This is a genomic window from Roseateles cavernae (assembly GCF_040187885.1).
Lineage (GTDB): Bacteria > Pseudomonadota > Gammaproteobacteria > Burkholderiales > Burkholderiaceae_C > Roseateles_E > Roseateles_E cavernae.
Map to the genome: position 1 here is coordinate 485971 of NZ_JBDPLH010000001.1, position 52989 is coordinate 538959.

At 68.4% G+C, this 52989-nt stretch carries 59 protein-coding genes, 1 tRNA gene and 1 pseudogene (2 of these 61 cut by a window edge); 40 read left to right on the plus strand and 21 right to left on the minus strand.

What is annotated here, in order from left to right; all coding sequences use genetic code 11:
- Window positions 1-23: 23 nt before the first annotated feature.
- Entirely contained in the window at window positions 24-494 is a 471-nt protein-coding gene (locus ABGI63_RS02355; RefSeq protein WP_269839791.1) for an Lrp/AsnC family transcriptional regulator, read from the minus strand.
- Window positions 495-642: 148 nt separating this feature from the next.
- Between ABGI63_RS02355 and kynU the strand changes: the two genes are divergently transcribed.
- The 5 genes from kynU (at window position 643) to ABGI63_RS02380 (ending at window position 6225) form a co-directional block, all read left to right on the plus strand.
- Entirely contained in the window at window positions 643-1914 is a 1272-nt protein-coding gene (gene kynU / locus ABGI63_RS02360) for a kynureninase (RefSeq protein ID WP_349740854.1), read from the plus strand.
- A gap of 70 nt (window positions 1915-1984) precedes the next feature.
- Window positions 1985-3043 carry a porin gene (locus ABGI63_RS02365; protein ID WP_349740855.1) on the plus strand — a complete coding sequence of 353 codons (1059 nt, stop codon included), beginning with the start codon at window positions 1985-1987 and terminating at the stop codon, window positions 3041-3043.
- Window positions 3044-3059: 16 nt separating this feature from the next.
- Window positions 3060-4733 carry an LVIVD repeat-containing protein gene (locus ABGI63_RS02370; protein WP_349740856.1) on the plus strand — a complete coding sequence of 558 codons (1674 nt, stop codon included), beginning with the start codon at window positions 3060-3062 and terminating at the stop codon, window positions 4731-4733.
- Window positions 4730-5038 carry a c-type cytochrome gene (locus tag ABGI63_RS02375; protein ID WP_349740857.1) on the plus strand — a complete coding sequence of 103 codons (309 nt, stop codon included), beginning with the start codon at window positions 4730-4732 and terminating at the stop codon, window positions 5036-5038. Before ABGI63_RS02370 ends, ABGI63_RS02375 begins: the two co-directional genes overlap by 4 nt.
- A 38-nt stretch (window positions 5039-5076) precedes the next feature.
- A complete protein-coding gene (locus tag ABGI63_RS02380; protein WP_349740858.1) occupies window positions 5077-6225 on the plus strand; it encodes a branched-chain amino acid ABC transporter substrate-binding protein in 1149 nt (382 codons plus the stop codon).
- Between the two features lie 37 nt (window positions 6226-6262).
- On the opposite strand, the gene ABGI63_RS02385 is transcribed toward ABGI63_RS02380, so the two are convergent.
- Both ABGI63_RS02385 and ABGI63_RS02390 read right to left on the minus strand, forming a co-directional pair.
- Window positions 6263-6952: a phosphatase PAP2 family protein gene (locus ABGI63_RS02385; protein ID WP_349740859.1), complete on the minus strand. Its 690-nt coding sequence runs from the start codon at window positions 6950-6952 to the stop codon at window positions 6263-6265.
- Window positions 6949-8625, minus strand: coding sequence for a phosphoethanolamine transferase (locus ABGI63_RS02390; protein ID WP_349740861.1), 1677 nt, complete (start codon window positions 8623-8625; stop codon window positions 6949-6951). Before ABGI63_RS02390 ends, ABGI63_RS02385 begins: the two co-directional genes overlap by 4 nt.
- A gap of 84 nt (window positions 8626-8709) precedes the next feature.
- On the opposite strand from ABGI63_RS02390, the gene ABGI63_RS02395 reads away from it, so the two are divergent.
- Window positions 8710-9102: a diacylglycerol kinase gene (locus ABGI63_RS02395; RefSeq protein WP_262972020.1), complete on the plus strand. Its 393-nt coding sequence runs from the start codon at window positions 8710-8712 to the stop codon at window positions 9100-9102.
- 47 nt (window positions 9103-9149) lie between these two features.
- On the plus strand, window positions 9150-9536 hold the full coding sequence (locus ABGI63_RS02400; protein WP_349740862.1) for a hypothetical protein: 387 nt from the start codon (window positions 9150-9152) through the stop codon (window positions 9534-9536).
- Between the two features lie 12 nt (window positions 9537-9548).
- On the opposite strand, the gene ABGI63_RS02405 is transcribed toward ABGI63_RS02400, so the two are convergent.
- Complete coding sequence (locus ABGI63_RS02405) at window positions 9549-10148, minus strand: PEP-CTERM sorting domain-containing protein (RefSeq protein WP_349740863.1); 600 nt, start codon at window positions 10146-10148, stop codon at window positions 9549-9551.
- A 232-nt stretch (window positions 10149-10380) separates the two neighbouring features.
- Here ABGI63_RS02405 and ABGI63_RS02410 point away from each other — a divergent pair, with 232 nt between their 5' ends.
- Both ABGI63_RS02410 and ABGI63_RS02415 read left to right on the plus strand, forming a co-directional pair.
- The gene (locus ABGI63_RS02410; RefSeq protein WP_137945127.1) at window positions 10381-11304 is read left to right on the plus strand and encodes a branched-chain amino acid transaminase; all 924 of its coding nucleotides are present in this window, start codon (window positions 10381-10383) and stop codon (window positions 11302-11304) included.
- 19 nt (window positions 11305-11323) lie between these two features.
- Window positions 11324-11533 (plus strand): zinc-finger domain-containing protein, encoded by a 210-nt coding sequence (locus tag ABGI63_RS02415; protein WP_137945126.1) that lies wholly within the window; start codon window positions 11324-11326, stop codon window positions 11531-11533.
- A gap of 42 nt (window positions 11534-11575) precedes the next feature.
- On the opposite strand, the gene ABGI63_RS02420 is transcribed toward ABGI63_RS02415, so the two are convergent.
- The 3 genes from ABGI63_RS02420 to ABGI63_RS02430 all read right to left on the minus strand — a co-directional run bounded on the left by ABGI63_RS02420 (window position 11576) and on the right by ABGI63_RS02430 (window position 13529).
- Window positions 11576-12121, minus strand: a complete 546-nt coding sequence (locus ABGI63_RS02420; protein ID WP_349740864.1) for a DUF3455 domain-containing protein — start codon at window positions 12119-12121, stop codon at window positions 11576-11578.
- 77 nt (window positions 12122-12198) lie between these two features.
- Window positions 12199-12879, minus strand: a complete 681-nt coding sequence (locus tag ABGI63_RS02425) for an anti-sigma factor (protein ID WP_349740865.1) — start codon at window positions 12877-12879, stop codon at window positions 12199-12201.
- The gene (locus ABGI63_RS02430) at window positions 12879-13529 is read right to left on the minus strand and encodes a sigma-70 family RNA polymerase sigma factor (protein WP_349740866.1); all 651 of its coding nucleotides are present in this window, start codon (window positions 13527-13529) and stop codon (window positions 12879-12881) included. The genes ABGI63_RS02425 and ABGI63_RS02430 overlap by 1 nt, the downstream gene beginning before the upstream one ends.
- Before the next feature lie 91 nt (window positions 13530-13620).
- Between ABGI63_RS02430 and ABGI63_RS02435 the strand changes: the two genes are divergently transcribed.
- From ABGI63_RS02435 to ABGI63_RS02445, 3 genes are read left to right on the plus strand one after another with little or no spacing between them, the layout of a single operon-like run.
- On the plus strand, window positions 13621-14070 hold the full coding sequence (locus ABGI63_RS02435) for a YybH family protein (protein WP_349740867.1): 450 nt from the start codon (window positions 13621-13623) through the stop codon (window positions 14068-14070).
- Window positions 14070-15044: a YheT family hydrolase gene (locus ABGI63_RS02440; protein ID WP_349740868.1), complete on the plus strand. Its 975-nt coding sequence runs from the start codon at window positions 14070-14072 to the stop codon at window positions 15042-15044. The genes ABGI63_RS02435 and ABGI63_RS02440 overlap by 1 nt, the downstream gene beginning before the upstream one ends.
- A gap of 10 nt (window positions 15045-15054) precedes the next feature.
- Window positions 15055-15603, plus strand: a complete 549-nt coding sequence (locus ABGI63_RS02445; RefSeq protein ID WP_349740869.1) for a DUF2946 family protein — start codon at window positions 15055-15057, stop codon at window positions 15601-15603.
- Here the strand turns inward: ABGI63_RS02445 and ABGI63_RS02450 are convergent.
- Window positions 15588-16331 carry a hypothetical protein gene (locus ABGI63_RS02450; RefSeq protein WP_349740870.1) on the minus strand — a complete coding sequence of 248 codons (744 nt, stop codon included), beginning with the start codon at window positions 16329-16331 and terminating at the stop codon, window positions 15588-15590. The genes ABGI63_RS02445 and ABGI63_RS02450 overlap by 16 nt on opposite strands.
- 106 nt (window positions 16332-16437) lie before the next feature.
- Window positions 16438-16995, minus strand: a complete 558-nt coding sequence (locus ABGI63_RS02455; protein WP_349740872.1) for a c-type cytochrome — start codon at window positions 16993-16995, stop codon at window positions 16438-16440.
- Between the two features lie 136 nt (window positions 16996-17131).
- On the opposite strand from ABGI63_RS02455, the gene ABGI63_RS02460 reads away from it, so the two are divergent.
- Window positions 17132-17207 (plus strand) — tRNA-Arg (locus tag ABGI63_RS02460).
- A 159-nt stretch (window positions 17208-17366) separates the two neighbouring features.
- On the opposite strand, the pseudogene ABGI63_RS02465 reads toward ABGI63_RS02460, so the two are convergent.
- The 3 genes and pseudogenes from ABGI63_RS02465 to ABGI63_RS02475 all read right to left on the minus strand — a co-directional run.
- Window positions 17367-17870, minus strand: a pseudogene (locus tag ABGI63_RS02465) (NAD(P)H-dependent oxidoreductase); the annotation flags it as partial.
- 23 nt (window positions 17871-17893) lie between these two features.
- Window positions 17894-18292, minus strand: coding sequence for a MerR family transcriptional regulator (locus tag ABGI63_RS02470; RefSeq protein WP_349740873.1), 399 nt, complete (start codon window positions 18290-18292; stop codon window positions 17894-17896).
- Entirely contained in the window at window positions 18289-19188 is a 900-nt protein-coding gene (locus tag ABGI63_RS02475) for a LysR family transcriptional regulator (RefSeq protein WP_349740874.1), read from the minus strand. The genes ABGI63_RS02470 and ABGI63_RS02475 overlap by 4 nt, the downstream gene beginning before the upstream one ends.
- Window positions 19189-19288: 100 nt before the next feature.
- On the opposite strand from ABGI63_RS02475, the gene ABGI63_RS02480 reads away from it, so the two are divergent.
- On the plus strand, window positions 19289-19939 hold the full coding sequence (locus ABGI63_RS02480) for an NAD(P)-dependent oxidoreductase (protein WP_349740875.1): 651 nt from the start codon (window positions 19289-19291) through the stop codon (window positions 19937-19939).
- A 3-nt stretch (window positions 19940-19942) separates the two neighbouring features.
- On the opposite strand, the gene ABGI63_RS02485 is transcribed toward ABGI63_RS02480, so the two are convergent.
- Both ABGI63_RS02485 and ABGI63_RS02490 read right to left on the minus strand, forming a co-directional pair.
- Window positions 19943-20809: a 23S rRNA (adenine(2030)-N(6))-methyltransferase RlmJ gene (locus tag ABGI63_RS02485; protein ID WP_349740876.1), complete on the minus strand. Its 867-nt coding sequence runs from the start codon at window positions 20807-20809 to the stop codon at window positions 19943-19945.
- A 28-nt stretch (window positions 20810-20837) separates the two neighbouring features.
- A complete protein-coding gene (locus tag ABGI63_RS02490) occupies window positions 20838-22019 on the minus strand; it encodes a right-handed parallel beta-helix repeat-containing protein (RefSeq protein ID WP_349740877.1) in 1182 nt (393 codons plus the stop codon).
- Between the two features lie 149 nt (window positions 22020-22168).
- Here ABGI63_RS02490 and ABGI63_RS02495 point away from each other — a divergent pair, with 149 nt between their 5' ends.
- Window positions 22169-23245, plus strand: a complete 1077-nt coding sequence (locus ABGI63_RS02495) for an alkene reductase (protein WP_349740878.1) — start codon at window positions 22169-22171, stop codon at window positions 23243-23245.
- Here the strand turns inward: ABGI63_RS02495 and ABGI63_RS02500 are convergent, their stop codons facing one another.
- Both ABGI63_RS02500 and ABGI63_RS02505 read right to left on the minus strand, forming a co-directional pair.
- Complete coding sequence (locus ABGI63_RS02500; RefSeq protein WP_349740879.1) at window positions 23246-23821, minus strand: MOSC domain-containing protein; 576 nt, start codon at window positions 23819-23821, stop codon at window positions 23246-23248. It lies immediately after the preceding gene.
- Entirely contained in the window at window positions 23818-25458 is a 1641-nt protein-coding gene (locus tag ABGI63_RS02505) for an MCP four helix bundle domain-containing protein (protein WP_349740880.1), read from the minus strand. The genes ABGI63_RS02500 and ABGI63_RS02505 overlap by 4 nt, the downstream gene beginning before the upstream one ends.
- A 339-nt stretch (window positions 25459-25797) precedes the next feature.
- Between ABGI63_RS02505 and ABGI63_RS02510 the strand changes: the two genes are divergently transcribed.
- On the plus strand, window positions 25798-27666 hold the full coding sequence (locus ABGI63_RS02510) for a phosphoenolpyruvate carboxykinase (GTP) (RefSeq protein ID WP_349740881.1): 1869 nt from the start codon (window positions 25798-25800) through the stop codon (window positions 27664-27666).
- An 81-nt stretch (window positions 27667-27747) separates the two neighbouring features.
- On the opposite strand, the gene ABGI63_RS02515 is transcribed toward ABGI63_RS02510, so the two are convergent.
- Window positions 27748-27987, minus strand: a complete 240-nt coding sequence (locus ABGI63_RS02515; RefSeq protein ID WP_137945109.1) for a hypothetical protein — start codon at window positions 27985-27987, stop codon at window positions 27748-27750.
- A 131-nt stretch (window positions 27988-28118) separates the two neighbouring features.
- On the opposite strand from ABGI63_RS02515, the gene ABGI63_RS02520 reads away from it, so the two are divergent.
- The 4 genes from ABGI63_RS02520 to ABGI63_RS02535 all read left to right on the plus strand — a co-directional run bounded on the left by ABGI63_RS02520 (window position 28119) and on the right by ABGI63_RS02535 (window position 31114).
- Window positions 28119-29060, plus strand: coding sequence for a LysR family transcriptional regulator (locus ABGI63_RS02520; protein WP_262972036.1), 942 nt, complete (start codon window positions 28119-28121; stop codon window positions 29058-29060).
- Entirely contained in the window at window positions 29057-29833 is a 777-nt protein-coding gene (locus ABGI63_RS02525) for a UPF0149 family protein (RefSeq protein WP_349740882.1), read from the plus strand. The genes ABGI63_RS02520 and ABGI63_RS02525 overlap by 4 nt, the downstream gene beginning before the upstream one ends.
- A 4-nt stretch (window positions 29834-29837) precedes the next feature.
- Window positions 29838-30617, plus strand: a complete 780-nt coding sequence (locus ABGI63_RS02530) for a metallophosphoesterase (RefSeq protein WP_349740883.1) — start codon at window positions 29838-29840, stop codon at window positions 30615-30617.
- A gap of 74 nt (window positions 30618-30691) precedes the next feature.
- Window positions 30692-31114, plus strand: a complete 423-nt coding sequence (locus ABGI63_RS02535) for a universal stress protein (RefSeq protein WP_349740884.1) — start codon at window positions 30692-30694, stop codon at window positions 31112-31114.
- Between the two features lie 15 nt (window positions 31115-31129).
- On the opposite strand, the gene ABGI63_RS02540 is transcribed toward ABGI63_RS02535, so the two are convergent.
- Entirely contained in the window at window positions 31130-31354 is a 225-nt protein-coding gene (locus ABGI63_RS02540; protein WP_349740885.1) for a hypothetical protein, read from the minus strand.
- A 291-nt stretch (window positions 31355-31645) separates the two neighbouring features.
- On the opposite strand from ABGI63_RS02540, the gene ABGI63_RS02545 reads away from it, so the two are divergent.
- A complete protein-coding gene (locus ABGI63_RS02545; protein WP_349740886.1) occupies window positions 31646-31810 on the plus strand; it encodes a hypothetical protein in 165 nt (54 codons plus the stop codon).
- On the opposite strand, the gene ABGI63_RS02550 is transcribed toward ABGI63_RS02545, so the two are convergent.
- Window positions 31807-32739 carry a LysR family transcriptional regulator ArgP gene (locus tag ABGI63_RS02550; protein WP_137945103.1) on the minus strand — a complete coding sequence of 311 codons (933 nt, stop codon included), beginning with the start codon at window positions 32737-32739 and terminating at the stop codon, window positions 31807-31809. The genes ABGI63_RS02545 and ABGI63_RS02550 overlap by 4 nt on opposite strands.
- Before the next feature lie 154 nt (window positions 32740-32893).
- On the opposite strand from ABGI63_RS02550, the gene ABGI63_RS02555 reads away from it, so the two are divergent.
- On the plus strand, window positions 32894-34207 hold the full coding sequence (locus ABGI63_RS02555) for a D-amino acid dehydrogenase (RefSeq protein ID WP_349740887.1): 1314 nt from the start codon (window positions 32894-32896) through the stop codon (window positions 34205-34207).
- A 60-nt stretch (window positions 34208-34267) separates the two neighbouring features.
- A complete protein-coding gene (locus ABGI63_RS02560) occupies window positions 34268-35575 on the plus strand; it encodes an Hsp70 family protein (protein WP_349740888.1) in 1308 nt (435 codons plus the stop codon).
- A 3-nt stretch (window positions 35576-35578) separates the two neighbouring features.
- Here the strand turns inward: ABGI63_RS02560 and ABGI63_RS02565 are convergent, their stop codons facing one another.
- Window positions 35579-36331: a YecA/YgfB family protein gene (locus ABGI63_RS02565; RefSeq protein ID WP_349740889.1), complete on the minus strand. Its 753-nt coding sequence runs from the start codon at window positions 36329-36331 to the stop codon at window positions 35579-35581.
- 41 nt (window positions 36332-36372) lie between these two features.
- On the opposite strand from ABGI63_RS02565, the gene ABGI63_RS02570 reads away from it, so the two are divergent.
- Window positions 36373-36933: a flavodoxin family protein gene (locus tag ABGI63_RS02570; protein ID WP_432767366.1), complete on the plus strand. Its 561-nt coding sequence runs from the start codon at window positions 36373-36375 to the stop codon at window positions 36931-36933.
- Window positions 36934-37080: 147 nt separating this feature from the next.
- Here the strand turns inward: ABGI63_RS02570 and ABGI63_RS02575 are convergent, their stop codons facing one another.
- Entirely contained in the window at window positions 37081-38022 is a 942-nt protein-coding gene (locus ABGI63_RS02575; RefSeq protein WP_349740891.1) for a LysR family transcriptional regulator, read from the minus strand.
- A gap of 94 nt (window positions 38023-38116) precedes the next feature.
- Here ABGI63_RS02575 and ABGI63_RS02580 point away from each other — a divergent pair, with 94 nt between their 5' ends.
- Entirely contained in the window at window positions 38117-39637 is a 1521-nt protein-coding gene (locus tag ABGI63_RS02580; protein ID WP_349740892.1) for a CoA-acylating methylmalonate-semialdehyde dehydrogenase, read from the plus strand.
- 86 nt (window positions 39638-39723) lie between these two features.
- Window positions 39724-40815, plus strand: coding sequence for an iron-sulfur cluster carrier protein ApbC (gene apbC / locus ABGI63_RS02585; RefSeq protein ID WP_262972045.1), 1092 nt, complete (start codon window positions 39724-39726; stop codon window positions 40813-40815).
- 18 nt (window positions 40816-40833) lie between these two features.
- Window positions 40834-41346, plus strand: coding sequence for a DUF3305 domain-containing protein (locus ABGI63_RS02590; RefSeq protein WP_349740893.1), 513 nt, complete (start codon window positions 40834-40836; stop codon window positions 41344-41346).
- Window positions 41346-41906 (plus strand): DUF3306 domain-containing protein, encoded by a 561-nt coding sequence (locus ABGI63_RS02595; RefSeq protein WP_349740894.1) that lies wholly within the window; start codon window positions 41346-41348, stop codon window positions 41904-41906. Before ABGI63_RS02590 ends, ABGI63_RS02595 begins: the two co-directional genes overlap by 1 nt.
- Window positions 41830-43977, plus strand: coding sequence for a 4Fe-4S dicluster domain-containing protein (locus tag ABGI63_RS02600; protein WP_349740895.1), 2148 nt, complete (start codon window positions 41830-41832; stop codon window positions 43975-43977). Before ABGI63_RS02595 ends, ABGI63_RS02600 begins: the two co-directional genes overlap by 77 nt.
- Entirely contained in the window at window positions 43974-44603 is a 630-nt protein-coding gene (locus ABGI63_RS02605) for a TorD/DmsD family molecular chaperone (RefSeq protein ID WP_349740897.1), read from the plus strand. Before ABGI63_RS02600 ends, ABGI63_RS02605 begins: the two co-directional genes overlap by 4 nt.
- Window positions 44604-44758: 155 nt before the next feature.
- Window positions 44759-44995 carry a formate dehydrogenase gene (locus tag ABGI63_RS02610; RefSeq protein WP_137945093.1) on the plus strand — a complete coding sequence of 79 codons (237 nt, stop codon included), beginning with the start codon at window positions 44759-44761 and terminating at the stop codon, window positions 44993-44995.
- Between the two features lie 51 nt (window positions 44996-45046).
- Entirely contained in the window at window positions 45047-48004 is a 2958-nt protein-coding gene (locus tag ABGI63_RS02615) for a formate dehydrogenase subunit alpha (protein WP_349740898.1), read from the plus strand.
- 18 nt (window positions 48005-48022) lie between these two features.
- The gene (gene fdh3B, locus ABGI63_RS02620; protein ID WP_262972051.1) at window positions 48023-48643 is read left to right on the plus strand and encodes a formate dehydrogenase FDH3 subunit beta; all 621 of its coding nucleotides are present in this window, start codon (window positions 48023-48025) and stop codon (window positions 48641-48643) included.
- The gene (locus ABGI63_RS02625; protein ID WP_349740899.1) at window positions 48640-48870 is read left to right on the plus strand and encodes a hypothetical protein; all 231 of its coding nucleotides are present in this window, start codon (window positions 48640-48642) and stop codon (window positions 48868-48870) included. The genes fdh3B and ABGI63_RS02625 overlap by 4 nt, the downstream gene beginning before the upstream one ends.
- A gap of 19 nt (window positions 48871-48889) precedes the next feature.
- Window positions 48890-50047, plus strand: coding sequence for a formate dehydrogenase subunit gamma (locus tag ABGI63_RS02630; protein ID WP_349740900.1), 1158 nt, complete (start codon window positions 48890-48892; stop codon window positions 50045-50047).
- A 24-nt stretch (window positions 50048-50071) separates the two neighbouring features.
- Window positions 50072-50464, plus strand: a complete 393-nt coding sequence (locus tag ABGI63_RS02635; protein ID WP_262972052.1) for a hypothetical protein — start codon at window positions 50072-50074, stop codon at window positions 50462-50464.
- A 53-nt stretch (window positions 50465-50517) separates the two neighbouring features.
- Window positions 50518-51585: a DUF6352 family protein gene (locus tag ABGI63_RS02640; RefSeq protein ID WP_349740901.1), complete on the plus strand. Its 1068-nt coding sequence runs from the start codon at window positions 50518-50520 to the stop codon at window positions 51583-51585.
- The gene (locus ABGI63_RS02645; protein ID WP_349740902.1) at window positions 51582-52295 is read left to right on the plus strand and encodes an ABC transporter permease; all 714 of its coding nucleotides are present in this window, start codon (window positions 51582-51584) and stop codon (window positions 52293-52295) included. The genes ABGI63_RS02640 and ABGI63_RS02645 overlap by 4 nt, the downstream gene beginning before the upstream one ends.
- A protein-coding gene (locus ABGI63_RS02650) for an ABC transporter ATP-binding protein (RefSeq protein WP_349740903.1) crosses the window boundary here: on the plus strand, window positions 52292-52989 show its 5' portion. The gene runs 10 nt beyond the window's last position; the window shows 698 of its 708 coding nt (coding positions 1-698); it begins with the start codon at window positions 52292-52294; its stop codon lies off the right edge, out of view. Before ABGI63_RS02645 ends, ABGI63_RS02650 begins: the two co-directional genes overlap by 4 nt.
- Window positions 52987-52989, plus strand: the beginning of a protein-coding gene (locus ABGI63_RS02655) for an ABC transporter substrate-binding protein (protein WP_432767367.1). The gene runs 837 nt beyond the window's last position; the window shows 3 of its 840 coding nt (coding positions 1-3); it begins with the start codon at window positions 52987-52989; its stop codon lies beyond the right edge, outside the window. Before ABGI63_RS02650 ends, ABGI63_RS02655 begins: the two co-directional genes overlap by 13 nt.

The following is a 52989-nucleotide window of genomic DNA, read 5'->3' on the forward strand; positions in this document are numbered from 1 at the left end:
CCCCGCCCTCCCGCCCCCGCCCCTCACGCAGGGATCGGCAGCCCGTCCAGCCCCTTGACCTCCTGCAGCGAGAAGCTGGTCCTGACCATCTTGACGCCCGGCAGCCGGCGCAGCTTGTGCTGCATCAGCGCAGAGTAGGCATCCAGGTCCTGGGCCACGACCACCAGCACGAAGTCCTCGGGGCCGGAGACGCCATGGCACATCACGACCTCGGGGATGTCGCGCACCGCGCGCTCGAAGTCCAGCGAGTGGCCCTCGTCCTGGCCCTCGATGCTGATGGTCACGAAGGCCATCACCCCATAGCCCAGCGCACGCCGGTCCAGCCGCGCGTGATAGCCGGCGATCAGGCCGGCATCTTCGAGCCGCTTGATGCGGCGCCAGCAGGGCGATTGCGAGAGCTGGGTCTGCTGCGCCAGCTCCGAGGTGGTCAGCCGGGCATTGGCCTGCAGGGCTTGCAGCAACAGTCGGTCGGTCGGGTCGATCTCTACTTGCATAAAAAAATCTCCTGAAGCCAGCTTACGGGATCAATTTGCCCCAAACAAGCATGGGTAGGGTTAGCAGGGTGATAAACAAGACACGCAGTGCATAGACTGGCCTTGTTGTATACATAAACACGAATGCAAATACAGCATTCCAGCCCATATGAACTCTGCCCTGCCCTCTGTTGCCACCCGCGCGCTGACCCGCGCCGACTGCCAGGCCCTGGACGCCCGTGATCCGCTGGCCGCCTGCCGCGCGCGCTTCGTCCTGCCCGAGGGCGTGATCTATCTGGACGGCAACTCGCTGGGCGCGATGCCGCGCGCGGTGCCGGCGCGCATGCAGCGCGCAATCGAGCAGGAATGGGCCGTGGGCCTGATCCGCTCCTGGAACGATGCCGACTGGTACCCGGCGCCGCAGCGGGTCGGCGGCCAGGTGGCGGCGCTGATCGGCGCGGCGGCCGACGAGGTCATCATGGCCGACTCGACCTCGGTCAACCTCTTCAAGGTGCTGGTTGCGGCGCTGCGCCTGCGGCCCGGCCGCAAGATCATCCTCGGCGAGAACGCCAACTTCCCGACCGACGCCTATGTGGCCGGCGGCGTGGCCGAGCTGATGGGGGCCGAGTTCCGCGCGGTCGACGCCGATGCGGTGCTGGCCGCGCTGGACCAGTACGGCCAGGACGTGGCCATCGTCTCGCTGACCCATGTCAACTACAAGAGCGGCCAGGTCTACGACATGGCAGCCATCACGCGGCGCGCCCACGAGGTCGGCGCGCTGGTGGTCTGGGATCTGTGCCACACGGCCGGCGCGATGCCTTGCGAGCTGAACACCTGCGAGGCGGACTTCGCGGTGGGCTGCGGCTACAAATACCTGAACGGCGGCCCCGGTGCGCCGGCCTTTGTGTTCGTCGCGCGGCGCCACCAGGCCGCGGTGCAGCAGCCGCTGACCGGCTGGCATGGCCATGCCAAGCCCTTTGCCTTTGGCCAGACCTATGCGCCCGGCGCCGGCATGGACCGCATGCTGGTCGGCACCGCGCCGCAGCTGGGCCTGATCTCGCTGGAGGCGGCGCTGACGGCCTTCGACGGCGTGGACCTGCAGCTGCTGCGCGCCAAGAGCCTGTCGCTGACCGAGACCTTTATCGCGCTGGTCGACCAGCAGCTGGCCGGCCAGGGCTTCGGCCTGGCGACGCCGCGCGACCCGGCCCTGCGCGGCAGCCAGGTTTCGCTGACCCATGAGCAGGGCTACGCCATCGTCCAGGCCCTGATCGCGCGCGGCGTGATCGGCGACTTCCGCGCCCCCGACATCCTGCGCTTCGGCTTTGCCGCGCTCTACCTCTGCCACGCCGATGTCTGGGACGCGGTGGCCGCGCTGCAGACCGTGATGGCCCGGCGCGAATGGGCGCTGCCCGAGCACCAGGCCAAGAAGGCAGTGACCTGAGTTTTCCGTTTCCCTCCCTCCCCGCACTCTCCCTGCGCCTCCTCTTACCTACCCCGTCCAGGAGCTTCCCATGAAGATGAAGTTGAAGAAGAGAAGTATCAAGAAGAGTGTGTGGCCGCTGGCCGCCGCGCTGGCCGCCGGCCCGGCGCTGGCCCAGGTGACGCTGTCCGGTTTCGTCGACATCAATATGGAGCACGCCAAGTCCGGCGGCAAATCCATCAAGGGTCTCAGCTCCGGCGGCCTGAACACCTCGCGCCTGCAGTTCAAGGCGCAGGAAGACCTGGGCGGCGGCCTCAAGGTCACGGCCGTGCACGAGATCACCTTGAAGGCCGACAGCGGCCAGCAGGGCTCGCCGCGCCACACCTATGCGCAGATCGGCGCCAAGGACTGGGGCGAGCTCAGCGCCGGCCGCCGCGACCTGCCCTCGGCCGAGATGTATGGCTATATCGACCCGACCTACTCGGGCGACTACAGCCCGATCAGCAACACCATGCTGTACTACGCGCCCTGGCGCGAGAGCAACGGCCTGTTCTACACGACACCGCGCATCGCCAACTTCCAGGCCCGGCTGGCCGCCACCGCCGGCCGCGAAGACGGCAGCAAGGACGCCCAGGTGCGCAGCGCCGCCCTCGACTATTTCGCCGGCGAGCTCTACCTGATGGCCGCGGTCGACCAGCAGCACCGCCGCGATCTGTCCGACGCCAAGCAGATGCGGCGCTCGCGCGACTACTACCTGGGCGGCGTCTACAGCGTCAGCAGCGCGCTGGACCTGACCTTTCTCTACCACCGCTACAACGGCTACTACGCCTACCCGCCCTATGCGGACTTCACGTCCAAGGGCCAGGACCTGCAGCTGGGCCTGCGCTACGAGTTCAACGCGCAGCAGCGCGTGTTCGCCAGCGTCGTGCGCAAGAACGACAAGCTCGACGCCGCGCTGTCCGACGCCACCAGTTGGGTGGCCGGCTATCTCTACGGCTTCTCCAAGCGCACCGACCTCTACGCCATCGTCGGCGCGGTCAAGCATGCGCGCGACTCGGACATGCGCTTCCCGGTGAGCTTCAACCACGCCAACCCGCTGTCCAACGAAAACCCGCGCGGCCTGCAGCTGGGCCTGCGCCACAAATTCTGATCGAGGAGATCCCGTCATGAAACTCAAGCTCATCGCGCTGCTGATCAGCGCCGGCCTGGCCCAGCAGGCGCTGGCCCAGACCATCGTCGCGCCCCCGGCCGGCACGCCCAAGCTGCCGGTCAAGGAGAACCCCGAGTCCGCCAAGGGCATCGCCGGGGAACCGGCAAAACCTGACCCCGCCAGCTACGGCCTGAACCCGGCCACCGGCGTCTACAAGCACCCGGCCGAGACCCCCAGCATCGGCGGCACCCATCCCTTCAAGGGCAGCCTGGACCATCTGGACCAGAGCAGCTATCTGCACAACACCAAGGTCGAGGCCCTGCACCCGGAGATGCTGGGCAGCCCGTACCACAGCTGGCAGACCACGGTGGACATGAACGGCCGCCGCTATATGGTCATCCACGAGAAGTCCTTCTACAAGGTCTTCGACATCACCGACCCGCGCAAGGCCCAGCTGGTCGCACAGAAGAAATGGGGCTGGGGCAGCAGCGAGCACCCGTTCGGCCCGCTGACCATCCAGTTCAACGAGAAGCTCGGCAAGCATGTGGCCGTGCAGTGCTACGAAGTGACGCGCTTCGGCATCCTCGAGAACAAGTACAAGGCCGAGCAGCAGGACAAGATAGACACCATCCGCAAGCAGCCCATCCTGCGCGGCTTCCGCGTCTTCGAGCTGGACGGCCCCGACCCGGCCCAGTGGAAGAAGCTCTCCGAGCTGCCGCTGGACGCCGGCAGCAGCGCCGACAAGTTCCCTCAGCAGGGCTCGGGCTGCGGCGACATCCCCGTCTACTGGGGCGGCAAATATCTGTTCGTCTCGGGGGCGCCGGACGACAGCTTCTCGAACCAGGAATACGCCAACTTCCTCTACAACCAGGCCCAGATGGCGTTTGATCTGAGCGACCCGCGCGCACCGAAGCGCCTGTCGACCTGGTGGGTGCCGGGCTCGCGCGTCGGCGAGGAAGAGGAATACAAGAAGAACCCGCGCGTCGGCAAGAAGACCGCCTGGATGGGCGCGCGCATGCCGCTGTTCATCCCCAAGGATCCCGAGAAGGGCGGCAAGTACGGCTATGCGGCGATGGGCGGCATGGGCTTCCATGTGATCGACGTCTCCAACCCGGCCAAGCTGACCCGCGTCGGCAAGCTCGACATGCCGGTCAGCCAGGCCGGCACCGAGGGCGACAACATCGACGTCAGCAAGGTCGAGAAGAGCGGCGTCGTCTACTACAGCGGCTACCCGCTCAACGAAGACTGCTACGAGCCCTACAAGGACATCTACGCGATCGACGTCAAGAACCCGGCCAGCCCCAAGGTGATCGCCACCCTGCCACGACCCACACCGCCGAAGGGCGCGACCTTCACCGACTACTGCCAGCGCCGCGGCAGCTTCGGCCCCAAGCGCACGGGCTACTGGCACCAGCCGGGCACGCCCAGCGACCAATACCTGGTCTACGCCTTCTACAACGCCGGCGCCCAGATCTTTGACGTCAGCAACCCCGCCGCGCCCAAGATCGCCGGCTACTTCGTGCCGCCGACGGTGGACCCGAAGATGAACCAGCACTTCGGCGACCAGACCCATGGCGTCTTCATCGAATGGGACCGCAAGCTGATCTGGGTCTTCACCAACCATGGCGGCTACGCGATCTCCAGCCCGCTGCTGGGCGCGCCGGTCTTCGACCTGCCGGCAAAGAAATGATGGCCCGGCGGTCCTGCCTGCTCGCGCTGGCCCTGCCGGCCGCGGCTGCCGCGATGGAGCCGCCGGCCTGGGCCGACAGCTGCGTGCTGTGCCACACGTTGACCGAGCCGCTGGCGGGACCGCCTTTTCTGCGCATTGCCGAGCGCTACCGGGGCCAGCCCGGCGCGCTGGCCCATCTAAAGCAAAGCATTCTCGAAGGCAGCAGCGGCATCTGGGGCACCGCGCGCATGCCGGCCAACACGCAGCTCAGCCCGGCCCAGGCCGAGCAGGCGGCGCGCTGGCTTCTTTCCCTGCCCACCCCCTGAGCCTGCAGCGGCTTACTCTCAACCGGAGCACAACCACCATGCAAACCCAACGTCCTCATCACACCATCGCCGCCGCCGTGCTGGCACTCTGCTGCGGCACCGTGCTGGCCCAGGAGCAGGTCGTCAAGATCGGCCATGTCGGGCCGACCAGCGGCCCCATCGCCCATCTGGGCAAGGACAACGAGCTGGGCGCCCGCCTGGCGATCCAGGAACTCAATGCCAAGGGCGTCGTGATCGGCGGCAAGAAGGTGCGGCTGGAGCTGATGGGCGAGGACGATGCCGGCGATCCCAAGCAGGGCACCCAGGCCGCGCAGAAGCTGGCCGACGCCAAGGTCAACGGCGTGGTCGGCCATCTGAACTCGGGCACCACGATTCCGGCGTCCAAGGTCTATGCCGATGCCGGCATTCCGCAGATCAGCCCCTCGTCCACCAACCCCAAGTTCACCCGCAACGGCTACAAGACCGCCTTCCGCGTCGTTGCCGACGATGTGCACCTGGGCGGCACCCTGGGCCGCTATGCGGTCAAGGAGCTGAAGGGCCAGTCCATCGCCATCATCGACGACCGCACCGCCTACGGCCAGGGCGTGGCCGATGAGTTCGAGAAGGGTGCCAAGGCCAGCGGCGGCAAGATCGTCGGCCGCGAATTCACCAATGACAAGGCCACCGACTTCAGCGCCATCCTGACCACCCTGAAGTCCAAGAAGCCCGATGTGGTGTTCTTCGGCGGCATGGACGCGGTGGCCGGCCCGATGCTGCGCCAGATGAAGGCCCTGGGCCTGAACATCAAGCTGATCGGCGGCGACGGCATCTGCACCGCCGAGCTGCCCAAGCTGGCGGCCGGCACCATGGCCGACGGCCAGGTCTTCTGCGCCGAGGCCGGCGGCGTCGACGCGACGCAGAAAAAGGCGATGGAGGACTTCCGCGCCCGCTTCAAGGCCTATTCCAAGCTGGAGGTGCAGGTCTATGCGCCCTATTCCTACGACGCGGTGGGCGTGCTGGTCGCGGCCATGGTCAAGGCCGGCTCGGCCGAGCCGGCCAAGTACCTGCCGGTGCTGGCCAAGACCGAGGGCTACCCCGGCGTGACCGGCAGCATCGGCTTCGACAGCAAGGGCGACATCAAGAACGGCGCACTGACCCTCTACACCTACAAGGCCGGCGCACGCGAGGCGCTGGCCGTGGTGCGTTGATCGACAGGCAGTTGTGAAGCCCCCGGGCCCCGGGCCGTCAGCGCATGGGGAGAGCGTGCGATGGCGGCTCGGTGCCCGGGTTCTTCCTGGCCGGCGCCCAGCGCGCGGCCAGCACCGACAGGGTCCAGCAAAGCCAGGCCGACCAGGCGCTGTGGCTGGCGAAATGCGCGCCGCGCGCCAGCTGGGCCCAGCCAAAGGCCGTGCCCAGCAGCAGGGTGGCCGCCAGGTAGCGGCGCGCGCGCCGCCGGTCATGGTCGCGCCATTGGAAATAGAGCCCGAAGAAGGCAAAACCCGACACCGCATGGCCCGAGGGGAAACAGTGGCCCGGGCCGCCATCGGTCACGCCCAACAGCCAATGCGGCACATAGGCGACGCTGCCGCCGAACTCGGCCAGGCTCCAGGGGCAGCTGCTGGCGCTCTGGCTCTTCAGCGCCGGCACCAGCAGCGCACAAGCCAGCATCACCGCCAGCCAGTAGCCGCGCTCGGCCCGCCCCGGCCCATCGGCCGGCGGGTGCACGACTTGCCAGGCCAGCAGGGCCAGCCCGACCAGGCCCAGCAGCCGGCCGCCCTCGTGCAGCAGATCGCGGGTCAGCCAGGCGTCGCGCCAGGCAAAGCCGGCCGGACCGCCGTAGAGCCGGCTCAGGCCCAGGTCCCAGCCCAGCAGCTCCCACAGCAGCAAGGCCGCCAGCGCGAGCCCGGTGAGCCGGGCATCGGCGCCGCGCCTCATGATCGGCAGCCCCGGCTCAGATCCCAGGCCGGCTCGTGCACGCGGCTGCGCACATCGAGCAGGCCCAGCACGGTGTGGAACAGATGGTCATGGCTCACCGGGCGCTGGGCCTGGGGCTGCAGGGCGCGGCGCAGGCAGTCGTCCGCCAGACCGGCGCCGGCGGCGAAACCCGGGCTGGCCCAGGCCACCATGGGCACACGGGTCTGCACCGTCGGCGCGATCGCATAGGGCAGGCCGTGCAGGAACAGGCCGTGCTCGCCCAGCGACTCGCCATGGTCGGAGACATAGATCAGCAGCGAATCGACCTTGTCGGCCTGGGCCTTCAGCTGCGCTATCGCGCGGGCCAGCAGATGGTCGGTGTAGAGCAGCGCGTTGTCATAGGCGTTGACGATCTGCTGCGCTGTGCACTGCTGCAGATCATCGCTGCGGCATTCGGGCTGGAAGCGGGCGAACTCGCGCGGGTAGCGGCGGTGGTAGGCCGGGCCGTGATTGCCCAGCATATGCAGCACCCACAGCTGGGTGCCCTGTGCGGCCCGCAGGCGCTGGTCCAGGTCATGCACCAGACCTTCATCCAGGCAGCGGCCCTCGGCGCACAGGCCCGGCGCGTTCTGCGCATCGACCTGCTCGCTGGGCAGGTCGGCGCAGACGCCCTTGCAGCCGCTCTGGTTGTCGCGCCACTGCACGGCCACGCCGGCACGGGCCGCCACATGCAGCAGCGAGTCCTGGCCGCGGATGCGGGCCTCGTCATAGTCGCGCCGCCCCACCGCCGAGAACATGCAGGGCACAGACACCTCGGTATTGCTGCCGCAGGTCACCACCGGCCCCAGATTGGCCACGCCCAGCCGGGCCAGCTCCGGCGTGGTCTGGCGCGCATAGCCCGACAGCCCCCAGTTCGCATCGCGTGCGGTCTCGCCCACCACCAGCACCAGCACCAGGGGCTTGCGGCGCTGCGCCCAGGAGGAGCCCGGTGCCGCGTCCAGGCCCACCGGCTGGCGCGGGTGGGCGGCGCCACGCGCCTCGCCGATCGCCACCGCCGCGCCGGACCACAGGTAGTTGGCCGGCGTGATCAGGTAGCGCAGCTCCTTGTTATTGCGCATCAGCGACGAGAAGGGCTGGTAGATCGAGAACAGGCTGGCCAGCGCCGTCAGCAGCGCAAAGCCCAGCAGCGCCAGCCGGCGCCCGGCCGCACGCAGCCAGCTGGGCTCGGGTCGCAGCCGCAGCCGGCTCAGCACCAGCAGGGGCAGGCCGGCGTAGAGCAGCAGATGCAGCAGCAGGGCCGGGCTCAGCAGCTCGCGGGCCTCGGCCGCATCGCTGCGCCACACATTGCGCAGCATCGACGGGTCGAGGAAGACGCCGTAGGCCTGCATGAAATAGCTCGCGAACGCCGTCCCCAGCGTCAGCAGCACCAGCAGCGGCTTGAGCGTCCAGCGCGTGGCCAGCAGGCCCAGCAGCAGCAGATGCAGCGAAAACACCAGCAGCAGCAGCGCCAGCGCGAAGCCCCAGCTGGCCGGCTCGGCCGCGCTGCGCCCCTGCAGGGCCGCACTCAGGAACAGACGGTTGGCGCTCAGGGTCCAGAACAGGGCGGCCAGCACCAGCCAGGTGTTGGCACCGAGCGACAGGCTCGCCAGGCGGTAACGGCGCCACAGGGAAACAGGGAGGGACAGACTTTGCATCGCCCGCATTGCAACCGGCGCCGATGAAGCTGAGCTTAAGCAAGCCGGCCTATGCTGCGGCCATCCCCAGCCCGACACCGCCTCATGAGCCCACCCGACGACAAGACCCCGACCAGCGCCTTCAAGAGCCGCTCCGGCCTCGCCCGCCTGTGGCGGGCCACCGGTTATTCCTGGGCCGGGCTGCGCGCCGCATGGCGGCACGAGGCGGCGTTCCGTCAGGAGCTGGCCGTCGGCCTGCCGCTGATCGCGCTGGCCTGGTGGCTGGCACCGGACCGCTGGCAAGCCCTGCTGCTGACGGCGGCCATCGTCCAGGTCTGGCTGGTGGAGCTGCTGAACTCGGCCATCGAGGCCCTGGCCGATGCGGTGACGGTGGAGCGCCATCCGCTGCTGGGCCGGGCCAAGGACCTGGGCAGCGCGGCCGTGATGCTGAGCCTGCTGCTGGCCGTGGGCGTCTGGCTGGCCGTGTTCTGGCCCTGAGCGAGCCGCCTCAGCGTGCAAGCGCTCAGGCGTTAGGATGCCGCCCCATGAATCAGAAACTGGGTTTGGCCCTGGCGCTGGCGGCGCTGCTGGCGGGTGGCGTGTTCTTCGGCTGGCAGGGCGTGATCTTCGCGCTCACCGGCGTGGTGTTCTGGCTGCTGATGCAGTTCAGCCGGCTGATGCGGGTGATGCGCATGGCCAAGGATGCGCCGATCGGCCATGTCGACAGCGCGGTGATGCTCAATGCCAAGCTGAAGGTCGGCATGCGCCTGCTGGAGGTGCTGCCGCTGGCCCGCAGCCTGGGCCGCAAGACCGCCAGCGAACCGGAAACCTTTGTCTGGACCGATCCGGGCGAGGTCTCGGTCGAGGTGGTGCTGGAGCAGGGCCGCGTGACGCGCTGGACCCTGCAACGGCCCGAGACGGGCCAGGACTGAACCCGGGCGGGCTCAGCGGCCGGCGCGGCGCCGGGCGATGAAGCCGATCGCACCGAGGCCGGCCAGCATCAGCGCATAGCTCTCGGGCTCGGGCACCGGCGCGGCCAGCGCATTGCCCAGATAGACGGCATGCGACAGGCCACCGGTCTGCTTGCTGACCACGCCCAGCACATTGAAATCGATCGTGCCGATGCCGGCCGTGCCGCCGTCGAACAGATAGAAGCTGTAGCGGTTGGCCTGCTTCAGGCCGATCACGAACAGGCCGGTGGCCTTGGCGCCGCCGTCGAAGCTGAGCGTGAAGTCGTCGCCGAGATCGGTGAACAGGCCGTGGCCGGTCGCATCGCTCTTGCTGTATGTCAGACCGCTGCCGTAGCTGAAGCCCTTGTCGCCAAACTCGGTGTTCAGCACCGCGATCTGGCCCTGGGTCAGTGCGCCGCCCAGATTGCCGCTGAAGGAACCGGCGCAGTCGATGAAGGCCGTCACCGAGGCGCCGCCGCCGGCCGTGCAGGCCGGGCTGCCCAGTTCGGGCTGCGAGCTCGAGGGCTTGGCGGCCCAGGCGTTATGGGCGAGTGCGAGGCAGCTCAGGGCGGCAATGGCGATGGTTTTTTGCATGAAGGGGAACCGGTCACAGGGGAATGGACGCACTGTATCGGTCGCTACGGGCGCCGCCGCCGGCAAGCCCCCCGCAGCCACGGGGGTCGGCCACAGTGGCGGCCGCATGCCCGTGGCGCGGGTGTGAGATGCGTCACGCCGCGCACCGGCCAACGGGCCACGGTGCCGGGCGGCGCCGGCTTGCATAGAATCTCGCTCTCACCCATTTCTCTCAGCACAACAGGAGTTCCCCATGTCCATGGAAGACCGCGACGGCAAGATCTGGATGGATGGCCAGCTGGTCGACTGGCGCGACGCCAAGATCCATGTGCTGAGCCACACCCTGCACTATGGCTGCGGCGCCTTCGAGGGCGTGCGCGCCTACAAGACCGACAAGGGCACGGCCATCTTCCGCCTGCGCGAGCACACCGAGCGCCTGTTCAATAGCGCCAAGATCCTGCGCATGAAGATCCCCTTCAGCATCGAGCAGGTCGAGGAAGCGCAGAAGCAGGTGGTGCGCGAGAACAAGCTGGAGAGCTGCTATCTGCGCCCGCTGACCTGGATAGGCTCGGAGAAGCTGGGCGTCAGCCCCAAGGGCAACAAGATCCACCTGATGGTCGCCGCCTGGGCCTGGGGCGCCTATCTGGGCGAGGAAGGCCTGAAGCGCGGCATCCGCGTCAAGACCAGCAGCTACACCCGCCACCACGTCAACATCACGATGACACAGGCCAAGGCGGTGAGCAACTACACCAACTCCATCCTGGCCAATATGGAGGCCACCGAGGACGGCTATGACGAGGCCTTGCTGCTGGACGCCTCGGGCTTTGTCTCCGAGGGCGCGGGCGAAAACCTGTTCGTGATCAAGAACGGCGTGGTCTACACACCCGATCTGTCGGCCGGCGCGCTCAACGGCATCACCCGCAACACCATCTTCGCGATCTGCCAGGACCTGGGCCTGAAGCTGGTCGAGAAGCGCATCACGCGCGACGAGGTCTATATCTGCGACGAGGCCTTCTTCACCGGCACCGCCGCCGAGGTGACGCCGATCCGCGAGCTGGACCGCATCGAGCTCGGTGCCGGCAGCCGTGGCCCGATCACCGAGAAGATCCAGACGGCCTTCTTCGACATCGTCAACGGCCGCAATCCCAAGTACGCCGAGTGGCTGAGCCTGGTCTGATCAGACTGAGAAAAAGAACATGAGCGACACCAACAAATCCATCATCGAAGTCACCGCCCAGGACGTGCAAGGCCCCGGCGTCGTCGCCTGCCCCAACCCCAAGATGGCGCTGTGGAGCAACCACCCCAAGGTCTTCATCGACGTCACCCACGAGGGCGGCGGCAAGTGCCCCTACTGCGGCACGGTCTACAAGCTCAAGGCTGGCGAAGTGCTGCACGGCGCCCACTGAGCCAGCGCCAGGCGGGGGCGCGATGCCCCCACCGGTTCGGGCTTACATGCTGTAGAACACGTAGTCGGCCTGATAGGCCACCTGGCGGCGCTCGCCCTTGTTGGCCATGCCACAGGCCACCGCCGGCGCCACGCCGCCCTGTGTCTTCAGGCGCTGGATGTGGCTGACGCCCTGCATCGCGCCCATGCCGTTTGCCGCCGGGGTGGCGGGGTCGGCCTTGACCAGTTGCAGCGGGATGCTGCCCGGCGTGCCCGGTGCCACGGCCAGCTGCTTGCCGGTAACCTTGGAGCCATCGTTGGCCTCCCAGGTCGGGCCGCCGTAATACTTGCCGACCACCGCGCCGGCCGCGTTCTTCAGCGTGGCCACCGGGGCAACGAAGACCCATTCGTACTGGCCGGCCGCCTTTTCGCGGCACTCATAGCTGATCTCGCCGGCACCGACGGTCCACATCGTCTGCTTGCTGCCGGCCGGCGCGCGCACCGCCTCGGGCAGCGCGGCGTTGTCGACCATGCTCGTCATCATCGGCGTGGAGGCGCAGGCGCCCAGCAGGGCGACCGGCAGCAGCAGCATCAGGGACGTCTTTTTCATCGCGAACTCCTCGAAGGGTTGGGGGCTTGGAGTCCCCTCTTACGCAGCCCTGCGAGGATCGGATGCAAGGGAAAAAACTAAATGTGGCCGGCCGAGACGATAGGTCCGGTCGGCGCCCCGGTCGGCGAGCCGCCGGTGGGCTCCAGGCTGACGGCGAAGGCCGCCGTGTCCTGCAGCAGACGGGCGCGCAGCACGGTCGTCGCCGCCGCCGTCGAAACCAGGCCCAGTGAGCGTGGCGCGCCCTTGCCCGGCACGGCCCACAGCTCCAGTGCCCGGCCTTGTTCCACCGTCAGCTCGCCCAGCGGCTTCAGCACCAGGGCGCCGCCGTCGGCGCTGACGCTGGCGACAAAGCCGGCCTTGGCGAAGCCGGCGCCCTCGGGCGTCGCGTTCAGCACGATCACCAGCGGCGGCTGCACCGGCTGCGGCTGGGCCAGCAGCAGGGCCAGGGCCAGGGCACCGGTGCCGGCCACGCCGGCAAAGCCCTGCCACAGGCCCAGGCGCTGCCACCAGCTCGGCGGGCGCGCGGGCGCGCCGAACAGGCGGCGCTGCACCGCGGCCCAGACCTGGGGCGGCGGCGTCACCGGCGCCACCGGCGCGGCCAGTGGCTGCAGGCGCTGCTGCCAGGCCTGCACGGCATCCTGCAAGGCCGGGTGGGCCGGCAGCAGGCGCTCGAAGCGCCGCCGTGCGCCACCGCGCAGCACACCCAGTGCATATTCGGCGGCCAGTTTCTCGGCCAGATCGGGGCGGCTGTAGTCCATCAGAGCGCTCCCTTGCTGGCGCCGACCAGGCCGGCCGCGCGGTCCAGGCAGTTGCGCAGGCTTTGCAGGCCACGCCGCACCCAGCTCTTGACCGTGCCCAGCGGCTGGCTCATCTGCTGGGCCACCTCGGCGTGGGACAGGCCCTGGTAATAGGCCAGCGCCAGGCTGGAGCGCTGCTCGCCGCTCAAGGCCTGCATGCAGCGCTGCAGCTCATGGGCCTGGCTGGCGGCGTCGAGCAGGTCCAGCGGGCCGGCCTCGGCGCTGGGCATGGCCTCCAGCAGATCGCGTTCGCCACCGTCATCGCTGCCATCGTCCAGGCCCTGGAATCGGCTGACCGTGGCCGGCTCGGCGGCGCGCCGGCGCAGGCTGTCGATCGCGCGGTTGCGGGCCAGGCTGGTCAGCCAGGTCAGCGGCTGGGCCAGCCGGGCGTCAAAGCCGCCGGCGGCGCGCCAGATATTGACGAACACCTCCTGCAGCACCTCCTCGGCCTGGGCCCGGTCATGGTTGATGCGCAGCACCACGCCGAACAGCTGGGCACTGGTCGCCCGGTACAGGGCCTCGAAGGCCTGGCGGTCGCCCAGGGCGGTGCGGGCGAGCAGCTGGGCCAGTTCCTGGCTGCGCTCGCTCCATGCGGGGTTGGGTGTGCTCATGCCCCATTCTTACGTGCCGGCTTTGCATTTGGATGCATGGACTACCCTTTGACATGCCAGCGCCGCCCCCTCTTCTTACAATCGGCCCATCATGATGCGACCCAAAGCCCAGACCGCCGCCCTGCTCGCTGCGCCGGAAGACACCGAGCAACAGTTCTACGAGGCGCTGCAGAGTGCCGATCTGGAGCGGCTGATGGAGGTCTGGGCCGATGAGGAAGAGGTCTCCTGCGTGCACCCCGGCGGCCCGCGCGTTGTCGGCCTGGGCGCGATCCGCGCGGCCTTCGAGTCGGTGTTCAGCCAGGGCGCGATCTCGGTCCATCCCGAGCGGGTGCGGCGCCTGCACACCGGCGACACCGCCATCCACCAGGTGCTGGAGAGAGTCCAGGTGCAGGGTCCCGAGGGCCAGCAAAGCGCCTGGGTGATCGCCACCAATGTCTATCTGAAGACCGCGATGGGCTGGCGCATGGTGGTGCACCATGCCAGCCCCGGCACCGCGCACGATATCCAGGAAGTGGTCGAGGAACCGGCCACCCTGCATTGATGGCGCTCGCCTACCGGGCGCCGCCCTGGCTGCCCGGCGGCCATGCGCAAACCATCTGGCCGGCACTGTTCTCGCGCCGCTTCGAGGGCGCGGCGCCGCAGTTCCGGCGCGAGCGCTGGAACACGCCGGACGGCGACTTCGTCGATGTCGATTTCCTCGCTGCCCCGCCTAGCCCCGGCCAGCCGCTGCTGGTGCTGTTCCACGGCCTGGAAGGCAGCTCGCAGAGCCAGTATGTGCAGGCCTTCGCGGCCATCGCCCGCGCGCGCGGCTGGGCCTTCGCGCTGCCGCATTTCCGCGGCTGCTCGGGCGAGCTGAACCTGGCGCCGCGCGCCTATCACTCGGGCGACTTCGAGGAGATCGGCTGGATGCTGGCCCGGCTCAAGGCCGGCCACCCCGGGCCGCTGGTCGCGGCCGGCGTCTCGCTGGGCGGCAATGCCTTGCTGCGCTGGGCCGAGGAGATGGGCCAGAGCGCGGCGGCCACCGCGTGCGCGGTCTGCTCGATCTGCTCGCCGGTGGACCTGGCGGCCTCCGGCCACGCGATCGGCCGCGGCTTCAACCGTCTGGTCTATACCCGCATGTTCCTGCGCACCATGGTGCCCAAGGCCTTGCGCAAGCTGCAGCAGCACCCCGGCCTGTTCGACGGCGAGCGGCTGCGCCAGGCGCGCGATCTCTACGAGTTCGACAATCTGTTCACCGCGCCGCTGCACGGCTTTCGCGACACCGAGGACTACTGGTCGCGCGCCTCGGCCAAGCCGCATCTGCGCCAGATCCGCATCCCGGCTCTGGTGCTGAACACGCTCAACGACCCTTTCGTGCCGGCCGCCTGCCTGCCCGGCCCGGGCGACACCGGCCCCCAGGTGACCCTGTGGCAGCCGGCCCAGGGCGGCCATGTCGGCTTCCCGGCCGGCGCACCGCCGGGCCATGTGCTGGCGATGCCGGGCCAGGTCTGCGACTGGCTGGCGCAGGCGCTTTAGACTGCCGTCCATGGACCCCATCGTCGAAGCCGCGCTGAAGAAATGGCCCAACGTCCCGCATTGCTACGGCTGGCTGGCGCTGGACGCGCGCGGCGACTGGTATATGCGCGACGAGCGCATCCAGGCGGCCGGGCCCTTCCCGCAGCTCAAGGGCAGCCGCGTCAACCATGAGAAGCTGCGCGAGTTCATCGAGCGCAATTACGCCGCCGATGCGCAGGGCGCCTGGTACTTCCAGAACGGGCCGCAGCGCGTCTATGTCGAGCTGGAGGCCACGCCCTGGATCTGGCGGCTGACAAAAGGCCCGACGGGTGCGCCGCAGATCCACAGCCACACCGGGCTGCCAGCCCACCAGGTGGACGCCGTCTGGCTCGATGAGCAGGACCGGCTGCTGCTGAGCACCGAGCTGGGCCTGGGCCTGGTGCACAGCCTGGACATGGAGCTGGCCGCCGACGCCGTCGAAGCCGGGCTGTGGCGGCCCGAGCCCGGCAAGCATGCCGAGCTGCTGCGCCGTCATGGCGTGGTCGACCGGCCGGTCGCCGCCGCTCAGTCAGGTCGATAGGGCGGCAGCTCGCGCAGCCGTGCGATCTCGGCCCACCAGCGCTCGGCCTGTTCGCGCTGCGCCGGCAGCAGCCCCGGGGCCAGCGCGGCGTAATAGTCCACCGCCAGAAAGGGCTGGGGCAGCAGGGTCAGGTCTTGCAGATCCGCCACGCGCATCGCGTGGCGCAGGTCTTCCTCGATGCCGACCACCAGGTCGACCCGGCCGGCCAGCAGCTTGCCCAGCAGCTGGCGCGTGTTGAGGGCGGCGCTGTCGACCTTGAAGCCCTGGCTCTGCAAGGCCTCGGTGGCCGAGCGCATCGTCGCGCGCGCACCGACGGTCAGCGCGGCGGGCTCGGCCCCATGCATCTGGCGGCCATCCCAGACCAGCTCACGACCGGCGCGCTTGACCCACATCAGGCGCAGATGCGCCAACCTGCGTGTGCGGTCAACGGCGCCATTGCGCATCGGGAAGCCCAGCTCGGCCATGTTCTGCGCTGTCGGCGCGGCCAGCGTGGCTTCGACTTGAGCGCTGTCCAGCATCAAGCGGCAGCGTAGCGGCGGCAGCCGCAACAGTTCGACCCGTAGGCCAGCCGCCTCCCCGGCATCGATCAGCAGACGCTCGGCCACGCCCAGGCGGCGCGGATTGTTGTGCAGATAGGGCGGCACGACGAGGTCGGTGACGCAGACCCGCCAGTCCGCCGGCTGTGCGGCCAGCGGCAGCGCCTGCCATGCCAGCAGGACGGCCAACATCCATCCCTGATGCTTCTTCACGCCCGCCAGCATAGCCGCGCAGGCACAAAAAAACCGGCCGAGGCCGGTTGTTTGCGGGGCGCGCCGAAGCCCGCCGTTTGCCTGACTACTGTGCGGCGGACGCGGCCGGGGCCGGGGCCTTGGGCTCGTCGAACTTGGCGCCGCCCTGGTTGCCCATATAGACCACCGCACGGGCGATCTCGAAGTCGCTGTGATCGCCGCCGCCCTGGGCGCCCATCGCGCCCTTGCCCTTCAGGGCCGAGCTCAGCAGCATGTCGAATCCGGTCTTGATGCGCGGGCCCCAGGCGGCCGCATCGGCCAGCTTCGGCGCACCGGCCACGCCGGCGCCATGGCAGGCCGCGCACTGGGCCAGGTAGACCTGCTCGCCGGTCTTCAGCGCGCTGGCGTCGGACAGGTCCTTGATCTCGATCGCGCCGACCGGCTGGATGCGAGCGGCCACCGCCTGCTCCGCCAGGCCCTCGCTGCCGGCGGACGGCTTGCTGTCCGAGGTCACATAGCTGGCCAGCATCACGATCACGATCACCGGCACGACAAAGGCAAACCCGACGGCCCAGATCAGCTGCTTGGGTGTCTTGATCGGTCCCTCATGCGCCTCTTCGTGCTGGGCGTCGTGGTCGTGCACGTGGTCTTGGGTTCCGCTCATGAAATCCTCGTTGGCGTCGGGCAGTGGAGTAGATCGGCCCCCGCTCAGGCGCGGGCAGCACAACCGCGAGATTATAGCGAGCCCCCACCGCCCTTCGGCGTCGGGTGCCGCAAGCGCTGCTAGAATGCGACGCGCTGCGCCCGTAGCTCAATGGATAGAGTACTGCCCTCCGAAGGCAGGGGTTGCTGGTTCGATCCCAGCCGGGCGCACCATGAATGAAGTTGCGAAAGGTGGCACCTGCTCTCACGGCCAGGTGCTTTTTTCATGCCTTCCTCCTCAAGCCCCCCCAGCCTCCCCGCCTCGGCCAGCCAGCGCTCGCGCCGCGCCGGCGTGCTCTTGATGACGGGCGTGAACGCGCTGATGCGTACCGGGGCAATGCCGCAGAACTCCAGCACCGCGTCTTTCATCATGCGGTGGGCCGGGGCGCCCTGCAGCCAGCGGAAGTACCAGGCCGGCGTGTCCATGCAGACCAGCAGACGCGCGCTGCGCCCTTTCAGCAGACGCTCGGGCAAGGCCTGACCCTGGTGGTAGCGGAAGGCGAAGCCAGGCAGCAGCAGCCGGTCCAGCAGGCCTTTCAGCAGGGCCGGCACCGAGCCCCACCAGACCGGGTAGGCCCAGACCAGATGTTCCGCCTCGGTCAGCTGCTGCTGAAGGCGCTGCAGGTCGGGTTCCAGCACGGCATCGGCGTCATGGCCCTGCGGGAGATCGGATGCAAAGCGCAGCTCGCGCAGCTGCACCAGGCTGACGCGGTGGCCGGCCGCCGCAGCGGCCTCGGCATAGCGCCGGGCCAGGGCCTCGCTGAGGCTGTGCGGCTTGGGGTTGGCATTGATGACGAGAATGGTTTTCTTGGCTGTCGTGTTCATGCCCGCCAGCATCCACCCTGCCCCTAAGGACAGAGTCAAGCGGGCTGCACATCGGGGCAGTCGAAGGCCTGCAGCAGCAAGCGCTCGCAGACCGCCAGCTCGTCGAGCTGCTGCTGCAGGCGCTGCTGCTGGTCCGCCAGCGCGGCGCGCTTGGCCTGCACTGCCTGCAGCGCCACATCGCGGGCCAGCGGCTCGCCCGGGGCGGGCCGGTTGGCGCTCGCCGTCAGCGCGCGCAGCTCCTGCAGCTTGAAGCCCACAGCCTGGGCCTGGCGGATCAGGCGCACCGCGTCCAGATGGCGCTGCTCATAGACGCGGTAGCTGCCCTGGCGCCGGGGTTCGGGGATCAGGCCCAGCGCCTCGTACAGCCGCAAGGCCTTGGGCGTGGCGCCGCTCAGGCGGGCGAGCGCGCCGATGCGCAGAATGTCTTGGCTCATGGGGTGCTCGCCGCAGTCAGATGGGATTTCAACGCCTCGATCGCGTAGCGCACCTTGGCGGGCTGGGCATCGCGCTGCGGAGTCAGCGCATAGATGGGCAGGCTGGGCAGCCGCCAGCCGGGCAGCAGGGGCACGAGCCGGCCATCCTGGGCTGCGGCACCGATATCGCTGGGGCTCAGCATCGCCAGGCCCATGCCGGCCTCGCAGAACTGCTGCAGGCTCAGCTGGTTGTTGCTGCTGGCGCGCGGCTGGAGGTTCAGCTGGACCGGCTGGCCGGCCGCGTCCTGCAGCGGCAGCAGCACGTTGGCGGCGCCCCGGCGCAGCAGCAGCCAGTCATGCCGGCCCAGCTCGGCCAGGCTGGAAGGCACGCCGCAGCGCGCCAGATAGGCCGGCGCCGCATAAAGCCCCATGCTTTTTTCGCCGATGGGCTGGGCCACCCAGCTGCTGTCGGGCAGGCGGCCGAAGCGCACGGCGAGATCGATGCGCTGGGCCACCAGATCGGTGAAACCGTCCTCGACCTCCAGATGCAGGCTCAGGCGTGGATGGGCGGCCAGCAGCGGCGCCAGCGCCGGCCCCAGTTGGCGGCCGAAACCCACCGGCGCGGCCACGCGCAGCTCGCCCTCGGGCGCGTCGCGCAGCTGCAGCAACTGGGCCTGGGCGCCGCGCGCGGCCGCCAGCATCGCGACGCAGCCCTCGTGGAAGCGGGCGCCGGCCGGGGTCAGGCTGAGCTTGCGGGTGGAGCGGTGCAACAGGGTCACGCCCATATCGCGCTCCAGCGCCCGCACCTGCTGGCTGATCGCCGAGGTGCTGGTCTGCAGCAGCCGGGCGGCGCCGGCAAAGCTGCCCTGCTCGACCACCGTCGCCAGCACCGCCATCCGTTTCAATTGGTCCAGCATGAAGTTTCTCTAAACAATGCTGGCGAATTTTGCCGGCTTATCGATTCACCGTGAAGTTCATACAGTTGATCCCATTGCAACGAGTTCCAAAGGACTGCTCATGAAGATCGCCCTGATTGGCGCCACCGGCTTCGTCGGTGCCCCGGTTTTGCAGGAATTGCTGGCGCGCGGCCACCAGGTCGTGGCGCTGGCCCGCAACCCGGCCAAGCTGACGGCCCGGCCCGGCCTCAGCGTGGTCGAGGCCGACGCCAAGAACGCCGATTCGGTGGCCGCCGCCGTCCAGGGCGCGGACGCGGTGGTCAGCGCCTACAACCCGGGCTGGGGCGTGGCCGACATCTACACCGAGTTCCTCGACGGCACGCGCGCCATCTATGCCGGCGTCAAGCAGGCCGGCGTGAAGCGGCTGCTGGTGGTGGGCGGTGCCGGCAGCCTCTATGCGGCGCCGGGCCTGCAGCTCGTCGACACGCCGGAATTTCCGGCCGAATGGAAGCAGGGCGCGCTGGCGGCCCGCGAGGCGCTGAACCTGATACGCGCCGAGACCACGCTGGACTGGACTTTCCTGTCGCCGGCCGTGCATCTGGAGCCGGGCGAGCGCCGTGGCCGCTACCGGCTGGGCCTGGAGTCGCCGGTGATGGACAGCGACCCGAGCAAGGGCCCGGCGCATATCTCGGTGGCCGATCTGGCGGTGGCCATCGTCGACGAGCTGGAGACGCCGCAGCACATCCGGCGCCGCTTCACGGTCGGCTACTGACGCTCAGACGGTCTTCTGCTCCAGCACGAAGTTGGCGCCATCGTACTGGCCCAGCTTGTCGACCAGATAGGGCAGGCACTCCTGCAGCTTGTCGTGCAGCGTGAACGGCGGGTTGACGATGAACATACCGCTGCCCAGCATGCCGAAGCCGCGCGTATCGGTCTGCGGCTTGACGGTCAGGCGCACATGCAGCCAGCCCTTCTTGGCGCCGGCCTTGGGGTTGTCGGCGGCGGCCTTCATGCGCTGGGCCAGCTGGTGCGATTCGAGCAGCTGCAGCTGCGGATACCAGATCAGGAAGACGCCGTCGGCAAAACGCTCCAGGCCTTCGCGCAGCGCGGTCAGCACCTTGGCGTAGTCGGTCTTCAGCTCGTAGGAGGGATCCATCAGCACGACGCCGCGGCGCGAGGGCGGCGGCAGCTCGCCGCGCAGCGAGGCAAAGCCGTCGGTGTCGGCCACCTGGGTGTTGGGGCGGCTCTCCAGATAGCTTTGCAGGATGCGGAAGTCGGTCGGGTGCAGCTCGTAGACGCGCAGCCGGTCGTCTTCGCGCATCAGCAGGTTGGCAATGGCCGGCGAGCCGGGGTACTGACGCAGCTGGCCGTCGGGGTTGAACTGGCGCAAGAGCTCGCGGTAGGCGGCCAGCGGCGCCGGCAGGTCCTTGGCATCCCACAGGCGCGAGACGCCCAGCGCGTACTCGCCCTTTTTCTGCGCATAGCGGCTCTCGATCGAGTAGCCGCCGGCGCCGGCATGGGTGTCGACCAGGGTGTAGGGCTTGTCCTTCTCGGCCATATAACGCAACACCTCCGAGAGAACGAGGTGTTTGAGGACATCGGCATGGTTGCCGGCATGAAAAGCGTGTCGATAGGCGAGCATGGGCGAACTGTAGCCTGCCCGGGCCGGTTCACGGCTGCTGCAGCGCCCCCGGATGCAGGGCCGGCCCGGCCAGCGCGACGCTGTGGCGCGGGTGCTGGTACTGGCGCAGCGGCCGCAGCGAGGCAAAGCCTTCGGGCCCCGGCCCGGGGTCGACGGCCTTGCCGCGCAGCGCCGAGTCGGGCTTCAGCGCATAGTTCTCGCGCGCGGCCAGCACGAAGGCGTCCCAGTCCACCGCCGGGTTGTTGCGCACATCCCAGTCGGCGTCGGCGCTGAAGCGCCCGCCGCCGACCAGCAGATTGTTGACCGCCCGCACCCGCACCCGGCCGGGCGCGACGCGCAGATAGACGCCCTCGCGCGGCCGGTTGTCGACCAGGGTGTTGTGGGCCAGCCAGAGCTCGTTGTCGGCATGCTTGTAGCCTTCGGCGCCAATCGAGATCAGGTGGGCGTTCTCTGTCGTCGCGCTCTGCTGGATCAGGTTGCCGATCACGACGGCGCGGCCGCCGTTGGGGAATTCCAGCTCGTAGCTGGCCGTGCCGCCGAGCTCGTCGCTGAGGCGGTTGTAGAGGATGTGGTTGACGGCCGCACGGCTCTTCAGCAGATGGCCGCTGCGGCCATGGTGAAAGTAGCAGCCGCTGACGCTCAGCCGGGCGATCGCGCCGGCGTAGAGCAGATGGGCCGGCCGGTCGTCGGCGCGGCGCGCGGCGCGCGCGAACTCGCAGTTCTCGATCTCCAGCTCGGCGGCAGTGTCGTTGTTGGTCAGCAGCCCCATCTCGCAGTCGGCGAAGCTGCAATCGCGCAGGCGCAGCGAACCGCGCTCGAAGCGGATGCCGGCGCCATTGGTGTCGGGGGCGGTGGCGCCGACGAAGTCGAAGCCCTCGATGCTGACCCGCTGGCCGCTGATCACAAAGATGCCTTTGCCCTGGGCCACGGCCCCATTGGCGATCAGGCGCACCCGCCCGCCGACCGCGCGCAGGCTCAGGTCATTGCGGCCCCAGCTGGCCACATCGGCCACATAGTCGCCGGCCTCGACCTCGATCACCATGCCGTCGCGCGCCTGCTGGGCCGCGCTGGCCAGGCTGCGCACCGCCTGCTTGGGGCCGACGCGCAGCAGCGCCGGCTGCGCCAGCGCCGGCCGCCCCAGACAGAGGCCCGCCGCCAGGCCCAGCAGTTCGCGGCGCCCCGGCGCCTCCCCGACTCTTGCAGCACTCATCGCATGGCCTCCGCCTATCAGCTTGTGCAGTCTAGCGAGGCCGGATGACGCCAAGCCCTTGGAACCGGCACGGCTGTCGCTTACCGGACGGCGGCAGCTCGCACATCTGAGTACCATAGCGATCATTCCGTAATTAACAGCCGACCCTCATGCCCAATCTCTTCGACCCCATCAAGATCGGCGATCTCGAACTCGCCAACCGCATCGTCATGGCGCCGCTGACGCGCAGCCGCTCCAAGGGCCTGCTGCCCGGCGCCATGGCCGTCGAGTACTACCGCCAGCGCGCCAGCGCCGGCCTGATCATCAGCGAGGGCACCCAGGTGGCCCCGCAAGGCCAGGGCTATCTGGACACCCCGGGCATCCACACGCCCGAACAGATCGCCGCCTGGAAGCGGGTCACCGACGCCGTGCATGCCGAGGGCGGCAAGATCGCGGTGCAGCTCTGGCATGTGGGCCGCATCTCGCATGTGCTGTTCCAACCGGCCGGCGCCGCCCCGCTGTCGGCCACCGACAAGCCGGCCCAGGGCAAGACCTTCACGGCCGAGGGCTTTGTCGATGTGTCGGCGCCGCGCGCGCTCAGGACCGAGGAGATCCCGGGCGTGATCGCCCAGTTCGTGCATGCCGCGCGCAGCGCGATGGAGGCCGGCTTCGACGCGGTCGAGGTGCATGGCGCCAACGGCTATCTGCTCGACCAGTTCATGCGCGACAGCATCAATGACCGGACCGACGCCTACGGCGGCAGCATCGCCAACCGCGCCCGCCTGACCATCGAAGTGATGACGGCCATCGCCGAGGCGATCGGCCCAGGCCGCACCGGGCTGCGCCTGTCGCCGGTAACGCCGGTCAACGACGCCGGCCAGGACAGCGATGCACAGGCCCTGTTCAACCATGTGGCCGAGCAGCTGGCGCCGCTGAAGCTGGCCTTTCTGCACATCATCGAGGGCCAGACCGGCGGCGCGCGCGATGTCGCGCCCTTCGACTACGCGGCGATGCGCGCGCGCTTCCAGGGCCCGTGGATGGTCAACAACGGCTACAGCCGCGAGATGGCGCTCAAGGCCGTGGCCGAGGGCCAGGCCGATATGGTGGCCTTCGGCCGCGACTTCATCAGCAACCCCGATCTGGTGCGCCGCCTGAAGCTCAATGCGCCGCTGCAGCCGCTGGACCGGGCCACGCTGTACGGCGGCGAGGCCCAGGGCTATATCGACTATCCGGCACTGGCCGCCTGATCAGTTCTTCGTCTTGCTGGTCCGGGCCTTGAACAGCTCGGTCACGCCGACCTCGCGCGGGCCATGGACCAGCTCGAAGGATTCCCCGGCGCTCAAGGTGCCGGGGCGCTGCACGGCCAGATAAAAGCCGCACCAGGCGTTCTGGGTCATCAGCTTGGCGGCCTGGTTAAAGCCCATCACCGCGTTGAACTTGAAGCAGGGGTAGCGCGGCTCGCTGACCACCAGCTCGCAATCGGCAAAGCGCAAGACATCACCGATGCAGACCTGGCTCTCCAGCAGGCCTTGCAGGCTCAGGTTCTCGCCCATGCTGCCCGGCGCCAAGGCCTCGTCCCAGCCGGCCGCTTTGGCCTGGGCCCGCACGGTCTGCCAGAAGGGGTAGTGCTCGACCGGATAGGCATAGACCGCCTTGGCCAGGCCGCCGTGCACGCTCAGGTCGGCCTGCTCGTCGCCGGCCAGGCCCAGCGGCGCCACCGCGACCGGGCCGCTCTGCGGCTGTTTGCGGATGCCGCTGAGCACACTGCCCTGCGCGGTGAGCAGGGCCTGGGCCGGGGCGGTGTTGATGCTGAGCAGCTTCATGCGTCGGAGCAAGTGTCGGGCTTGGGGACCTGATTGTCGCCGGCCCGCGCCGCTGCCTGCTGGGCCTGGCGCAGCTCGGTGATGTCGACGCTGGTGGACAGCACGCAGGTCTGGCCCTGGTAGTCGATCAGCTCGCCGCTGAGCAGGGCATGCAGGCGCTGGCCGTCGCGGCTGCGCACCCGCACCTCCAGGTTCTCCACCCGGCCGTCGCGCTTGAGCAGCTCGTAGTAGCGCTGGCGGTCCGCCGGCTCCAGCCCCACATCCGTCAGCTCGGACATGCGCCGCCCCAACATCTGCGCGCGGCTGTAGCCATAGCGGCGGCACAGCACCTCGTTGACCTCCAGGATGGTGGTGTCGGCCAGCGTCGTCAGCGCGGCGGTCACCGAATAGGCGTTGAACAGGCGCTGAAACAGGTCACGCTCCTGCCGCGCGGCCAGCAGCGCCTCGCGGCGCGCCTGTTCGCGGTCCAGATTGTCCAGCGCGAACGAGACATCGCCGGCCATCTCGTCGAGCAGGCGCACCAGGGCCGGGTCGAAGAAACCGGGCTCGGCGGCAAACAGCAGCAGCGCGCCGACCGTGACGCCGCCCCGGCGCAAGGGGAAGGCGGCAATCGCCCGCCCACCGCGCGCCACCACGCTGTCATGCCAATGGGCCATGCGCGGGTCCAGGCCCGCCTCATTGCTGATCAGGTGGCTGCCGCTGCGTATCACCTGGCTGGTGATCGAGGTCTTGCCATAGGGCGAGTCCAGCAGCCAGCGTTCGGGCACGCCGGTCAGCAGCTCGACCTGGCCGTGCAGACAGGCACGGTAGGCCTCCTGGCCGCCGCTGACGATGACGGCCGCCAGCGCCGCATGGCCGGTGTCCACGCAGATGCGGCACAGGTCCTGGTAGAGCTGCTGGTCCGAGGCCGGGTCGCGCACGATCAGCTGGTTGCACTGCGACAGCGCGATATAAAACTGCTGCACCCGCTGCTCGGCGGCCGCAGCGCTTTGCTGCTCGCGCCGGTGCTGCGACCAGACCCAGACGGCCAATCCGGCGGCCAGGCCGCCGCTGCCCATCATCATCAGCAGCAGATTCCAGCGCGCCCGCTCGAACTCGGCCTGGCTGGCATCGGCCTCGCGGCGCGCCACGGTCAGCTGCAGATCGATCAGCTCGCTGAGGGTCTGCCCGAGCGGCTCCAGCGCCAGACGCAGGTTCAGCGCGGCAAAGCCGCGCAGCGCGGCTGCATCGCCGGCGCCGACCAGACGCTCGAACTGCCGCAGCGCCTCGCTCGCATAGCGCAGCTGCGGTTCGGCCCGGGCGATCAGATGCAGCTCCTCCTCGACCAGCAGCGTGTTTTTGTAAGCCGCCCAGAGCTGCTCCACCTGCGACTGTGCGCTCTTGATCTGCTGGCGCGCCTGCGCCGGCGCCAGCCGCCCCTCGACCAGCCCGCCGGCACTGGCCGGCACCTCGGCCAGCATCGCATGGGAGATCTTGCGCAGCTGCTGCACCGGCACCAGCCGGTTCGCATACACCGACTCCAGCGCCTGCGACACGCCACGCAGCTGCAGCAGCGCCGCCAAGCCAAGCAAGGCCATCAGCCCCAGCAGCAAGGCCATCACCAAGGCCAGCCTGGCCTTGAAACTCAGGCCGGCCATGGCAGGACAGCGGATTTGATCGGTCGGAACACGGGGGCCAGCAGGATTGACGGGGGGGCCGTTCATTCTGGATCAAGGCTGTGTTTGTCAGCAGCTGAAACAAGGGTAAGCAGGACCCAGACAAACCCCAACAAAGCGCGCATCAAGTCATACGGGTTTTGCATGACCCCCTGAAGCATGGCGGTTACGGCGTGGTTACATTGGGATGACAATGGCCACCTCGGCTTGCCGAGCGCCCGTATCACCGCCCCGGCGGGAAGCGGCATTGGGTCAGCCCCGACGCATCACCCCTGTGATCGAGGCTGTCCCAATTCTGCTTTTTAATTGATTGGGATCGACATGAACCAACCTCTGATGGAAGGGCTGCGCTTGAACGTGCCCGCCTATGTGAAGCACCAGCGCCTGATCGCCTGGGTGGCCGAGATCGCCGCGCTGACCGAAGCGCGCGATGTCTATTGGTGCGACGGCAGCCAGGCCGAGTACGAGCGCCTGTGCCAGCAGCTGGTCGAGGCCGGTACCTTCAAGAAACTCAATCCCGAGCTGCGCCCCAACAGCTTCCTGGCCTGCTCCGACCCCAGCGATGTGGCGCGCGTCGAAGACCGCACCTATATCTGCTCGCCGGACAAGGCCGACGCCGGCCCGACCAATAACTGGATGGCCCCGGCCGAGATGCGCGCGCTGCTGCAGACCGGCGACGCTGCGCTGTTCAAGGGCGCGATGCGCGGCCGCACCCTCTATGTCGTGCCCTTCAGCATGGGCCCGCTGGGCTCGCCGATTGCGCATATCGGCGTCGAGCTGTCCGACAGCCCCTATGTGGCGGTGAATATGCGCATCATGACCCGCATGGGTCGCAAGGTGCTGGACGTGCTGGGCGACAACGGCGAGTTCGTCCCCTGCGTGCACACGGTCGGCGCGCCGCTGGCGGCCGGCCAGGCCGATGTGTCCTGGCCCTGCAACAAGACCAAGTACATCGTCCACTACCCCGAGACCCGCGAGATCTGGTCTTACGGTTCGGGCTATGGCGGCAATGCGCTGCTGGGCAAGAAGTGCTTCGCACTGCGCATCGCCTCCACCATGGGCAAGGAGCAAGGCTGGCTGGCCGAGCACATGCTGATCCTGGGCGTCACCAAGCCCGACGGCAAGAAGTTCCATGTCGCCGCCGCCTTCCCCAGCGCCTGCGGCAAGACCAATTTCGCGATGCTGATCGCACCCAAGGCCTTCGCCGGCTGGAAGGTCACGACCATCGGCGACGACATCGCCTGGATCAAACCCGGCGCCGACGGCAAGCTGCGGGCGATCAACCCCGAGGCCGGTTATTTCGGCGTGGCCCCGGGCACCAACGAGCTGACCAACTTCAACTGCATGGCCAGCCTGAAGCGCGACGTGATCTTCACCAACGTGGCGCTGACCGATGAGGGCGATGTCTGGTGGGAAGGCATGAGCGACACGCCGCCGGCGCACCTGATCGACTGGCAGGGCCAGGACTGGACCCCGGCAATCGCCAAGCAAACCGGCGCCAAGGCCGCCCACCCGAACGCCCGCTTCACCGTGGCCGCGACCAATAACCCGGCGCTGGATCCCGAGTGGGACAACCCCGAGGGCGTGGTCATCGATGCCTTCATCTTCGGTGGCCGCCGCTCGACCACCGTGCCGCTGGTGACCGAGGCGCGCGACTGGGTCGAGGGCGTCTACATGGCCGCGACCATGGGTTCCGAGACCACCGCCGCCGCCGCCGGCCAGCAGGGCGTGGTGCGCCGCGATCCCTTCGCGATGCTGCCCTTCATGGGCTACAACATGGCCGACTACTTCCAGCACTGGCTGGATCTGGGCAAGAAACTGCAGGCCAGCGGTGCCACCCTGCCCAAGATCTACTGTGTCAACTGGTTCCGCAAGGGCGCCGACGGCAAGTTCGTCTGGCCCGGCTACGGCGAGAACATGCGCGTGCTGAAGTGGATGCTGGAGCGCGTCGAAGGCCAAGGGCACGGCGAAGAGCATGTGTTCGGCATCACGCCGAGCTACCAGGACCTGAACTGGGAAGGCCTGGACTTCAGCCCGGCCCAGTTCGAGCAGGTCACCAGCATCGACAAGGCCGCCTGGCAGACCGAGCTGGGCCTGCACGAGCAGCTGTTCGAGCAACTGGCCTACCACCTGCCGACCGAGTTGCCGGCCACCAAGGCCAAGATTGAGCAACGCCTGGCCGCCGAGTAAGCACTCGGCCTGCAGAAAAGACAAAGCCCGCTGAAAGCGGGCTTTTTTACGTGCCAGCCGGTCGAAAAGACCGGCGGGACTTCAGCGGCGGCGGGCGTTGGCGGCGCGCAGCTCGGCGGCGAACGAGGGCATGCTGCTCTCGTACTGGGCGGCCAGGTCCAGCAGCTCGCGCTCGGCGCGGCGCTCGGCGGCCAGGGCCAGCTGAGCCTTGACGGAGGCGATCATGCGCAGCCACAGACGGGCGCCGATCGAGGCGAAGGAACCGCCGTGACGCACGTTGCGATGCAGGGGAAGACCGAAGGTTTGGGATGCGACGCTCATGGCTTAACTCTCTGTGTTGAAGCTCTTTTGGAGCCGATGACGAGATTATGGGGTAAACCCTAGTTTTGAATCCAATGAATCTTCGGCATTGGATATATAAACAGAAGACATAACTCACGTTTTGGCCTGCGATGAACTTCCGCACCCTCGATCTGAACCTGCTGCGGGTCTTTGACGCGGTGATGGCCGAGCGCAGCCTGACCCGCGCCGCCCAGCGCCTGGCAATGACGCAGCCGGCCGTCAGCCATGCGCTGAAGCGGCTGCGCGAGACCCTGGGCGAGGAGCTGTTTGTGCGCCAGGCCTTCGGCATGAAGCCGACCTCGCGGGCCGAGGGCTTGTGGCCCGAGGTGCGCGCCGCACTGGACCGGCTGCGTCTGGTGCTGGACCCGGGCGACTACCAGCCCGATCAGCAGGAGCAGACCTTCCGGATCGCGATGGCCGACGCCACCGCCGCGCTGGTGCTGCCGCCGCTGGTGGCCGAGCTGGAGCGCCTGCAGGCCCTGGCCAATATCCATGTGCTGCCGCTGACCACACGCGATCCGCGCTCGCTGCTGGAGCAGGGCGAGGCGGACTTCGCGCTGGGCTACTTCCCCGGCGCCGTCGCGGCGCTGCAGGCCCAGGGCGTGATGAGCGCGATCCGCCAGCACCGGCTGTACGAGAGCGAGTATGTCTGCGCGATGCGGCGCGACCATCCGTTGGCCGAGCTCGAGCTGGACCTGGACCGCTACTGCGCCGCCCACCATCTGCTGGTCAGCTTCTCGGGCCGGCCTCATGGCTTTGTCGACGAGGCACTGACGGCGCTGGGGCGCAGCCGCCGCATCATGCTGACGGTCAACCAGTTCTTCACCGCCGGCCGCATCGTCGCGCAGTCCGATCTGCTGACCGTGCTGCCGGCCTCCTTTGTCGAAGCCACCGGCTACAAGCAGCGTCTGGTCGAGCGGCCGCTGCCGATGCCGCTGGCGCGGGTCCATGTGGACATGCTTTGGCATTTGCGCAACGAAGAACGCAGCGCCCAGCGCTGGATGCGCGAGCGGCTGGTGGAAGCGGCAACAGCGGCGACAATCGCCGCATGAGCCCCACCGCCCCCTCCTCCCGCGACCTGAGCGACGCCGAGTTCGCCGAACTCGACGAACTGCTTGCCACCACCCCCGACCCGCTGGAAGCACTGGATGCCTCCATGCTGGACGGCTATCTGTGCGGCGTGCTGGTCCAGCCCCGCCTGATCGAGATCGACGAGTGGCTGCCCAATATCTTCGACTACGACGGCGGCGTGCTGCCCGACGAGGTCGACCCGGTCTGGCTGGCGCGCATCCGCGAGCTGGTCGAGCGCCGCCACACCGCGCTGAACCGCGCGATGGTGGAGGACGGCTGGTTCGACCCGGTCGTGCTGGACCTGGACGAGAACGCCACCCCCGAGGCCCCGTCGCCCGACGACGATGCCGAGCAGGCCGAGGCGCGCGCCACCTATGCCGAGATGAGCCCGATCTCGCGCACCCTGATGCCCTGGGTGGCCGGCTTCCAGCACGCCTGCCTGTGCTTTCCCGAGCTGGCCGATATGCCCGACGATGCGGTGATGGCCGCGCTGGCCCGCCTGTACCGCCATCTGCCGGCCGAGACGCCGGAAGAGAAGGAAATCGTCGCGACCCTGGACCGTGAGCATCCGCTGAAAGACCTGGACGACGCGATCGAGGAACTGGTCGTCACGGTGGCCGATCTCTGCGATCTGACCCAGGAGCACCGCTACCGGGTCGAGACGCTCAAGCGCGACGGCCCCAAGGTCGGCCGCAACGATCCCTGCCCTTGCGGCTCGGGGCGAAAGTACAAGGTCTGCCACGGGTCCAACTAGCGCGATGCGGCTGCAGCTGATCTCGGACCTTCACCTGGAGACCGAGAGCTACGAACCCCGCCCGGCACCCGGCGCCGAGCTGCTGGTGCTGGCCGGCGATGTCGACAGCACATGGCGCGGGCTGTCGCTGTTCCGCGACTGGCCGGTGCCGGTGCTGTTCGTGCCCGGCAATCATGAGTACGACGGTCGCGATGTCGACAGCGCGCGCGCCGACCTGCACGCACTGGCCCGCGAGCTGGGTTTCGTGATGCTGGACGACGCCAGCCTGGTGATCAACGATGGCGAAGGTCGGCGCGTGCGCTTTGTCGGCAGCACGCGCTGGAGCGACTTCGACCTGTTCGGCACGGCCCAGCGCGAGCGCGCGATGCGGGCGGCCGGCTATTTCCAGCGCGTGATGGCGGCCACGCGCAACGGCCACCCCTTCGACGCTGCTGCGGTCCGTGACGAAGCACTGCACTGCCGCGACTGGCTGGCCCAGCAACTCGCACTCGGCGAGCAGGGCACGGGCTGGGACGCCACCGTCGTGATCACCCATTTCGCACCCAGCATCCAGAGCGCCGACCCGCGCTACGGCCGCCAGCCCGGCACCGCCAGTTTCTGCAACGACGACGAAGCACTGCTGGGCGGCGCACGGCTGTGGCTGCATGGGCATCTGCATTGCCGGCATGACTATCGGTTGAACGGCTGCCGGGTGCTGTGCAATGCCCGCGGCCACGCGCGCAAAGGCGAGGCCGACGGCCATGATGGCCAGCGCCTGATCGAGGTCTTCGACCAGCCGGCTTGACGAGAATCAAGCCGTGGGGGCCAGGTCTTGTGCCAGACTGTGCCGACAGCCTCAACAACACAGGAGCAGAGACTATGAAAATCTTGGTCGCGGTCGACGGCAGTGCCTATACCAAGCGCATGCTGGCCTATCTGGCCGCCCACGACGAATGGCTGGGCAGCGCGCACCAGTACACCGTGGTCCATGCCGTGCCGGCCGTGCCGCCGCGCGCGGCCGCCGTGCTGGACAAGGAAGTGCTGAAAAGCTACTACGACGACGAGGCCGAGAAGGTCTTGAAGACCATCCGCAGCTTCTTCGGCAAACAGAAGATCCAGGCCGAATTCGTCAGCAAGGTCGGTCCGGCCGCCGATGTGATCGCCACGCTGGCCAACAAGGGCAAGTTCGACCTGCTGATGCTGGGTTCACACGGCCACAGCAGCCTGGGCAATCTGGTGATGGGCTCGGTTGCCACCAAGGTGATGGCGCATTGCACCGCGCCGGTGCTGCTGGTGCGCTGAGCGGCGGGCGGGAACTCAGTGACCGCTGCGCCGGCTCAGCCAGGCCAGCGGTGACTCCAGCGCGGTCCGGGCGGCGCGTTCCGACTCCAGCTCGTAAGGTGGCGGCTGGCTGCTCGCGTAGCCCTCGTCGCCCTCCAGGCTCGCTTCCATGCCGAAAGCCGTGCCGAGATCGGCCGGGTCATGCGCGTCGCTGGCAACTGAACTCTTGCGGAAAAAGCGCAAAGCTGGGGTGAATCGCATATCGAACCTCGCAAGTGTTCGTGGCTGAGGGGCTGCGTCCAGTGTGCGCCGCTGCGCCCGCAGAAGAATCCCCAAAGTGGGTGGAAAAGCCCCTGTAGTTGGGAAAACCGCACGCAATCACATTTGGCAACAATCCGATGCAGCGCCGCGCCGCGTCATCGGGCCTACTGCCTGGCTGATTTGATAGGTGTTGCACCATCCCACTTGGGTAGGATGGCTGTGACCCTGGCTGCGGCTTAAGCTGCGCCCCTCGCACAGGCAAACCCGCCCGTGCGACAACAAAAAGATCCGATGAACTTTGAAGTCCTCACCTGGCTCAGCCGGGCCATTGTCGGCGCCGTCGTGCTGAGCACCTTGTGGCTGGCCGCCATCACCGAAAGCACCCAGCAGCGCCCCCGCTTCGTTGCCGGCGTGAGTGTCAACGCCGACGCCCTGCCCATCGAGCCCGAGCGCTAAGCCGAGCCCAGCGACTTCTTGGCCCCCAGGGCCAGCGCCTGGCCGATCTGGTCCAGCAGGGCCACCCGGGTCGGCGCGGCCACCAACTCCGACACCAGCTTCCATTGGTGCCAATACAGCGTCACGTCGACGCTAATCTCGGGCCTCAGACAGACCAGCTCGCCGCTGGCGATCAACGGCCGCACCTGTAGCTCAGGCGCAACACCGACCCCCCAGCCCATGCCCACGGCCCGCACATAGGCCTCGCTGGACGGCACATAGCGTTCGCGCAGGCGCGGCGCACGCACGCCAAAAGCCTTGGCCACCCAGAGCACCTGGGTGTCATCCTTGCGGTTGAACACCAGGAAAGGCGTCTGGGCGAAGTTGCCGGCCGTCAGCCCGCTCGGCAGCTGCTCGCGCATGAAGTCCGGGCTGGCCACCGCGACATAGCGCATCACCCCCAGTGGCTGCACCGTACAGCCGCGCAGCGCCTGGCGGACCGTGCTGACGCAGCCCAACACCTCGCCCTGGCGCAGCCAGTCATGGGTGAAGTCCTGGTCGTCGACCACCAGTTCCAGCCCATAGCCCTCGCGCAGCCCCTGCTGCACCACCGGCTCCAGCGCCGGTAGCACCCAGGTGGCCAGGCTGTCGGCATTGATCGCGATCGCCACGCGCTCATGCGGCGCGGCGCGCGCACCCAGCTCGCGCACCACATCGCTGCGCAGTGCCTGCAGCTGGCGTGCAAAGCGCAGCAGCACCTTGCCGCCCTCGGTCAGCCGCAGCGGCCGCGAACGCACCACCAGCAGCTGGCCGACCTGGGCCTCCAGGCTGCGCAGGCGCTGCGAGACCGCGCTCTGCGTGATCGCCAGGCGCTGGGCAGCGCGCTCGAAACTGCGTTCATCGGCCAGCGCGGCCAGGCAGTCGAGCCCGGCGGAGTCGAGGTCTTTCATAAGTTCTCTTAATGTACTCCGACAAATATGAATGTACCTTCATGAATACGGTGACCGTGCCGACAATCCGACGACGCCGCAGCTGCGTCGGCAACCGCCATGGCTGCGACAAGTCCTGGGGCGGTCTGGGTCTGCAATTCTTGATGGAGCCGTTATGAAAATCGTCGTGTTGGGCGCGGGCATTATTGGCGTCAGCACCGCCTGGTATCTGCTGGAGCAGGGCCATGAGGTCACGGTGGTTGATCGGCAGCCCGATGCTGCACTGGAGACCAGCTTTGCCAATGGCGCGCAGATCTCGGTCAGCTTCTGCGAGCCCTGGGCCAATGCCGGCGCGCCCTTCAAGGTGGCCAAATGGCTGTTGCGCGAGGACTCGCCGCTGCTATTCCGCCCACGCATGGACCCGGCGCAGTGGCGCTGGGGCCTGAGCTTCCTGACCCAGTGCACGACCTCGGCCTTCGAGCGTAATGTCGAGCAGCTGGTACAGCTGGGCCGCTACAGCCATGCCTCGCTGAAGACCCTGGTCGCGCAGACGGGCATCGAGTACGAGCGCCTGGAGCGCGGCATCCTGCACTTCTTCTCCAGCCAGGCTGACTTCGAAGCCGGCGCGGTCGGGGCCGAGATCATGCGCCGCCATGGCGTCGACCGCCGCGTGCTGAACCGCGACGAGGTGCTGAAGGTCGAGCCGGCCCTGGCCGCCTTCGGCCCCCATATCCACGGCGGCACCTTCACGCCCAGCGACGAATCAGGCGATGCGCGCGTCTTCACACAAAAGCTGGCCCAGCTGTGCGCCGAACGCGGCGCCACCTTTCTGTGGAACCACGATGTGCTGGCGCTGGAACACAGCGGCGGCCAGATCACGGGCGCCCAGGTCGCCTCGCGGGAAACCGGCAAGAAGCTCGCGCTGAAGGCCGATGCCTATGTCGCGGCGATGGCCTCGTACACGCCGGCCCTGCTGAAGCCGCTCGGCGAATACCTGGCCATCTACCCGGCCAAGGGCTATTCGGCCACCTTGCGGCTGAAGAAGCCGGAGCAGGCCAGCGTCGTCAGCCTGCTCGACGACGGCCGCAAGATCGCGATCTCCCGCCTGGGCGACCAGATCCGCATCGCCGGCACCGCCGAGCTGGCCGGCTTTGACACCGGCCTGGACAGCCCCACCTCGCGGGCCCGCTGCGCCTCACTGGTCAAGCGCTACGAGGAGCTGTTCCCCGGCGTGGCCGACACCAGCGAGCCCAACTACTGGACCGGCCTGCGCCCCAGCACGCCGACCAACATCCCCTATATCGGCCGCAGCAAGAAGGCGAGCAACCTCTGGCTCAATGCCGGCCATGGCACCCTGGGCTGGACCCATGGCGCCGGCTCCGGCCATGCGCTGGCCGAGCTGATGGCCGGCCGCGCGCCGGAGATGGATTTCGCCTTCTACGGCGATGCCCTGCCGGCCAAGCCGATCCGGAGCATGGCGCCGGCCTGAATAGGCGATCCGCACGGGGCTCGCTACAATCCGCGCCCCCTCTCCTGATGCCGGATCTCCATGAGTTCGCCTGCAACGTTCTGCGCCATTGACTTCGGCACCTCCAACTCGGCCATCGCGATTCCGCGTGCCGACGGCCCCGGCATGCGCCTGGTCGAGCTCGAGCCCGGCCACCAGACGATGCCGACGGCGGTGTTCTATTTCGTCGAAGGCCGGCACGATGCCGACGGCCCGCCGCGCGCCTTCGGCCGCGCCGCCGTGGCCGCCTATGTGGAGGGCGCCGAGGGCCGGTTGATGCGCTCGATGAAGAGCATCCTCGGCTCGGGCCTGATCGACCAGACCACCGATGTCGGCGGCGGCCGCGGCGTCAAGTACGCCGACATCCTGGCCGGCTATCTGAAGCGCCTGCGCAATTCAGCACTGGCCGCCGGCGCTGCCGCGCCGCTGAACCATCTGGTGCTGGGCCGCCCGGTGTTCTTCGTCGACGGCGAGCCGGCGCGCGACGCCGCCGCCCAGGCCTCGCTGGAAGCCGCCGCCCATGCAGTGGGCTTCAACGATGTGCATTTCCAGTTCGAGCCTATCGCCGCAGCCTTCGACTACGAGAGCCAGATCAGTGACGAGCGCATCGTGCTGGTGGCCGACATCGGCGGCGGCACCTCGGACTTCTCCATCGTGCGGGTCGGCCCCGAGCGCATGAAACGTCTGGACCGCCGCGCTGACATCCTGGCCAACCACGGCGTGCACATCGCCGGCACCGACTTCGACCGCCATATCGAGCTGGCCAGCATCCTTCGCGAGCTGGGCTACCGCTCGCACGGCCCCGAGCGCGCGGGCTCGCCGGCCCGCGAGGTGCCCAGCGGCGTCTACTTCGACCTCGCCACCTGGCATCTGATCAACACCGTCTACAGCCCCGGCCGCGTCTCCGAGCTGCGCGCGATGAAGAGCTTCTACGGCAACCCGGTCCATCACCAGCGCCTGATGACGGTGATCGAGGACCATCTGGGCCATGAGCTGGCGGCGCGCGCCGAGGGCGCCAAGATCGCCGTTTCCGGCGGCGGCGACACCGAGATCGACCTGAGCCTGGTCGAGCGCGGCCTGAGCGTTGGCTTAAGCGAAAAGGTGGCCGTCGAATCGCTGGACGCCGACATCAACCGCATCGTCCAGGCTGGCCATGAAACCGTGGCCCAGGCCGGGCTGAAGCCCGAGCAGATCGACGCGCTCTATTTCACCGGCGGCTCGACCGGCCTGCGCCTGCTGGCCGATCGCATCTCGGCCGGCTTCCCGGCGGCGGCGGCGGTGCGCGGCGACCGTTTTGCCTCGGTCGCCACCGGCCTGGGGCTGCACGCAGCCCGGCTGTTCACTCGCTGAGGGTCAATAGCGCCCGCGAGTCGGCGGGCCGCGTCGCGCGGGCGGGCGCCGCGCAGCCTCGGGCCGGGGCTGCGGCCGGGTCACGTCAGCCAGCAGCAAGCAGGCGCTGACCAAGCCCTCGACCGCCTCTTCCAGATCGCCGGGCGGCTCCAGCGTCTCGATCTCCTCGAGCAGATCGTCGGCGTCTTCCAGATCGTCCGGGTCCAGATGCATGAAGATCGCGGCCAGCGGCTCGAGCAGCTCGCTGGCATCCTGGCGCATCAGCTCGGGGAACACATCGGTGGCCAGTGCAAAGCCGGCCACCCAGGGGAACACGACTTCGGAAGGTTCGGCCTCATCCTCCAGCTCGAACACCCAGGGATCGAACCACTGGCGCTCGGCGATGGCGCGGTTGAGTTCCTGGTGGCGGCGCTTGGCCAGGGCCATCAGTTCCCGGCTGTCGAAGCCCTGCGGCGCGGGCCGGCCCTCGCCGTCCAGCACATAGGGCATCCACTGGAAAGCCTGCACGGCCTTGGGCTGCAGCAGCACGCCGACCAGATAGCCATCCAGCATGCTGATGTCCAGCGGCTCCAGCGGCGCCGGCACGCTGTCCAGCAAGGTCTGCAGGCGCTCCATCTCGGCCTCGCTGAGCGGCTGCGGCGCGGCCTTCGGCGCCACGGCCGGCGCTGCGGCGGGGCGCTGACGCGCGCCCGCCTGTGAACGGGCCGGCGGGCGGGCGGGCGGACGACTCGGCGGACGCTTGGGGGAGGTACTCATGGCGCTATTGTCCCTGCTCAGGCCTCCGTATCATGCGCTGCATGAGCATCAACGCCCTCTTTCTCGTCGCCAGCACCCGCCAGGCCGGTGTGCTGGGCAATACCGAAGCCCTGGCCCGCCACGCCGCCGCCGGCCTGCCCGCCGAGGCGCAGCAGCGCTGGGAACATCTGGCCCGGCTCATGCTGCCGCCCTTTGCCGACCATAGACATGACCGCGGCACTTATCCGATGCCCGAGGGCGACGCCCGGCTGCTGCTTGATGCCACGCTGGAAGCCACCGATCTGGTGCTGGTGGCCCCGGTCTACTGGTACAGCCTGCCGGCCACCGTCAAGCTCTATCTCGACCACTGGAGCGCCTGGATGCGGGTGCCGGGCCTTGACTTCAAGCCGCGCATGGCCGGCAAGCGCCTGTGGCTGATCACCACCAGCGGCGACCGCGCCAAGGCCCAGCCGACCATCGATAGCACCCGCCTGTGCGCCGAATTCATGGCGATGGACTGGCAGGGTGAGCTGTGGGGCAAGGGCGGGCCGCCGGACACCGTGCAGCAGGACGCCGAGGCCTGGGCGAGAGCCGCCGCATTTTTCAGCGCTCTCCCCAAATAGTGGGATAGATCGCCGAGGGCCACCCCTCTACATTGCATCCATGCCCGGCGCGGATGGCGCCGGCGAACGTCCCAACGACGTCCTTGACTCAAGGACTTGCAACGCCCGCCCGGCAACCCCGGGTGGGCGTCTTTTTTGGGGGTGCGCTCAGCCGGCCGCCGTCTCGAAGCCCGGGCCCAGGGCTTTCTTCAGATGCTCGGTGAACAGCCGCACCGGCCTTGGCGTGGTGCTGCTCCAGGGGTGGATCGCATAGATGCCGTCGCCGAAGAAGCCGGCCGGCCGCCAGTCGGGCAGGATCTCCTTCAGCCGGCCGGCGCGCAGCGCCGGGGCGGCGCTGAAGTCGGGCAGCAGCGCGATGCCCAGGCCCGACAGGACGGCGTCGCGCAGGATCTCGCTATTGCCGGCGCGCAGCGGCCCCTGCACCGGCACCTTGAGCCGCTCGCCGGCGCGCTCGAACAGCCACACGGCCGGGCCGGGCCGCAGATAGGGCAGGCAGGCATGCTGGGCCAGATCGGTCGGATGGCGGGGCTCACCCTGCTTCTTCAGATAACTGGTGCTGGCCAGCAGCAGCGCCCGCGAGGCGCAGAGCTTGACGGCCACATGGGTATCGGGCGGCGCGCTGGTGTGGCGGATCGCCAGATCGAAGCCCTCCTGGGCCAGCGGCACCAGCCGGTCCGACAGGTCCAGCTCGATGCGGATCTCCGGATAGAGCCGGAAAAAGCTCTCCAGCTGCGGCGCCACATGCTGGCGGCCCAGCGCCACCGGGGCGGTGATGCGCAAGAGCCCGCGCGGCTGGCCGGCCGCGTCCCGAGCCTCGGCCAGGCTGCGGGTGATCTGGGCAAAGCTGGCCTCGGTCTCTTCGACCAATCTTTGGCCCGCCTCGGACAGGCGCACCGAGCGGGTCGTGCGCGCGACCAGCTGCACCCCCATCGCCCGCTCCAGATCGGCGATGCGCTGGCTGATCGCGGCCTTGGACAGCGACAGCCGCTGCGCCGCCTTCGTGAAGCTGCCGACTTGGGCGATCACGGTCAGCGCATGCAGCTGGCCCCATAGCAGCTCGTTGCGGAGCTCGGGTTTGGTGGTGCTCATTGTTCAGATTATCGAACAATCAAATCAGCGCTGCTGCATTGGCAGCGCGGAACGCGAAGCCTAGACTGGCCCAATTCCAAACCAGGAGACCGCCATGGCCGCCCCCGTCGCCTTCAGCAGCAGCAAGGACATCACCCACTACATCGGCGGCGCCGCGGCCGAAGCCACCGCAGGTCGCAACCAGCCGGTCTACAACCCGGCCACCGGCGCGGTGGCGCGCCAGCTGCAGCTGGGCAGTGCGGCCGATGTCGACAAGGCCGTGGCCGTCGCCCAGGCCGCTTTCCCGGCCTGGGCCGATGCGCCGCCGCTGCGCCGCGCCCGCGTGATGTTCAAATTCCTGGAGCTGCTGAACCAGCACAAGGACGCACTGGCCGCGATGATCACCGCCGAGCACGGCAAGGTCTTCACCGACGCCCAGGGCGAGGTGGCGCGCGGCATCGACATCGTCGAGTTCGCCTGCGGCGCCACCCAGCTGCTGAAGGGCGACTACACCGAGCAGGTCTCGACCGGCATGGACAACTGGACCATGCGCCAGCCGCTGGGCGTGGTCGCCGGCATCACGCCCTTCAACTTCCCCTTCATGGTGCCGATGTGGATGGCGCCGCTGGCCATCGTGACCGGCAATGCCTTCATCCTCAAGCCCAGCGAGCGCGACCCCTCGCCCAGCCTCTTCATCGCCGACCTGTTCAAGCAGGCCGGCCTGCCGGACGGCATCTTCAACGTCGTGCAGGGCGACAAGGTGGTGGTCGACGCGCTCTTGAACCATCCCGATGTACGGGCGCTGAGCTTCGTCGGCTCGACGCCGATTGCCCAGTACATCTACCAGACCGGTGCCGCGAACGGCAAGCGCGTCCAGGCCCTGGGCGGCGCGAAGAACCATATGGTGGTGATGCCCGATGCCGACATCGAGCAGGCGGTCGACGGCCTGATCGGCGCGGCCTACGGCTCGGCCGGCGAGCGCTGCATGGCGATCTCGGTGGCGGTGCTGGTCGGCGACGTGGCCGACAAGATCATCCCCAAGCTGGCCGAGCGCGCGAAGGCGCTGAAGATCAAGAACGGCATGGAGCTCGATGCCGAGATGGGCCCCATCGTGAGCCGCGAGGCGCGCGACCGCATCGAGAACTACATCGCGACCGGCGTCGAGGAAGGCGCGACGCTGGTGGTCGACGGTCGCGGCCACAAGGTCACCGGCTTCGAGGGCGGCTTCTTCACCGGCGGCACGCTGTTCGACCATGTGACGCCCGCGATGCGCATCTACAAGGAAGAGATCTTCGGCCCGGTGCTGGTCTGCGTGCGCGCCAAGGACTTCGCCGAAGCGGTGCAGCTGGTCAACGACCATGAGTACGGCAACGGCGTGGCCTGCTACACCAGCGACGGCAATGTGGCGCGCGAGTTCGCCCGCCGCATTCAGGTCGGCATGGTGGGTATCAATGTGCCGATCCCGGTGCCTATGGCCTGGCACGGCTTCGGCGGCTGGAAGAAGAGCCTGTTCGGCGATATGCATGCCTATGGCGAGGAAGGCGTGCGCTTCTACACCAAGCAGAAAAGCGTGATGCAGCGCTGGAGCTCCAGCATTGCCAAGGGCGCCGAGTTCGTGATGCCTACCAGCAAGTGACCGCCGGCGACTAAGGGCACAGCGCAATACCGGGCCTTTGGCCTAGGGATAGACTTGGGGGCTCCCACAGAACAAGCCCCTCAGCCATGTCCCTCAGCGAACAGTCGATCCTCGACGCCGTCCAGACCGTCATCGACCCGAACACCGGCCAGGATTTCGTCTCGGCCAAGCAGCTGAAGAACCTGCGCATCGACGGCGGCGACGTCGCCTTCGAGATCGAACTCGGCTACCCCGCCAAGAGCCAGATCCCGGCCTTGCGCAAGGCACTGACCGCCGCCGTGCGCGGCGTGACCGGCGTCGAGAACGTCCACGCCAGCCTGTCCAGCAAGATCGTCGCCCATGCGGTGCAGCGCGGCGTGCAGCTGCTGCCCAAGGTCAAGAACATCGTCGCGGTGGCCTCGGGCAAGGGCGGCGTCGGCAAGAGCACGACCGCGGTGAACCTGGCGCTGGCGCTGGCCGCCGAGGGCGCCCGCGTCGGCATTCTCGATGCCGACATCTATGGGCCCAGCCAGCCGATGATGATGGGCATCAGCGGCCGGCCCGAGTCGGTGGACGGCAAGTCCATGGAGCCGATGGAGAACTACGGCGTGCAGGTCATGTCGATCGGCTTCCTGGTCGACAACGACGAGGCGATGATCTGGCGCGGCCCGATGGCCACGCAGGCGCTGGAACAGCTGCTGCGCCAGACCAACTGGGCCGACCTCGACTACCTGATCATCGACATGCCGCCGGGCACCGGCGACATCCAGCTGACCCTGAGCCAGCGCGTGCCGCTGACCGGCGCGGTGATCGTCACGACGCCGCAGGACATCGCGCTGCTGGACGCCAAGAAGGGCGTCAAGATGTTCGAGAAGGTCGGCGTGCCGCTGCTGGGCCTGGTCGAGAACATGGCCGTCCATGTCTGCGAGAACTGCGGCCATGTCGAACACATCTTCGGCGAGGACGGCGGCAAGCGCATGGCCGCCCAGTACAAGATGGACTATCTGGGCGCCCTGCCGCTGAACCTGTCGATCCGCGTGCAGGCCGACAGCGGCCGTCCCAGCGTCGTCAGCGACCCGGACGGCGAGATCGCCGCGCTCTACAAGAGTGTGGCGCGCCAGATGGCCGTCAAGATCGCACGCCAGGCCAAGGACTACTCGGCCAAGTTCCCCAGCATCTCGATCTCCAAGACCACCTGAGTGGTGAGCCCGCCAGCGATGAGCCAGCCAGCCCCCCCCACCGACGACAAAGCGCCGCGTCCCGCCCTTCGCGTGGCCGTCGTGATGGAGCGCGAGACCGCGCCCAATCAATGGGAGGACTGGCGCTACCGGCTCGTCGATGTGGTCGCGCACGAAGAGGCCTTCGGCAGCGCGCCGCGCGTGCTGCGCGACGACGGCAAGATCCAGCGCAGCCTGTTCCCCGACCTCGGGCTGGCGCTCTTCCCCGACGAGGCCGAGGGCTACTACCTGAACCTCAGCTCCGGCGCGCCGGTCTGGTTCGTGGTCTGGCGCATCGATGACGAAGACCCCTCGCGGGCCTGGGCCGAGACCGTCAGCCTGTCCTATACCGAGGCCGGCCGCTGGCTCGATGCGCAGGAGCGGGTCGACAATGTGCCGCTGCCGGACGATGTGCGTGACTGGCTGCAGGCCTATACCGATCAGCACTACCGGCCCGAGCCCAAGAAGCGCCGCCGCCCGCAATCCTTCGTCTCGCCCGGGGAGCGCGGCTGATGGCCGACCCAACGCAACAGCAAGCGGCCACCGGCTTCTTCTCGCGCTGGTCGCGGCGCAAGGAGGAGGCACGGGCGGCGGAGGTGATCGTCGCTCCAGAGCCAACGCCCGAACCTCCCGTTGAACCGGCGCCCGCCGCCGAGCCCGAGAAGCCCGCGCTGACGCTCGACGATGTCGCCCAGCTGCGCCACGAATCCGACTTCTCGCCCTTCGTCGCGCGCGGTGTCGATGAGGACGTCAAGCGCGCGGCGATGAAGAAACTGTTCTCCGACCCACACTTCAATGTGATGGACGGGCTGGACACCTATATCGACGACTACAGCCAGCCCGATCCGATTCCGCCGGCCATGCTGCGGATGATGAACCAGTCGCAATTCCTCGGCTTGTTCGACCACGAGAAGCAAGAAGAAGAAAACGTGGAAACCGCACAGGTCGAGACGACTGCAACGATCCCTGCCCCCAAAGCCCTAGCCACCGCCAGCCATGACCACCCTGATCTGCGACTGCAACAAGACCATGCCCCTGGACAGCCGGCAGCTGATCCAGGCGCTCGGGACTGAGGCCGGCGCGGGGCTAGAAACCCTGCACACGACGCTGTGCCGGCGCGAGGCCGGTGCCTTCCAGCGCGCGGCCAAGAGCGGCGAGGACCTGCTGGTGGCCTGCACCCAGGAAAGCCGCCTGTTCCTGGACCTCAACGAGCAGACCGCCGGCGCGCCGGGCCTGACCGAGCGGCCGATCCGCTTCGTCAATATCCGCGAGACCGGCGGCTGGTCCAAGGACGCCAAGGACGCCGGCCCGAAATTTGCCGCGCTGCTGGCCGTGGCCCAGCTGCCCGAGCCCGAGCCGGTCACCACGGTCAGCTACCGCTCCCAGGGCCGGGTGCTGGTGATAGGCCCGACCGAGCGCGCCGCGCGCGCGGCCGAGATGCTGGCCAACAAGCTGGAGGTCAGCCTGCTGCTGCAGGGACCGGGCACGCTGCCGCAACCGCGCACGATGGCCGTGCATGCCGGCGACATCACCGGCATCAGCGGCTGGCTCGGTGCCTTCGAGGTCAGCTGGCAGAGCGGCAATGCCATCGATCTGGATCTGTGCACCCGCTGCAATGCCTGCATCGACGCCTGTCCCGAGGGCGCGATCGACTTCAGCTACCAGGTCGATATGGGCAAGTGCGGCAGCCATCGCGACTGCGTCAAGGTCTGCGAGGCGGCCGGCGCGATCAATTTCGATCGTGCGGTGCAGCAATTCAGCGAGAACTTCGACCTGGTGCTGGACCTCGGCGCCCGGCCGCAGATCGCGCTGCACCAACCGCCGCAGGGCTATTTCCATGCGGCCGATGACAAGAGCCTGATGGCCGCCGTGCTGCAGCTGCGCGAGGCCATCGGCGAGTTCGAGAAGCCCAAGTTCTTCAACTACAAGCAAAAGCTCTGTGCCCACAGCCGCAACGAGCAAATCGGCTGCACGGCCTGCATCGACGTGTGTTCGGCCCAGGCGATCCGCAGCGACGCCTCGCTGAAGGGCAAGAGCAGCAAGGGCGGCGGCGCTGCGCTGGCCGGCATCATCGTCGAGCCGCATCTGTGCGTGGGCTGCGGTGCCTGCACCACGGTCTGCCCCAGCGGCGCGCTCAGCTATGCGACGCCGCGGCCCGACGAGATGGGCAAACGCATCCGGACGATGCTCAGCACCTATGCCCGCGCCGGCGGCCGCAACGCCGCGCTGCTGCTGCACAGCCAGGGCGGCGGAGCGAAGCTGATCGGCGAGCTGGGTCGCAGCGCGCGCACCAGCCAGACCGTGCGCGGCGTGCCGGCACGCGTGCTGCCGATGGAGGTCTGGCATACCGCGTCCAGCGGCATCGAGCTGTGGCTCTCGGCCATCGCCTATGGCGCCAGCCAGGTCTGGGTGCTGATGACCGAGGAGGAGGCACCGGCCTACCGCGCCGCCGTGCAGGCCCAGATGGCCGTGGCCCAGACCATCCTGCACGGCCTGGGTCTGCAGGGGCAACACCTGGCCCTGATCTCGGCCAGCGAGGCGGCCCAGCTGGACGCCGCGCTGCAGGCCGCGCCCGCGCAGACCGTCGCCAAGCCCGCCAGCTTCAGCGTCCAGGCCGACAAGCGCGCCAGCCTGGAACTGGCGATCGAGCATCTGCTGGCCCAGTCCGCCGCGCCGCCGGAAGTGATCGCGCTGCCGGCGCCGGCCAGCCCGCTGGGTAGCCTGATCGTCGATGCCGACCGCTGCACCATGTGTCTGAGCTGCGTCAGCGCCTGCCCCGAGGCCGCGCTGGCCGACAACCCCGACAAGCTGCAGCTGCGCTTTATCGAGAAGAACTGCGTGCAGTGCGGACTGTGTGCCGGCACCTGCCCCGAGCAGGCCATCACGCTGGAGCCGCGCCTGTGGCTGGCGGACGGCGGCAAGGCGCGCAAGGAGCAGCGGGTGCTCAATGAGGTCGAGCCCTTCTGCTGCGTGCGCTGCGCCAAGCCCTTCTCGACCCCGAACGCCGTGCAGCTGATGATCGCCAAGCTCGGTGGCCATGCGATGTTCCAGGGCGCCGGCGCCCAGCGCCTGAAGATGTGTGCCGACTGCCGCGTGATCGATATGCACAGCAACCCGAATGAAGTGAGGATCACCGATCTATGAGCAGCGCCGCCGCGATGAACTGGAGCACGCCGGACGACAGCGAGGAGCTGGCCCGCGCCGAGGTCTATGGGTTGCTGGCCAGCCTCTTCTACGCGCCGCCGTCGACCGAGCTGTATGAACAGCTGAGAGTCGCGGTGACCGAGGCGCCCAGCGCCGGCGGCTTCCTGGAAACCAGTTGGTCCGAGCTGGTGGCCGTGTCGCGACGGCTGTCGCGGGCCGAGATCGAGGCCGAGTACGGCGCGCTGTTCGGCGGCGTCGGCAAGCCCGAGATCTTTCTGTATGGCAGCTGGTTCATCGCCGGCTATCTGAACCAGAAGCCGCTGGCCGATCTGCGCACCGACCTGGCACGGCTGGGCCTGGAGCGGGCCGAAGCCGTGCTGGAGACCGAGGACCATATCGCCAGCCTCTGCGAGGTGATGCGTTACCTGATCGCCGGCGAGGATCTAGCGGTCAGCAATCTCGCGACCCAGCAGCGCTTCTTCAACAGCCATCTGCGCCCCTGGGTCGACAACCTCTGCGATACGGTGATCGCACATCCACGCGCCGACTTCTACCGCGCCCTGGCCGGCTTCACACGCGACTTCTGCGCGGTGGAGGGCCAGGGCTTTGATCTGCTGGAGGCCTGAGATGTCCGATGGTGTCGGTCGGAATCCACAACCGCGCCAGCGACAACGTAATTTCCCTAGTACCCTGCGCCCCGCCGAGTCCTACATTTAGGGGACGAGTCGGCACCTGGTCCGCTGCCTAAAAACGGGCCCACACTTTCTCGGAGCATGAAAGTATGAAAAACAAGACCGTTGGTGAACCCTCGAGCCCGACCGAATCCTCGCTGCAACGTCGCGGCGTTCTGCTTGGCGCGGGTGCCGCAGGCGCAGCCCTGCTCGCGGCCAAGACCCTGACCGGCACGGCGCCCGCCGCCCCGGTGGTGGCCGAAGTCGCCAAGACGCTGGCCGAGACCGGCAGCGGCTATCAAGTGACGCCGCATGTGCTGCGTTACTACGAAACCGCCCGTTCCTGATCGTCGGCCCCGGCCACTGCATTGACGGGCCCCAGGCCCTCTGGAGACATCATGCTGCTCACGCGCAAATCCTCGGCCCAGGCGGGTAGCCCGGCCGCCTCAGGTCTTGTCAACAGTCTGTCGCGCGGCGTCGCCCGTGCGATCCCGACCATGGACCGCCGCGTCTTCCTGCGCCGTTCCGGCCTCGGTGTGGGGGCAGGTCTTGCCGCCACCCAGCTGAGCCTGGTGCAGAAAAAGGCCCATGCGGCCGATGCACCCGCCGCCGGCGCCGAGCGCAAGGTGGAAGTCAAGCGCACCGTCTGCGGCCACTGTTCGGTGGGCTGCGCGGTGGACGCCGTGGTCGAGAACGGCGTCTGGGTGCGCCAGGAGCCGGTGTTCGATTCGCCGATCAACCTCGGCGCCCATTGCGCCAAGGGCGCGGCGCTGCGCGAGCACGGCCATGGCGAGCACCGGCTGCGCACGCCGATGAAGCTGGTCAATGGCAAATACGAGAAGATCACTTGGGACGTGGCGCTCAACGAGATCAGCGCCAAGATGCTCGAGCTGAAGAAGCAGAGCGGCCCGGATTCGATCTTCGTCGTCGGCTCCAGCAAGCACAACAACGAGCAGGCCTATCTGCTGCGCAAATGGGTCAGCCTCTGGGGCACCAATAACTGCGACCACCAGGCGCGCATCTGCCACTCCACCACGGTGGCCGGCGTCGCGAACACCTGGGGCTACGGCGCGATGACCAATTCGTACAACGACATGCGCAACTCGCGCGCGGCGATGTACATCGGCTCGAACGCGGCCGAAGCCCACCCGGTGTCGATGCTGCACATGCTGCATGCCAAGGAAACCGGCTGCAAGATGATCGTCGTCGACCCGCGCTTCACCCGCACGGCGGCCAAGGCCGACGACTATGTGCGCATCCGCTCCGGCTCGGACATCCCCTTCGTCTTCGGTCTGGTCTATCACATCTTCAAGAACGGCTGGGAAGACAAGCGCTACATCCAGGACCGTGTCTACGGCATGGAGAAGGTGCGCGAGGAGATCATGAGCAAGTGGACGCCGGACAAGGTGTTCGAAGCTTGCGGCGTCGATGAGGCGACCGTCTACAAGACCGCCAAGACCCTGGCCGACAACCGCCCCAGCACCATCGTCTGGTGCATGGGCCAGACCCAGCACACCACCGGCAACGCCGTCGTGCGCGCCTCCTGCATCCTGCAGCTGGCGCTGGGCAATGTCGGCGTCAGCGGCGGCGGCACCAACATCTTCCGCGGCCACGACAACGTCCAGGGCGCCACCGATGTGGGTCCGAATCCCGACTCGCTGCCCGGCTACTACGGCCTGGCCGAAGGCTCGTGGAAGCACTTCGCCAAGGTCTGGGACCTTGATTTCGAGTGGATCAAGAAACAGTACGCGCCGGGCATGATGACCAAGCCCGGCATGACCGTCTCGCGCTGGATCGACGGCGTGCTCGAGAAGAACGAGCTGATCGACCAGGACAGCAATCTGCGCGGCCTGTTCTTCTGGGGCCATGCGCCCAACTCGCAGACCCGCGGCCTGGAGATGAAGAAGGCGATGGACAAGCTCGACCTGCTGGTCGTCGTCGACCCCTTCCCCTCGGCCACCGCCGCGATGGCGGCGATGCCTGGCGAGGAACTGAACCCGAACCGGGCGGTCTACCTGCTGCCCGCCTGCACCCAGTTCGAGACCAGCGGCTCCTGCACCGCATCGAACCGCTCGCTGCAATGGCGCGAGAAGGTCATCGAGCCGCTGTGGGAATCGCGCACCGACCACATGATCATGTACCAGCTGGCCCAGAAGCTGGGCTTCGACAAGGAGCTGGTCAAGAGCCACAAGCTGGTCAAGGGCAAGGGCGGCATGGACGAGCCCGAGGTCGAGTCCATCCTGAAGGAAATCAACCGCAGCGTCTGGACCATCGGCTACACCGGCCAGAGCCCGGAGCGCCTGAAGGCGCATATGCGCAATATGAATGTCTTCGACGTGAAGACGCTCAAGGCCAAGGGCGGCATCGACAAGGAGACCGGCTACAAGCTCGACGGCGACTATTTCGGCCTGCCCTGGCCCTGCTACGGCACGCCCGAGATCAAGCACCCCGGTTCGCCCAATCTCTACGACACCTCCCGGCATGTGATGGAGGGCGGCGGCAACTTCCGTGCCAATTTCGGCGTCGAGCGCGAGGGCGTCAGCCTGCTGGCCGAGGACGGTTCGCACTCCAAGGGCGCCGAGATCACCACCGGCTATCCGGAGTTCGACCACCTGCTGCTGAAGAAGCTGGGCTGGTGGGCCGACCTGAGCGAGGCCGAGCAGAAGGCCGCCGAGGGCAAGAACTGGAAGACCGACCTGTCCGGCGGCATCCAGCGCGTCGCGATGGCGCACGGCTGCCACCCCTTCGGCAACGCCAAGGCCCGCGCCGTGGTCTGGAACTTCCCCGACCCGATCCCGCAGCACCGCGAGCCGCTGTATTCGACCCGCCCGGACCTGGTCGCCAAGTACCCGACCCACGACGACAAGAAGGCCTTCTGGCGCCTGCCGACGCTCTACAAGAGCGTGCAGGAGAAGAACAAGGACATCGGCAAGACCTTCCCGCTGATCATGAGCTCGGGCCGCCTGGTCGAGTACGAGGGCGGCGGCGAGGAGACCCGCGCCAACCCCTGGCTGGCCGAGCTGCAGCAGGAGATGTTCGTCGAGATCAACCCGGCCACCGCCAACGACCGCGGTATCCGCAACGGCGAGGACGTCTGGGTCACGACACCCACCGGCGCCAAGCTGACCGTCAAGGCCCTGGTGACCGAGCGGGTGGACCGCGAGACCGTCTGGCTGCCCTTCCACTTCTCGGGCCGCTGGCAGGGCGTGGATCTGCTCAAGTACTACCCCGAGGGCGCGGCGCCCATCGTGCGTGGCGAGGCCATCAACACCGCGACCACCTATGGCTACGACAGCGTGACCATGATGCAGGAGACCAAGACCACGGTCTGCCAGGTCGCCAAGGCCACCGCCTAACAAGCCACGGAGACTCTCATGGCAAGAATGAAATTCATCTGCGACGCCGAGCGTTGCATCGAGTGCAACGGCTGCGTCACCGCCTGCAAGGCCGAGCATGATGTGCCCTGGGGCGTGAACCGTCGCCGCGTCGTCACGCTCAACGATGGCGTCGCCGGCGAGCGCAGCATCTCGGTCGCCTGCATGCACTGCTCCGACGCGCCCTGCATGGCCGTCTGCCCGGTCAACTGCTTCTACCGCACCGACGAAGGTGTGGTGCTGCACGACAAGGACATCTGCATCGGCTGCGGCTATTGCTCCTACGCCTGCCCCTTCGGCGCGCCGCAGTTCCCCAGCAATGGCGCCTTCGGCCTGCGCGGCAAGATGGACAAGTGCACCTTCTGCGCCGGCGGCCCCGAGGAACATGGCAGTGCCGCCGAGAACGAGAAGTACGGCCGCAACCGCCTGTCCGAAGGCAAGCTGCCGGCCTGCGCCGAGATGTGCTCGACCAAGGCGCTGCTGGGCGGCGATGGCGATGTGGTGGCCGACATCTTCCGCAGCCGGGTGCTGCAGCGCGGCAAGGGCAGCGAGGTCTGGGGCTGGGGCACCGCCTACGGCAAACCCACGCAGGGCGCGGCCGCCGGCGAGGTGCGCAAGTGAAGGCCCGCCTGTTGATCGCCACGGCCGCGAGCCTGCTGGCCCTGGCCGGCTGCGAACGCGCCCAGACCCAGGACGCCTCGGCCCGCAAGATCGATGCGCCCGCCTGGGCCAAGTCCGACGGCGCCAACCCGGCGTATGCGGCACGCGGCTTCAAGCCCGGCGACAAGATCGCCTGGGAAAACCAGTTGCGTGCACGCGCCCAGGCGCAGAACGACTACGTGCGCTGAGCACCAACGGAGAGCCGCGATGCACGATTCGATCAACCGTTCATGGGTCAAGGCAGCCGCCGGGTTTGGCATGGCCGCGCTGCTCTCGACCGGCGCACTGGCCCAGACCGCTACCGACCCTGCCGCTGCTGCCGCGCTCTCGGCCTCGGCCCCGGCCGGCTTCGTCGCCCCCGCGCTGCCGCAGGCCGACGAAAGCAATGCGCTGCGTGCCAAGAGCCAGCCCGGCAATAACGCGCCGTTCTGGCGCGGCGTGCGCGAGTCGGGCGTCGAGAAAGGCATCAGCAATCTGCCCGGTGTCGAGAAGGGCGTGCTGATCCAGGAATTCGTGCAGTACCCGGGCTCGCGCCTGACCACGGCCGGCGAGGCCTGGCGCCAGGTGCGCAACAACTGGATCATTCCCTATGGCGGCGCGCTGCTGGGCATCGCGGTGCTGGCGCTGGCGCTGTTCTACTTCGCCAAGGGTCCGATGGGTGGCCACGCGCCCGATACCGGCCGCAAGATCGAACGCTTCACCTACTTCGAGCGCGCCGCGCACTGGAGCAATGCCATCGCCTTCAGCGTGCTGGCGATCTCCGGCGTCGTGATGGCCTTCGGCAAGTTCTTCCTCTTGCCCATCATCGGCGCCACCTTGTTCGGCTGGCTGACTTACGCGCTGAAGACCGCGCACAACTTCGCCGGCCCGCTGTTCGCGGTGTCGCTGATCATCGTGTTCCTGACCTTTGTGCGCGACAACCTGCCGACCCGCCACGACTGGACCTGGCTGCGCCGGGCCGGCGGCATGTTCGGCGGCCATGAGGTGCCGTCCGAGCGCTTCAATGCCGGCGAGAAAGTGGTGTTCTGGGGTGGCGTGTTCTTCCTCGGCGCCATCGTCGTCGGCTCCGGTCTGGTGCTGGACATGTTGATCCCTGGCCTGCTCTACACCCGCGGCGATATGCAGATTGCGCACATGATCCATGCGGTCGCGGCCGTGTTGATGATGGCGCTGTTCCTGGGCCACATCTATATGGGCACGCTGGGCATGAAGGACGCCTACAAGGCGATGAAGACCGGCTATGTCGACGAGGCCTGGGCGCGCGAGCACCACGAGCTCTGGTTTGATGACATCAAGGCCGGCAAGATCCCCGCGCAGCGCACGCAGCCGGCCAAGCCGGTGGATGGCGTCGCTGCCCAGCACTGACAAGACACACGAGGACGACAAGCCATGCGCGCACTCACCACGACTCTGGCCCTGGCCCTGCTGGCCGCCGGCTCGGCCTGGGCCAAGCTGCCCGCCCCCAGCGACGAGGCCAAGGCCGCGGCCGCTGTCACGGCCGCCAAGAACGCCTGGAACGACAAGGTCGGCGGCTACCAGCTGTGCCAGTCGATGAACCGCGTGGCCGAGCACTACCGCAAGACCGCGAAGGCCGAGGGCCGCACCGCCGCCGCGCCGGTGGACACGCCCGCCTGCGCCGATCCCGGCGCCTTCGTGCCGCCGGTCGCCGCCTCGGCACCGCCGCTGGAGGCCGCCGGCGCCCACTCGCCGGCCAAGACTGCGGTTGCACCGCCCAGCGGCAAGGCCACCGCGGCCGAGCAGCAGGGTCAGCCGAAGAAGTAAGAGAGAAAAGCGCTCCGGCAGTGGCGCCGCGAGCGCCCTGCCCTGTCCTGCCCATGCAAAATTTCTGGCCCGCCAGCGGCTATGCCCTGCTGACACGCGACCCACGCGGCTGGTTGTGCCCGAGCGAGGCCTGGCTGCGCCGCCTCGTCATCGAGCTGCCGCAGCTGGCCCTGGTCGAGGAGTCCTGCCCGGCCGAGATCGCGCTGCACCAGGCCCTCGCCGACGCGCCTTTGCAATCCGTCAGCGAGGCGCAGCTCGCTGCGCTCGCCGATCAGGACGCGCGCGACAACTACCGGCTGTTCCTGAGCTTTCGCGACGCCCTGCTGGCCGCAGGCACGCTGGAGGCCTATTACCTGGCGCTGATGCGCGCCGGCCGCATCACGGTGCCGCCGCTGTTCGTGGACCTGATCGTGCAGGCCATCGTCCGCCATCTGCTGGACGACAGCCACGACGCCTTCGAGGCCCGCGCCGCCGAACTGCTGTTCCGCTCGCAACGCCTGAGCCTGCTGGATGGCCGGCTGATCGCCGCCGACCTCGCCACCGTGGACCTGCTGCAGGAGACCGCCGGCCTCGGCGATATCGGCCGCCTGCTGCGGCAGAGTCAAGCCCCGCTGCCGACCACGGTGCTGCAGGTGCTGAACACCGACAACGCCGCCGACTACTGGGCCGATGGCGAACGCCACCGCTTTGCACTGGACCTGACCCACGAGATCAGCAATGAGCTGGGCCACGGCCTGGCGATCAAGCTGGTGCACGCCCACTCGGGCCTGAAGGCGCTGGCCTCCGTGCTGGAGCGCTGGCTGGCCCATCTGCTGGGCCTGCGGGTCACAATCACGCCGCTGCAGCGCATCGACGACGAGGCCTGGCGCTGGCATATCGGGCTGGACGTCGAGGCGATGGGCCTGCTGAACGATCTGTATGCGGGCACCGAGGTCGATGCCGAGCGGCAGCGCCGCCTGATCAGCCTGTTCCGGCTGGACTTCGCCGACCCGGCCGAGATGCGCGCCGATGTCACAGGCAAGCCGGTCTATCTGGGCCTGGCGATGACGGTCGATCACACGCTGCGCCTGAAGCCGCAGAACCTGCTGCTCAATCTGCCGCTGGCCGACGCGCTGCAATGAGTGCCTTCAGCGAGAGCCTGCAGACCGCGCTGCGCCTGGTCGCCGAGGCCGATCCGGTGTTGCTGCGCACCGTGGGTCTGTCGCTGTCGGTCAGCGGCCTGGCCTGCGCCTTCGCCGCTGGCTTCGGCCTGGCGGCGGGCGCCTGGCTGGCGGTCACCCGGATGCCGGGCCGTCGCCTGCTGCTGACCCTGCTGAACACCTTGCTGGCCCTGCCCTCGGTGGTGGTCGGTCTGGTCGTCTATCTGCTGCTGTCGCGCAGCGGCCCGCTGGGAAGCTGGGGCCTGCTGTTCACGCCCGGCGCGATGGTGATCGCGCAGACCATCCTGGTCGTGCCGGTGGTGGCCGCGCTGTCACAGCAGCTGGTCAGCGATGCGCTGCGCGATGGCGGCGAACAGCTGCGCTCGATGGGGGCCGGCGGTTTCACGACCGGCCTGCTGCTGCTGCTCAACGAGCGCTGGGCCGTGGCCACGGTGCTGCTGACCGCCTTCGGCCGCGCCATCTCCGAGGTCGGCGCGGTGATGATCGTCGGCGGCAATATCGACGGCGTCACCCGCGTGATCACGACCACGATCGCGCTGGAAACCAGCAAGGGCGATCTGCCGCTGGCCCTGGCCCTGGGCCTGGTGCTGCTGGCCATCGTCGGTGTGATCAATATCGGCATCGCGACCTTGCGCCGCGTGCAGGGCCCCTCGGGGGGGGTGGCGCGATGAGCGACAGCAGCACGCTGCTGCGTCTGCAGGACCTGGGCGTCAGCTATGGCCGGCTCACCGCGCTGCAAGGCGTCAACCTGCAGGTGCAGCGCGGCGACTTCATCGCGCTGATCGGCGCCAACGGCTCGGGCAAGACCACGCTGCTGCAGGCCCTGCACGGCCTGCTGCCGCACAGTGGCACGCGCAGCGTGGCCCGCCCAGCACCGGCCCAGGTGATGGTGTTCCAGCGCCCCTTCATCCTGCGCCTGTCGGTCTGGAACAATCTGCGCGTGGCGCTGTGGCTGGCCGGCGTGCCCGCTGCCGAACGCGCTTCGCGGGCCCGCGAGGCGCTGGCGCGGGCTGGCCTGCTGGAGCTGCGCGAACGGCCGGCCCGCGCACTCTCGGGCGGCCAGCAACAGCGCCTGGCACTGGCGCGGGCCTGGGCCGCCCGGCCCGACATCCTCTTCCTCGACGAGCCCACCGCCAACCTCGACCCGACGGGCAAGAAGGAGGTCGAGGCGTTGCTGGCCAGCTTCCGCGCCGAAGGCATGACGCTGTTGATGAGCACCCACAATCTGGGCCAGGCCAAGCGCCTGGCCAACCGCGTCGTCTACCTGGATCACGGCCGCCTGCTGGCCGACCAGGCCACCGCCGACTTTTTCAGCGACCACGCGGATGACCGCACCGGACTTTTTCTCAAGGGAGAGTTGAGATG

Coding starts and splice junctions, on each gene's coding strand:
- ABGI63_RS02370 (WP_349740856.1), top strand. CDS start 3,060: ATGAAACTCAAGCTCATCGCGCTGCTGATCAGCGCCGGCCTGGCCCAG.
- ABGI63_RS02525 (WP_349740882.1), top strand. CDS start 29,057: ATGAGCCCCACCGCCCCCTCCTCCCGCGACCTGAGCGACGCCGAGTTC.
- ABGI63_RS02635 (WP_262972052.1), top strand. CDS start 50,072: ATGCGCGCACTCACCACGACTCTGGCCCTGGCCCTGCTGGCCGCCGGC.
- ABGI63_RS02430 (WP_349740866.1), bottom strand. CDS start 13,529: ATGAGCACACCCAACCCCGCATGGAGCGAGCGCAGCCAGGAACTGGCC.
- ABGI63_RS02415 (WP_137945126.1), top strand. CDS start 11,324: ATGAGCGACACCAACAAATCCATCATCGAAGTCACCGCCCAGGACGTG.
- ABGI63_RS02405 (WP_349740863.1), bottom strand. CDS start 10,148: ATGCAAAAAACCATCGCCATTGCCGCCCTGAGCTGCCTCGCACTCGCC.
- ABGI63_RS02485 (WP_349740876.1), bottom strand. CDS start 20,809: ATGCTCGCCTATCGACACGCTTTTCATGCCGGCAACCATGCCGATGTC.
- ABGI63_RS02380 (WP_349740858.1), top strand. CDS start 5,077: ATGCAAACCCAACGTCCTCATCACACCATCGCCGCCGCCGTGCTGGCA.
- ABGI63_RS02365 (WP_349740855.1), top strand. CDS start 1,985: ATGAAGATGAAGTTGAAGAAGAGAAGTATCAAGAAGAGTGTGTGGCCG.
- ABGI63_RS02595 (WP_349740894.1), top strand. CDS start 41,346: ATGGCCGACCCAACGCAACAGCAAGCGGCCACCGGCTTCTTCTCGCGC.
- ABGI63_RS02615 (WP_349740898.1), top strand. CDS start 45,047: ATGCTGCTCACGCGCAAATCCTCGGCCCAGGCGGGTAGCCCGGCCGCC.
- ABGI63_RS02535 (WP_349740884.1), top strand. CDS start 30,692: ATGAAAATCTTGGTCGCGGTCGACGGCAGTGCCTATACCAAGCGCATG.
- ABGI63_RS02450 (WP_349740870.1), bottom strand. CDS start 16,331: ATGTTGGCCGTCCTGCTGGCATGGCAGGCGCTGCCGCTGGCCGCACAG.
- ABGI63_RS02490 (WP_349740877.1), bottom strand. CDS start 22,019: ATGAGTGCTGCAAGAGTCGGGGAGGCGCCGGGGCGCCGCGAACTGCTG.
- ABGI63_RS02520 (WP_262972036.1), top strand. CDS start 28,119: ATGAACTTCCGCACCCTCGATCTGAACCTGCTGCGGGTCTTTGACGCG.
- ABGI63_RS02400 (WP_349740862.1), top strand. CDS start 9,150: ATGAATCAGAAACTGGGTTTGGCCCTGGCGCTGGCGGCGCTGCTGGCG.
- ABGI63_RS02640 (WP_349740901.1), top strand. CDS start 50,518: ATGCAAAATTTCTGGCCCGCCAGCGGCTATGCCCTGCTGACACGCGAC.
- ABGI63_RS02355 (WP_269839791.1), bottom strand. CDS start 494: ATGCAAGTAGAGATCGACCCGACCGACCGACTGTTGCTGCAAGCCCTG.
- ABGI63_RS02470 (WP_349740873.1), bottom strand. CDS start 18,292: ATGAGCCAAGACATTCTGCGCATCGGCGCGCTCGCCCGCCTGAGCGGC.
- ABGI63_RS02565 (WP_349740889.1), bottom strand. CDS start 36,331: ATGAGTACCTCCCCCAAGCGTCCGCCGAGTCGTCCGCCCGCCCGCCCG.
- ABGI63_RS02420 (WP_349740864.1), bottom strand. CDS start 12,121: ATGAAAAAGACGTCCCTGATGCTGCTGCTGCCGGTCGCCCTGCTGGGC.
- ABGI63_RS02425 (WP_349740865.1), bottom strand. CDS start 12,879: ATGGACTACAGCCGCCCCGATCTGGCCGAGAAACTGGCCGCCGAATAT.
- ABGI63_RS02385 (WP_349740859.1), bottom strand. CDS start 6,952: ATGAGGCGCGGCGCCGATGCCCGGCTCACCGGGCTCGCGCTGGCGGCC.
- ABGI63_RS02550 (WP_137945103.1), bottom strand. CDS start 32,739: ATGAAAGACCTCGACTCCGCCGGGCTCGACTGCCTGGCCGCGCTGGCC.
- ABGI63_RS02515 (WP_137945109.1), bottom strand. CDS start 27,987: ATGAGCGTCGCATCCCAAACCTTCGGTCTTCCCCTGCATCGCAACGTG.
- ABGI63_RS02410 (WP_137945127.1), top strand. CDS start 10,381: ATGTCCATGGAAGACCGCGACGGCAAGATCTGGATGGATGGCCAGCTG.
- ABGI63_RS02545 (WP_349740886.1), top strand. CDS start 31,646: ATGAACTTTGAAGTCCTCACCTGGCTCAGCCGGGCCATTGTCGGCGCC.
- ABGI63_RS02540 (WP_349740885.1), bottom strand. CDS start 31,354: ATGCGATTCACCCCAGCTTTGCGCTTTTTCCGCAAGAGTTCAGTTGCC.
- ABGI63_RS02505 (WP_349740880.1), bottom strand. CDS start 25,458: ATGGCCGGCCTGAGTTTCAAGGCCAGGCTGGCCTTGGTGATGGCCTTG.
- ABGI63_RS02575 (WP_349740891.1), bottom strand. CDS start 38,022: ATGAGCACCACCAAACCCGAGCTCCGCAACGAGCTGCTATGGGGCCAG.
- ABGI63_RS02475 (WP_349740874.1), bottom strand. CDS start 19,188: ATGCTGGACCAATTGAAACGGATGGCGGTGCTGGCGACGGTGGTCGAG.
- ABGI63_RS02455 (WP_349740872.1), bottom strand. CDS start 16,995: ATGAGCGGAACCCAAGACCACGTGCACGACCACGACGCCCAGCACGAA.
- ABGI63_RS02445 (WP_349740869.1), top strand. CDS start 15,055: ATGGACCCCATCGTCGAAGCCGCGCTGAAGAAATGGCCCAACGTCCCG.
- ABGI63_RS02580 (WP_349740892.1), top strand. CDS start 38,117: ATGGCCGCCCCCGTCGCCTTCAGCAGCAGCAAGGACATCACCCACTAC.
- apbC (WP_262972045.1), top strand. CDS start 39,724: ATGTCCCTCAGCGAACAGTCGATCCTCGACGCCGTCCAGACCGTCATC.
- ABGI63_RS02500 (WP_349740879.1), bottom strand. CDS start 23,821: ATGAAGCTGCTCAGCATCAACACCGCCCCGGCCCAGGCCCTGCTCACC.
- ABGI63_RS02390 (WP_349740861.1), bottom strand. CDS start 8,625: ATGCAAAGTCTGTCCCTCCCTGTTTCCCTGTGGCGCCGTTACCGCCTG.
- ABGI63_RS02530 (WP_349740883.1), top strand. CDS start 29,838: ATGCGGCTGCAGCTGATCTCGGACCTTCACCTGGAGACCGAGAGCTAC.
- ABGI63_RS02440 (WP_349740868.1), top strand. CDS start 14,070: ATGGCGCTCGCCTACCGGGCGCCGCCCTGGCTGCCCGGCGGCCATGCG.
- ABGI63_RS02605 (WP_349740897.1), top strand. CDS start 43,974: ATGAGCAGCGCCGCCGCGATGAACTGGAGCACGCCGGACGACAGCGAG.
- ABGI63_RS02630 (WP_349740900.1), top strand. CDS start 48,890: ATGCACGATTCGATCAACCGTTCATGGGTCAAGGCAGCCGCCGGGTTT.
- ABGI63_RS02570 (WP_432767366.1), top strand. CDS start 36,373: ATGAGCATCAACGCCCTCTTTCTCGTCGCCAGCACCCGCCAGGCCGGT.
- ABGI63_RS02480 (WP_349740875.1), top strand. CDS start 19,289: ATGAAGATCGCCCTGATTGGCGCCACCGGCTTCGTCGGTGCCCCGGTT.
- ABGI63_RS02510 (WP_349740881.1), top strand. CDS start 25,798: ATGAACCAACCTCTGATGGAAGGGCTGCGCTTGAACGTGCCCGCCTAT.
- ABGI63_RS02495 (WP_349740878.1), top strand. CDS start 22,169: ATGCCCAATCTCTTCGACCCCATCAAGATCGGCGATCTCGAACTCGCC.
- ABGI63_RS02435 (WP_349740867.1), top strand. CDS start 13,621: ATGATGCGACCCAAAGCCCAGACCGCCGCCCTGCTCGCTGCGCCGGAA.
- ABGI63_RS02375 (WP_349740857.1), top strand. CDS start 4,730: ATGATGGCCCGGCGGTCCTGCCTGCTCGCGCTGGCCCTGCCGGCCGCG.
- ABGI63_RS02610 (WP_137945093.1), top strand. CDS start 44,759: ATGAAAAACAAGACCGTTGGTGAACCCTCGAGCCCGACCGAATCCTCG.
- ABGI63_RS02395 (WP_262972020.1), top strand. CDS start 8,710: ATGAGCCCACCCGACGACAAGACCCCGACCAGCGCCTTCAAGAGCCGC.
- ABGI63_RS02560 (WP_349740888.1), top strand. CDS start 34,268: ATGAGTTCGCCTGCAACGTTCTGCGCCATTGACTTCGGCACCTCCAAC.
- ABGI63_RS02555 (WP_349740887.1), top strand. CDS start 32,894: ATGAAAATCGTCGTGTTGGGCGCGGGCATTATTGGCGTCAGCACCGCC.
- kynU (WP_349740854.1), top strand. CDS start 643: ATGAACTCTGCCCTGCCCTCTGTTGCCACCCGCGCGCTGACCCGCGCC.
- ABGI63_RS02590 (WP_349740893.1), top strand. CDS start 40,834: ATGAGCCAGCCAGCCCCCCCCACCGACGACAAAGCGCCGCGTCCCGCC.
- ABGI63_RS02600 (WP_349740895.1), top strand. CDS start 41,830: ATGACCACCCTGATCTGCGACTGCAACAAGACCATGCCCCTGGACAGC.
- fdh3B (WP_262972051.1), top strand. CDS start 48,023: ATGGCAAGAATGAAATTCATCTGCGACGCCGAGCGTTGCATCGAGTGC.
- ABGI63_RS02645 (WP_349740902.1), top strand. CDS start 51,582: ATGAGTGCCTTCAGCGAGAGCCTGCAGACCGCGCTGCGCCTGGTCGCC.